Below are 57,671 nucleotides of genomic sequence, written 5' to 3'. Positions count from 1 at the left end.
GTATATTAAATTCACTCATCCATTGTTTTGTAAGCTTTACCACAACATCTGCTACTTTATCTTGAATATGGCAAGTTTCCATATTTACTATGTCATGACTTCTCTCCGCATAAAATCCAATACGTACCTCTCCATTTTTATTAGATACAGGTAATTGAACCTTATTTCTATAATTATAGGGATTCTCCATTCCCAGTGCTTTGTGTATTATAACATCTTCTAATTTTCCTATTCTATTTATGACCTCTTTTACCCTATTAGTTTTAAAATCCAATTGCGCATTATAATCCATATGTTGTATATTGCAGCCTCCGCAGCTTTTATATATACTGCAAATCGCCTCTACTCTGTTAGGTGATGATTCAATTATCTCTAATAATTTACCAAAAGCAAAATTTTTAGAAATTTTAACAATTTTTATTTTAACCTTTTCCCCTAAGATTGCACCAGCTACAAAAACAGTGAAATTGTCTATCTTACCTACCCCTTCACCCTGGTATCCCATGTTATCTATATTCATTATATAATCCACGTTTTTCTCAACTGGAATAACATAATTATCAAATTTTCTCTTACTTTTCATATTTTCCATCCTCCAACTCTTACTTATAACTATTAATCTACATTATTCACTACCACAGATAAATCAGCGGTAGTGAATAAAGCCTTTACTCCCACCCTTGAAACAGTGAGATTAAAGGCTTTTATCGTAAATATAATATTTAAACAAACTTATTTTTTTAATTTTTCAAAAGTATCACAATGTGTTTTTACATTATCTAAATCTCTTACTTCTTCAATTAAAACATTTTTTGCTTTACATATTTCTTCCATATTATGAATACAATTTATAGCTTCACATCTAACCCTTGGATTCATTACTATAGATTCATTATTAAATGCTTGTTTAAATTCACCCACTACATTATTATTCAGTACATTAGCTAATGAATTCTTTAATCCCTTATGAGAAAAGGTTTTACACCTTGTTGACTCACTATTATTAGCAGTTAATCTTAAAACATGAATAGTAATCGCCGAGCATATCCCAGATATGTTGTTGACGCAATCTCTTGCATTACAACTTAGTGTACCCTTCATGGTTATCCCTCCCACTATTTATTATTATATTTTATAGCTTGTAATTTATTATACTATAAAACAAATATAATAAACAGGAAAATACTTTGACTATTCTTTAAATGTCTCACATTGTGTTCTTCCACTTGTAATAGCACCGATTCCACTGACCATAACATTATCAGCAGCACACAAATTATTTTCATTATGAACACAACTTGTGGCATCACACCTAATACTTGGGCTCATCATTATAGATTCACTATTAAATACTTGTTGAAATTCCCCAACGATATTATTATTCAGTACATTAGCTAATGCATTCTTTATCCCCTTTTCAGCAAAAGTTTCACACTGCGTTTTCTCACTACTATGAGCATTTGACCCAAAAACATTGATAGTACTCGCTGAGCATAATCCAGACATATTATTAACACAATTTGTTGCAGTACAACTTAAAGTTCCACTCATGTACATCGCTCCTCACACTTATTTTTAATTATAGTTTGTAAGTTTAGCTTTTTTTATACTAAGAGTTGAATAATTAAGGTAACTACTGCACAATAATTATAGAAATAAAAAAAATAGCACCATGTAGGTGCTACAAAATAAATCAGTTGCCAAATTGTTTTATTCGTATTTATAATTATAACCATAATTGTTTAAATTATACATATTTTAAACAATTACTTTATTTAGTATTAGCTCTACCACTATACACAATTCCCCTAGATGTATTTATTGTTATAAAGGAACCAGTTTTAATAATATCAGATGCTCCCTTTGCATTATATATTATTGGGATTTCTTTTGTTGTGCATATGATAAGAACATTTACACTAGGTTCTCCTTCTTCCACAATAATTCCTGAAACTTTATCTATTATATCCAGATAATCATTGGTTAATTTTTTCACTACTAGAATATCGCCATCGCTTACAGTATCATAAGCTTCTTTTGAAGATTTCACATAATGAGCTGTTCCATAGGCTGATTTACCTATATTACCTTTACCTTGAAGTAATATATTGCCAACAATATGAACCTTCATCATGTTTGTGCTCCCCACATAATTCACTGGAATTCCAGCAGCAATAACTACTAAATCTCCTTTTTCTACGATGCCTGACTGTAATGCAATTTTAACAGATTTATCTATAAGCTCATCAGTAGAGTTAGATTTTTCTGTACATATTGGAATTACACCCCAGTTTAATGCGAGACTTCTAGCAACCTTTTCATAAGGAGTAACTGCTATAACAGGGCATTCCGGTCTATAAGTTGAAACTTTTCTAGCCGTATTACCACTTTGGGTTGCAGTAATAATAGCAGAAGCATTAAGCTCCATAGCTGTACTGCAAGTAGCTAAACTAATAGCATTTGGTACGTTAGGGATATGTTGTTTTCTTTTTTTCTTTAAATTTTGTGCATAGTCAAGATGCTGTTCAGCACTTTGTGCTATTTTAGACATTATCATTACTGTCTCTATTGGATACTTACCACTAGCAGTTTCACCACTAAGCATTATAGCATCTGTACCATCAAATATAGCATTTGCAACGTCCGAAGACTCTGCTCTTGTTGGCCTTGGATTTCTCATCATAGAATCTAACATTTGAGTAGCTGTTATAACTGCCTTTCCAGCAATGTTACATTTTTCAATAATCATTTTTTGAACAATAGGGACTTCTTCAGTAGGAATTTCAACTCCTAGATCTCCTCTTGCAACCATAATACCATCAGAAAATTTAATAATATCATCGATATTATTAACCCCTTCTCTATTCTCAATCTTAGAAAATATTTGTATATTTTCTCCGCCATTTTCATAAAGTACACGTCTTATATGAAGTACATCAGCAGCTTTCCTTACAAAAGATGCTGCAACAATATCAACTTCCTCCAAAGCTCCAAATTTTAAATCTTCAATATCTTGTTCTGTAAGTGCGGGCAAGTTTATTGAAACTCCAGGCACATTAACTCCCTTATGGTTACCTACCATACCAGTATTTGCAACCTTACAACTAATTCTTTTTCCTTTTATTTCTTCAACTACAAGTCCAACTAAACCGTCATCTATTAAAATAGTATCATTGACTTTAACATCTTTATATAATCCCTCATATGTTACTGAGCAAATAGTTTCATCTCCAACAACTTCCTCACCACAAACAACTGTAAATTTTGCGCCTTCTTTTAATTCAACTTTACCAGCAGCAAAATTTCCTGTTCTTATTTCCGGTCCTTTAGTGTCTAATATTATAGCAATATGCTTGTTAAGTTCTACTCTCAGTTCTTTTACTAAATCCATTCTTATTTTATGTTCTACATGATCGCCATGAGAAAAATTATGCCTTGAAGCATCCATTCCCTCTTCAATTAAACACTTTATAATTTCCCTATTATCACTAGCTGGTCCTACTGTACATATAATTTTTGTTTTCTTCATAAATTACTCCCCTTAAGAATATTTTTTTTAATTCATCATTTGATAAGTTATTTTAACATTACCTTAATATATAATTTAATAAGAAAGAATCTTTGATATATTATAAAGTTCCTCATCAAATACTCTAGGTATGTCTAGTGCCGTATTAATGTCTTCATCAATTATTTTACCATCTCGCATACCAATTACTCTTCCTGATTTACCTTCTATAAGCACCTCTACAGCTGCTACTCCCATTTTTGAAGCTAACATTCTATCAAAGGCACTTGGACTTCCACCTCTTTGAATATGTCCAAGTATTGTAGCTCTTGATTCAATTCCTGTTATTTCTTCAACTTGATGAGCAAGCTCAATTGCTCCGCCTATACCTTCAGCAAGTATTATTAAATTATGCATCTTACCTCTTAACTTACCTTCAAATATACCTTTGCATAAATCATCAATTTCATATCCTTTTTCAGGGATTATTACACTTTCAGCACCGCCACCAATTCCAGCATATAAGGCTATATCTCCACAATTTCTTCCCATTACCTCAACTATGCTAATTCTTTCATGAGAACTTGAAGTATCTCTAATTTTATTTATAGCATCAAGTACTGTATTTAATGCTGTATCAAAGCCTATAGCATATTCAGTATAAGACAAATCATTATCTATAGTTGCAGGTATTCCAACAGTTGATATACCCATCTCTGATAGGAATTGCGCTCCTTTGAAAGATCCATCTCCTCCAATTACTACTAGGCCATCAATACCAAATACTCTTAACACATTAGCTGCCTTTGTTCTTCCTTCTTCATCTTTAAATTCTTCACAGCGAGCAGTTCTAAGGACAGTCCCACCTTTATGAATTATATCTGAAACTGAATGTCTATTCATTTCAAAGATTTCACCATTTATAAGTCCACTATATCCTCTTTTTATTCCCATAACTTTTATACCTTTATAGATTGCCATTCTAACTACCGCTCTAACAGCTGCATTCATTCCTGGAGCATCTCCACCGCTTGTTAATACCGCAATTGTTTTCATAAACATTCCTCCTTGTATTTCTTTAGATAATAAAACAATTATAAATTCTTATTTTCTCATCGCTTTTTAAGTTGCAAAACAATTATTACTTATTTTAATCCTTGTCCCATAGGGATAAAATTCGTCCCACTATGGTTGTAATACGCCCCCATCATATGAAAAATACTCTTATACTCTAATATTATACAAAATTATCGAAACATTCAATGTTTTATACAAATAAATAATAAATTTTTATAAACTACCATACTATTATGGCGTTTTAAACCTTTTAATTGCTACAAACGGGATAAATATACTTTTCCCGTTTGTAGCATGGAATCATTTATTGTATTTTTATATTATTTTTTCCAAATAAACTTCTTAAAATTTCCATAGTATCTAATTCTTCACTTAGCCATAAGGATTTATCTACAGCATACATTTTTCTTGGTTCACTGGTGCAAAGAAATACGGCAGTACTTCCTCTATAAATGGCTAAGTTCTGCTTTATCTTTTTTAGTGCATCTTTCATCATAGTTTCATTTTCTATTAAGATATAAATTTTTTCACTATTAATTTTTAATAGTTGTTTAACATCTTCACATAATATCTTTGGTTGTTCCTCTTCTCTAATACTTACTCGACCTTTTATTATAACTATTTCATCCTCTTCCATTAAGGATTTACACTTTTCAAAGGTCTTAGGAAAAACTATTACTTCCACACTAGCATACAAGTCTTCTAAATTAATAAAAGCCATCATATCATTGTTTTTAGTCATTTTTTTAGAAACAGATGATATTATGCCACCGATAATAACTTTATCACCATCTTGAAGTTTAAAGCTATCACCAAGCATTGTGTTACCTTCTTCAAGGCTTTCATCCACAACAATGTCAGATATTCTTGTATCCGTCTGTATATTTAGAGTCTCTTCATATTCGTCTAAGGGATGACCAGATAAATATATTCCTGTCATTTCTTTTTCCATAGCTAAAAGATGTTTCTTTTTAAATTCTTTAATACTAGGATACTCTATTTCGAAATTATTATAATCATTTTCGAAATCTAAAAACAAATTTATTTGTCCCGAGATATTTCTCTTCCTATCATTATTAACCCCATCTAATATTTTTTCATAAACTGCCAGAAGTTGTGACCTATGGACTTTAAAATCATCAAAAGCTCCGGACTTAATAAGGCTTTCTACTGCTCTTTTGTTTACACATGACGTATCTATTTTGTTGCAAAAATCCATGAAACCAGTAAAATCACCTTTTTCTTCTCGATTTTTCACAATACTGTCTATTACATTTACGCCTACATTTTTTAGAGCTGTAAGGCCAAATCGTATAGTATCACCTTTAACAGTAAATCCTGCGAAACTTTCATTTATGCTAGGAGGTAAAACTCCAATATTAATTTGCACTGCATACCTAGTATAAAATGCTATTTTCTCACTAGCACCCTTTACACTGTTCAGCATAGCAGCTATAAATTCTGTGGGGTAATAACACATAAAGTAAGCTGTTTGATAACCTACAACTGCATAAGCTGCGGCATGGGATTTATTAAAAGCATAGGAAGCAAAATCCATCATTTGATCAAAGATGCGATTTGCCGCCACTTCTGTAATCCCATTACGCAAACATCCTTCTACTTCTATATTTCCATCCGTGTCCACAATTCCATTGATGAAATTATACCTTTCTTCTTCCATAACCTTATGCTTCTTTTTAGACATAGCACGACGTACAAGGTCAGATCTACCCATTGAATATCCAGCAAGTTTTCTAACAATATCCATAACTTGTTCTTGATACACCATTACTCCATAAGTAACACCTAATATCTCCTCAAGCTTTGGAGTTTCATATTCCACCTTATCGGTACTATTTTTATTTCTTATATAACGCGGAATTTCCGCCATAGGACCTGGTCTATATAAACTTATTCCCGCAATGATATCTTCTAAATTATCAGGTTTAAGTTCCTTCATAAAGCTGGTCATCCCTGCAGATTCAAGTTGAAATATACCTACAGTTTTACCTTCGCCAATCATCTTATAAACATTATGATCCTCAATATCTAAATTATCTAAATCTATGTTAACGCATCGATTAGCCTTTATAAAATCCACACAATCTCTCATAACTGTAAGTGTTCTAAGACCTAGAAAATCCATCTTTAAAAGACCAAGTTCCTCAAGAGTTCCCATAGGAAATTGTGTTACTATCATTTCATCATTTTTCTGAAGAGGAACATAATTAACTAGTGGCTTTGAAGCAATAACTACTCCTGCTGCATGAGTAGAGCTATGCCTTGGAAGTCCCTCTAGTGCTTTTGCAATATCTATAAGTGCTTCAACGCGTTCATCATCCTCATAAAGTGCATTTAGCTCTGAATTCATTTCAAGCGCTTTATCTATAGTTATACCAATTACAGACGGAATCATCTTAGCAATCCTATCTACCTCTGCATAAGAATAATTCATAGCCCTTCCCACGTCTCTTATACAAGCCCTAGGGGCCATAGTTCCAAAGGTTATAATTTGTGATACATTGGCCTTGCCATACTTCTCCACTACATAATCAATGACTGCTTGACGTCCTTCATAACAAAAATCTGAATCTATATCTGGCATTGAGACTCTTTCAGGGTTTAGAAAACGTTCAAAAATCAAATTGTATTTAATAGGATCTATCTTAGTTATACCTAGAGAATAAGCCACTATAGATCCTGCAGCAGAACCACGACCGGGCCCTGTTGGAATATCATGTTCTACTGCAAATTTCATAAAATCCCATACTATAAGAAAATAATCCACAAATCCCATTTGTCTTATTATATCAAGCTCATATTGTAGTCTCTCTACATACTTCTTGGCATCCGCGTTTAATTCGGCTATGTTATTTATGCTATCTATAGAGTATCCAGCTCCAGAGGCTTCACTAAATACCTTATACAGCTCTCCCATACCCCTGTAACAGTTTTCCTTTAGAAACCCATAAGGATCTACCCCCTCTGGTAATGGAAACCTTGGAAGCTTAGATACATGAAATTCGTAATCAAAATTACAAGACTCTGCAATTTTCACTGTATTACTTAAGGCATCCTTAACATAAGCAAAAGCTTTTTCCATTTCACCTGGAGATTTCAAATAAAATTGATCAGAAGGGTATCTCATTCTATTTTCTTCATCAACAGTTTTCGCTGTTTGAATGCAAAGAAGCACATCATGTGCCTTAGCATCCTCTTGATTAATATAATGAGTATCATTAGTACAAATTAAAGGAATTCCAGTTTCCTCGGACATTTTAATTAGAAGCTCATTTACCTTAAGCTGATCCTGCATACCATGATATTGCAGTTCTAAATAAAAACCATCTTTGAATATTTCTCTATACGAGAGTGCTATTTCCTTAGCTTTTTCATAATTATCATGTAGAAGACAACTCTGCACCTCACCACCAAGACAAGCACTACTAGCGATTATCCCTTCACTATGTTTCATCAAGAATTCATGATCAACCCTTGGTTTATAATAAAAACCCTCAATGGAAGCCGCTGATACTATCCGCATCAAATTTTCGTACCCAACTTCGTTCTTAACTAAAAGTACTAAATGGTGAGTTTGATTTTCTCTATCTGCTTGCTTTATTTTCATGGATTTAGATGCTATGTATATTTCACAACCAATAATGGGTTTAATGCCTTGCGCCTTTGCCTGTTTATAAAATTCAACGCATCCGTACATCACTCCATGGTCTGTTATAGCAATACTCTTCATGCCTAGTTCTACGGTTTTAGAAATAAGATCTTTGATTTTTCCTGAGCCATCTAAAAGGCTGTACTCTGTATGAACATGAAGATGTACAAAACTTCCTAGATCCTCACTCTCTGATTTTTGGTTCATATTTTTCACTTCCCCTCTAACCATAAATTAGCGCATTAATTTCTAAATATTTTTGCTGAAATCATAGCCTTTGCCACAGGCTCATTATTTTTATTGTACATACTAATTTCCACCTTAGAAAAGCTTCTACCTTTATCAAGAATTTCTGTATATATATCTATAACACTACCTATTTGTACCGGTTTTAAAAAATATGTAGATATACTATCCACTGAAATGTTAATATTATTATTTTGCCTTAGTGCCATTATTCCCATAGTTGATAACAGCATATTTAGTGAGCTCCAAGAAGCCGTTCCAATAGGGTCTAACATTTGAGGAATAACCTGACCATTAAAGTGTAGTCTCTCTCCCTCATTTTCGCAACTAAAACTGTTTAAAATAAGATCTTCTATAGTTTCAGCAACTTGAGGCTGCCTCAGTGCAAACTCCATTGCTCTTATAACATGTTCTATAGTTAGAACTCCCACTACCTTCTTCTTATCAATAACAGGACAAATCTTTATTCCATCCCATCCCATAATATGAGAGGCATAAGCTACAGTGGTTTTAGGAGTAACACTTATGGGGTGTTTATTCATTATTTTAACAATAAGTTCATTATCATCATTGTGCCCTTGCAGATCTCTTAAAGTCACTATTCCAATAAGCTTCATATTCTCATCTAATACTGGATATCTCTCATGGTTAGTTTCTGCAATTATTTCCCTAAGCGTAGCAACAGTATCAGTCCCCATGAGACACGTAACCTCAACATCCATAACATCTTCTACTAAAATAATTTCCTTTTTGATCATACTTTCATAAATAGCTTTGTTTATCATACTTGCTACTGTAAATGTATCATATGTAGAAGATAGTACTGGTATACCTTTTTTGTTTGCTAAACTCTTAATTCTCGCACTACAATCAAATCCTCCAGTAATCAATACTGCTGATTCATTTTCAAGGGCAAGCTGTTGTACCTCTTCACGGTTTCCAACAATAAGTAAGTATCCTGGCCCTATATATTTACTTATGTTTTCTACATTCATAGCTCCTATTATAAATTTATTTAAGCTTTTATTTATACCTGCATTTCCACCTAGAACTTTCGCGCCAAGGATGTCAGTAACTTCAGCATATGTTAAGCTTTTAATATTCTTCTTATCCACCTTAGCCACTCTTATAGTGCAAACTCCAGGTACAGTATTTACAATTCCCATGTTTTCAGCTTCTTTTATTGCTCTATATACTACACCATCACTAAGACCAAGTTCGCTACTGACCCGCCTCACTGATATTTTTGTTCCAACTGTTAGAGACTGAATATAATTAATAATCTCTTCATGCTTTGACATAAGATTTAGTACCTTCCTTCGATTCTTAATTCTTCAGCAATCTTTTCTATCCTTCGGAGTCTATGATTAACCCCAGATTTTCCTACTGGTGGCTCAAGTATTGCACCAAGTTCTTTTAATGATTCATCGGGATACTCCATTCTGAGCTCTGCAATTTCCCTTAAATTTTTAGGAAGTCTCTTAAAACCTAATTCCCTTTGTATTAATTTAATGCTTTCTACTTGTCTTACTGAAGCATTTACTGTTTTACTAAGATTTGCAGTTTCACAGTTTACAATCCTATTTACATTGTTTCTCATTTCCTTCATTATTCTTACATTCTCTAGGAATAATAACGAAGTATGTGCCCCAATTATATTAAGCAGGTCAACAATTTGCTCACCCTCTTTTATGTAAATTACATAACTACTTTTTCTTTGAATTATTTTTGCAAATAATCCATAACTATTAATAAGTGTACATAGTTCCAGTGCATAATCACTGTCATGTGTAACAAATTCCACATGATAATTTTTCTCTGGATTGCTAATACTTCCGCCACCTAAAAAAGCCCCTCTTATATACTTCCGTTTACATTCTTCAGCATCAATTAACCTATCTGGTATAGTATAATCTATGGAAAAGAAATTACCATCTTCTAGTACTGCCACTTCCTTTAAGAGCCCTTTAACTCCCATTTCTTCTGTAATTATAACCACATAAACATTATTTTTCTTAAGAGAATTACTTCTCTTAACAAGGAGTCTTGGATGAATTAAAAAATGTTCCTTTAATAATTTAAAAATCAGTCGTGCTATTGCAGGATTTTCAGTGGTTATTTGAAAATTTATTTGTTTATTTGACCCCAGTCCAATTGTTCCACTAACCTTCATTATAGCCGCCAGTTCAGCCATGGCTTCTTTCTTACTCATTTCTGTAAATCTGCAAATTTCATTTTTAACCTTAGACGAAAATGACATTACTCTACTCCTTATTATCTTTATTTTCCTTAAACCGCCTTGATAAATAAAAGTAATCTATTATTTTCCTTTTATCATAGAATAACTTTTTCTCCATAATTGTTTCCACTAAAATAGCTGCAAGTTTTTCTTCATCATGTCTTACATGCCCTTTTATAACCTTAACAAAATCACTCTTAATTACTTTTATACCAAGCTTTGCAACTTCTTTTTCATTTATATTAACCATAATGGAATTATCTTTTAGGTATGAATTTTCTAAATCAATGCTTATTTTTCCTATGTTTACTAAAACGCAATCAATAGCTTTAAAGTGTGCATGTTTATTAATAGCTTTTATATGGTCATTCACACCATAATTATCACTTTCCCCAGGTTGAGTCATGATATTTGAAACATAAATTTTTAAGGCTTTTGTTTTGCGTAATGCATCCCTTATTTCCCTTACCAGTAGATTTGGAATAATGCTAGTATATAAACTACCAGGACCTAAAATAACTGCATCTGCATTACTTATAGCAATTAGTGCTTCCTTAATCGCTTTAGCATCTTTAGGCTCAATAAATACCTCATCTATTGTACTATTGTACTCTATGACAGCTTTTGGTATATTAGATTCTCCATAGATTATTTTACCATTTTTAAGCTTTGCCTTTAAAATCATATTATCTAATGTAACTGGAATAACCCTTCCCGTCACCGCTAGTACCGAACTCATTTTCTGAACAGCTTCTTCGAAATTATTTGAAATTCCATCCATAGCTGCTAAAAACAAATTACCAAAACTTTGGTTTTTTAATCTTCCATCTTTAAATCTATATTGCAATAACTCTTCTAGTAGTGGCTCAGTGTCTGCTAAGGCCAAAATACAATTTCTAATATCACCCGGAGGAAGAATACCTAAATCATCTCTTAAGACTCCTGATCCCCCACCATCATCTGCAACTGTAACTATTGCAGTAATATTATTGGTATATTTCTTTAATCCTCGGAGCATAGTTGATAACCCAGTACCCCCTCCGATTACTACAATCTTAGGGCCCTTCATAAGGACCCTATTTTTATATGCTGGATCTTGAAACTTTGTAGGATCAATAGTTACATCTAGATTACCTGCATTTATTAACATTATAATATACTTAATAACTTTTACTAAAGCTACATATATCATTAACGAACCGAGACCTATTAATAGTATAGAGAACCCTATTTGCCTAGGATAAAAATATTCTTTATTTATAAACTCAATAATTCCAAAAATCGTGAACACTAGTCCAAAAATCCCTAGAAATATCCATCTCTTTATCTTAATTGTAAGCTTCAAAAATCCACCAAACATCATAACTTATCATTGCCTCTATTTACATCTTCATAAATGTCCCTGTGATCTATATTAACCTTATAGCCGCTATGCTCTAATATTTCATAGATTTTATTGGCTATAGCTACTGATCTATGTCTTCCCCCTGTGCAACCTATAGAAACTATCAGTTGTCTTTTTCCCTCTTTTTTATAATTTGGTATTAGATATATTAACATATCTTGAAGCTTATCTATAAATGTTTTAGTCCCTTCAAAATCTAACACATAATCTCTAACAGGTTTATCATTACCTGAATACTGCTTAAGCTCAGGAATATAATACGGATTAGGCAAAAACCTAACATCAAATACTAAATCTGAATCCACAGGTATTCCATATTTAAATCCAAAAGAAAGTACAGTTATTACAAGTTTAGTTTCTATCTGTCCTTCCTCACCATAAATTTCATTTATTTTATCTGTAAGTTGTCTTGCAGAAAGTTTAGTAGTATCGATTATATGGTCAGCACGCTCACGTACATCCTTAAGTTTTTTTCTTTCAGAAGCAATTCCATTTAAAACTCTTCCCTCTGGTGCTAGTGGATGTTTTCTTCTTGTCTCTTTATACCTTTTAATAAGCGCTTCATCTGAAGCCTCTAAAAATAAAATTTCATATTTATATCCCTCATCTTTTAGAAAAGTTAAGCTTTCAAATAAATCATCGAAGAACTTTCCGCCTCTAATATCTATAACAAGTGCTATTTTATCTATATTTCCATTAGTTTTATAACACGCCTCCGCAAATTTAGGAATTACTGTAGGTGGTAAATTGTCCACACAAAAGAATCCTAAATCCTCGAGATTTCGAATAGTTTGTGTTTTGCCTGCACCTGATAATCCTGTCAATATAAGAAATCTCATTAAAAACCCTCCTCTAAAAAATTATGATATATTTTTTTTAACTCTATTGTACTAATACAGTTTTATTCTTTAATTATAACACAACTGCGATTAATTAGGCACAAAAAAATGCACAGAAGCTTAACTTGCTGTGCACCAAAAAAAACTTATTTTTATTGTAACCTACTCTTTAGGGATCTATAAATCTTCTCCCCAAATCTTTACTTCAGTGTAAAGTTTCACGCCAAATTTTTCTTCAACTTGATTTTGAACAATAAGAATCAAATCCAAAATGTCCTTTGCACTGCAATTTTTTCTATTTATAATAAACCCAGAATGTTTTTCAGATACCTGAGCGTCTCCAACACAAGTACCCTTTAACCCACATTCTTGTATAAGAAGACTTGCATAATGACCCTCCGGTCTTTTGAATGTACTACCTGCTGATGCGTATTCTAGTGGTTGTTTATCACTTCTTATTTTTGCAAGATGGTCCATCCTAGCTTTTATAACTTCTTTGTCTCCCTTTTGAAGGCACAGAGTAACCTCTACTACTGTATGACCATGTTTTAGAACTGCACTACTTCTATATTCAAGTTTCATTTCGTCTTTGGCTAAAGTTAATAGTTTACCATTATTATCGATAACTAACACACTTTCCATTACCATAGACATTTCACCATCATAAGCTCCAGCATTCATAGCTGCCGCACCACCAATGCTCCCTGGAATTCCACTTGCAAACTCCATACCTTTAAGTCCTGCGCCTAAAGCACTATGTGCCACATCGTATAGCGTAGCACCACTTTCTGCGATTATTTTATTCCCTTGTACCTGGATTTTATTAAGCTTAGATAATTTTAAAACTACTCCTCTAATTCCACCGTCTTTTACAAGCAAATTAGACCCATTACCAATTAAATAATAATTAACTTTATATTCTTTACAAATTTTTATTACAGCTGAAACTTGGTTAATATCTTCTGGTGTTACTAAAATGTCAGCTGGTCCACCTACTTTAAAATAAGTATGAGTTTTCATTTGTTCATTTAGCTTTATGTTTGCTCTGTCTATTACTTCTTCTAATTTTTTAATTAATTCTACGTATAGCTTCATAATTTACTCCTTGAAAACATTAATATTTTAATCTTATAATCTTATAATTTATGGTATAAAATTATAGCTCCTTTATTTTACCCTTTTCTTTTAGATAATTCAACAATTTATTTTCATCGCTATTCATTATTAATTTCTCAGGCATATTAATTTCTTCTAAAAGTTTATTCACAAGGTCAAATCCCCCTATGTCAAAGCAAGTATGCGCATCGCTACCTATGATCATTTTAACTCCATATTCTTTGCAAAGCAAAGCAATTTTTTTACAATTGCCCTCACTCCCCACTCTCGAACCTTTAAGAGAGCTATTATTTAGCTCAATTATAATATCTTTTTCCAGCGCCTTTTTCACCATAGCCTCCCGATTGATTGAAAAAACTGGATTCCCACTATGTCCTATAATATGAACATTAGGGTTATCCATAGCCCCTAAAATTGCTCTAGTATTCTCCTCTTCATTTCCCGGTTTTACACATACATCATGTAAACTTGCAATTATAAAATCTAACTTCTCCTCAATATAATCGGGAATATCAAGCTTTCCATCATAGTCCATTATATTAGCTTCGCAACCTCTTAGTATTGTAACTCCATATATCACTCTAGGTATCACTCTTATGTTTCCAAAATAAAACATATGTGGCCCACCTGGCATTTTAGGACCATGCTCAGAGGTTCCTAATATTTTTATTCCCTTAACTTTTGCCTCTCTGACATTCTCAAGTAAAGTAGTATATGCATGACCACTTACTATAGTATGTGTATGTACATCAACTACATATTTCATATGCGTACCCTCTTTCGTTATTTACTGTTTTTAAAATATTCTGAAACACACTGCGCCGCCTTACTATCCATTGAAGGTGTCTCCATGAGCTCCGTGCTACTTGCACTTTTTATATTATCAATGCTACCAAACTTCTTTAAAAGCTCTCGTCTTCTCTTTTCACCTATATTAGGTATATTATCCAATATAGAATATAGTGTTCTCTTATCTCTAAGTGTTCTGTGGTAAGTAATGGCAAATCTATGCACCTCATCTTGTATTCTAGTAATTAAATGCATACTTTGAGAATTACTTTTCATAATTAGTTCTATATTATTATATATTAAACCTCTAGTTTTGTGCTTATCATCCTTTACCATCCCACAAACAGGTATATTAATGTTAAGACTATTTAAAACTTCTAACGCCACATTAACTTGTCCTTTGCCTCCATCCATTAGAATTAAATCAGGAAACACACAAAATTTACCCTTACTTAGTTCTAAATGTCTCTCTTTTATTTTTTCTACTTCCTGGAGACCACGAATAAACCTTCGTTCTAGGATTTCTCTCATACTATCATAATCATTAGCTCCTATAACAGATTTTATTTTAAACCTTCTATAATCACTATTTTTAGGTTTTCCATTTTCAAAAACTACCATACTACCTACAGAATCCACTCCCATAATATTCGAAATATCATAGGATTCAATTCTCTCTGGTATTTCATCCAGATTTAATAACACTGTAAGCTCCTGCAATGCTACTTTGTGAATTTCCTTGTCGTGCTTATCCTTTAGCTTAAATCCTTCTAAAGTTATCCTAGCATTATTTTGTACCATGTCTAGCGTCTTTTTCTTTTCTCCCTTTTGAGGAACTTTAATAGTAACCACTGCTTCTTTTTTATCACTAAGCCACTGCTGCAAAATCTCTCCTTCATTTATAAAAGGCACATATATTGTTTTAGGAATAAAGGCTGTACCCCCATAAAATCTCTTTATAAAGCTTTCTATAAGTTCAGTACCTACCTCATCTGCTGAATCATCTAAAATAAAATGTTCCCTTCCTATTATCTTACCATCTCTAAGAAAAAATATCTGTAGGCAAACATCTTTTTCATGAACATATACATTAATAAAATCTTCATTTTCACAATTTCCTATTACAATCTTTTGTTTATCATTTATTTTATCTATAGCCATTATTTTATCACGAAATAATGCCGCACTTTCAAATTCCAGGTTTTCTGAAGCGATTTCCATTTGTTGCTTTAAACCATCTCTTATATTTTTATCTTTTCCTGTAAGTAAATCCACAGTATTTTTTATTATTTTCCCATATTCTTCTTTATTAATAAACCCAGCACAAGGGGCTTTGCATAGCCCAATATGATAGTTCAAACAAGGTCTAGTGTTGGGCAACCCCTCTTTTATAGTTCTCTTGCAGGTTCTAAGAGGAAATACTTTTTTTATAAGCTCCATAACACTATATACAGCTGATGAATCCGTGTATGGACCAAAATATTTACATCCATCACTTGCAATGTTCCGTGTTACAAAAATCCTAGGAAATTCCTCATTTATAGTTATCTTTATAAAAGGATAGTGCTTATCGTCCTTTAACAAAATATTATATCTAGGACTATGTTTTTTAATAAGATTACACTCTAGTATCAGCGCCTCCATTTCTGAATCCGTTACGATATACTCAAATTCAGCTATATTTTTTACCATAGCCCTTACTTTTTCAGAATGACTCTTAGAACTTTGAAAATATTGTCTTACTCTATTTTTTAATATTTTAGCCTTACCTACATATATTATTTCGCCAAGATTATTTCTCATAAGATATACCCCTGGTGCCTCTGGAAGAATCTTTAGTTGATATGCAAAATCAAACACATTAGAAACCCCCTTTTCATTATATGCTAAGTTATCGACCTGTGTTAATTCATCAAAGTATTTGTGGCAATACATAAATTGTATATATAAGCCCTAACACCATAATTATTCCTTCTATAATTCTACCTACCTTAGACCCCACTACATATGTATATGGAAACTTAAATTTTTTCTTTAAAAACGGATAAAATAGTGGCACCCCCATTTTAGTAAACATATCTCCTACTAAATGAGACCCAAATCCTATAGTAAAAGGATATACAAGTGGTGGAAGCGAGTATTTATTACAAGTATATCCTATCATTAGCATAAATAACATCATTCCAGTTAAACTATGTAAGAGTCCATTTCTGTGAGTCGAAAACCCAATAATTATAAAGGATAGTGCTAAAGCTTTAAGCGCAATCTCCTTAGTATACAAGAAATCAAACCATAGTATTATTATCCCCAAACAAACATATATAGCCACTTTTGTGTTTTTGTTTTTAAACGGTAATATATACTTATTAATCATACTCTTCGGAGAATCTATATCTGGTAATATCGAGGCTAAAATAACCACAACCAAACCAATATAAGTAAATTTCCCGGGCAATTTATTACAAATTGCTACATACATCACGCCACCAATACCCGCATGAGTCTTACCTGTCATCTGCTGTCACCTTCTTTAGTTCGTCTTCACCTATGATGCTCATCTTTTCTACAAAATATAATACAGTCAGATATTATTTTCATATCTGACTGTATTATATCATACGTTCGTGTATTTACTTCTATTTCAAATAAGCACTAATCATATCTTGAGTTATTCTAGCAGCTTCAACTCCACCCACTCCACCTTCTTCTACAATTACTGCAATTGCAATTTGTGGATTATCATAAGGTGCAAAACTAATAAACCAGGAATGTGCTTGCATTGCTTTACCATCAGCGTCATTATGATCTGCAGTTCCAGTTTTTCCACAAACCGTTATTCCCGAAACAGCTGCATTAGTGCCAGTTCCATCACTTACTACCTCTTTCATTAAATCCTTCATAGTCTGAGCAGTTTGCTTTGACATAGTTTCTTCTAGAAGTTTAGGTTCTATTTTCTTTATAGATTTACCTTTACTATCCAATATTTCACTAACAAGCATTGGTTGCATCATAATACCGTCATTGGCAATAGTGCTTGCAACTAATGCCATTTCCATAGGACTAGCTAAAACTCCAGACTGTCCTATAGCGCTTTGTGCAATATTTCCTTTTTCATTACTTTTGTAAGAAGGAAATCTACTATTTTCTATTGTTAACCCTTGTGCTGGAGTATCTTTATTGAAATAAAATTTTTCTGCTGTTTCTTTAAGAGCATTATTTCCTAAATCTATACCTAAAGTACCAAAAACCACATTACTCGAATTCACAAAAGCATATTTAAAGTCTATGTTTCCATTAGCCTCTCCACCGAAATTCTCCAAAGATGAACTTTCATTGAATACTAACTTACCATTATCCTCAAATTTCCTATTGTAAACATCGGGAATGTTTTCTAGTGCACTTATAGCAGTAATAGTTTTAAAAATAGACCCTGGTGGATATAGTCCTGATACAGCCCTATTAAGCAGTGGCATATCCTTATTTGCAAGTATTGTTTCCCAATCTCTAGCTAAATTATTCGGATCATAAGTAGGCATTGACACCATAGCTAAAATCTCACCAGTTTTAGGATTCAAGGCTACTACTGAGCCTTTAACTTTCCCTCCACCCTTAATTTCAGATTTACTTAACGAATCAAAAGCTACCTTCTGAAGCTTAGAATCAAGTGTAGTTTTTAAACTATTACCAACCTTTTCCTCCTCATCCGTGCCAAAGGAAAAAAACTTTGACACATCTGATTGATTCCCCATAAGCTCTGCATCATATTTTTTTTCAAGACCTGTAAGTCCATAAACAGGGTCAATATATCCTATAGCATGAGTAAAAGCTTCTCCTCCTAAATATTTCACTTTTTGAGAGGTTGCATCTATTTTTGTACTTTTAGTTAAAGCCACCATATCTTTATCGTAAATTGTTCCCCTTAACACCTTATTTCTTTCTGCCCATAATCTATTATTAAAAGTACTAGCCACGATTTTTTCACTATTAAAAATATAAAAATAAGATATGTAGGAAATTAAGGCAATAAAAAGTATTAAGAACACTAACATGACCTTTTTTATATTAATCACAAAATCATTCATAACTTTGTCCATCCTCCGATATCTTTTGAAGTATCCCTAGGGAAAAGAAGATTATTACCATAGAACTTCCACCATAACTAACTAATGGAAGCGTTATGCCCGTTAATGGAATAGCTCCAACTACGCCGCCTACTATAACGAGTACTTGTGCCGCTATCATTGTACTATAACCCACCGCAAGAAGTCTCGTAAATTTATTTTTACCATAAACAGGCACTCTCATGCTTCTATAAAACAGTAAAAAATATAATATAAGTATAGCAAACCCAGTTAAAAGACCCATTTCTTCACAAATAACCGCAAAAATAAAATCCGATTCTCTTACTGGAACCATATAAGGAAATCCAAGCCCAATACCTGTTCCAGAAAGTCCTCCTGACGCTATAGAAATTAATGATTGAACTACCTGATGTCCTTTATTGTAGCCATACTTCCATGGATCTCCCCAAATCATAAACCTTAACTGAACATGGTCAAACATTTTATAGCTTATAAATCCACCTACTATAAAAAGACCTAGACATACTAGTACATATTTAAAATTCGAAGTGGCAATAAATAACATAGTTACTGAAATCGCAAAAAATATAAGTGCTGAACCTAAATCCTTTTGAATCACCATAAACCCAAGTGAAACCATAACTACAATTCCTGGCTCAATCAAGGGCTTTAATTTCATAAACTCTGACTTCCCCTTAAGATTTATTCCGTAATATTGTAGTGTTGCTGCTAAATATGCAACAAGTGATAACTTACCAAATTCCGTAGGTTGAAAACCAAAACCTCCAATAAATATCCAATTTTTAGCTCCATTTATTTCTTTCCCAAATAAACTTCCCATAGACATAAGAATAAGCGTACATATCATATAAAACCATCTGTACTTTCCAAACTTAGTTAAACTAGGGAAAAGCACTACCACTAAAATAAATACAGCAATTCCCACGGTATACCATATGAGTTGTTTAAGAGCAATAGAAGGATCTAACCTATATAGCATTGCCATCCCTAAAACCGCTAAGACATTTGAAAACAGCAAAATATATTTATCTCCATCGGGAAAAAACCTTGTTATTATAAAATGAGAATAAGCAAAAAGAAGGCATACTATTATACCCATTATAATTGCACCTTTATCAAATCCTTGTTTACCAATAAAAGATATATTTAAAAATAAAACTATGCATAAAAGATAGGTATACCTTAGAAGTTTCCGCTCTTCCACTATACTTTCCATACTATCACCTCACTCAAACTCGCAATTTATCCTATAACCTTAAAAATTGAAGTTCCTATTTTAATTTCATCACCTTTTTTTATATCTACCTTGTCCACAACTTTCTTTTTGTTCATTAGTGTGCCATTAGTACTCCTTAAATCCTGTAAAACATAATTTGTATTTTTCAAAAATATTCTAGCATGCTTAGAAGACACGTATTTATCTCCTAAAATCAGAAGATTGTCAGCCTTTCTTCCTATGGTAAGCTCATCATTTAGAGGAATAACATCACCAATTCTTAAATTAAAATTCTCTCCTCTTTCTATAACCTCAAGCCCCATAGTTTTCTTCACTACTGGTTTCTTCTTTACACTGCCACCTTTCATGTCTTTATACATAATTCGCAGTGCAAATATTATTATAATGTAAATAATCGCTATAATTGCATATCTCATAATCAAACTTATATTCCCCATACTGCATATTCTCCTCTTTAAAAAATAATCAAAGGCTAGCATTGAAATAATATGCTAGCCTATACTAAATTATAACATCTTTTTTAAATATTGTCCCGTATATGAATTTACATTTAAAGATATTTCTTTTGGAGTTCCAGTGCATAAAACAGTACCGCCCATATCTCCACCCTCGGGACCCAAATCAATAATATAGTCAGCGCACTTTATAACATCTAAATTATGTTCTATTACCACTACAGTATTTCCCGAATCCACAAGTCTTTGTAGTATTTTAATAAGTTTGCTAACATCATCAATATGAAGTCCTGTAGTAGGCTCATCTAAAATATAAAAAGTCTTACCAGTACTCCTTTTAGATAACTCAGAGGCTAATTTAATTCTTTGTGCCTCGCCGCCCGATAATTGTGTTGAAGGTTGCCCTAATCTAACATAACCAAGTCCCACATCCATAAGAGTTTGAAGCTTACTATAAATTCTCGGAATATTTTCAAAGAACTTTACAGCTTCCTCAACAGTCATATCTAAAATTTCATGAATATTTTTGCCCTTATATTTAACCTCTAGTGTCTCTCTATTATATCTTTTTCCTTTGCAAACCTCACAAGGCACATATACATCAGATAAAAATTGCATTTCTATTTTAATAATTCCATCACCACTACAAGCCTCACATCTTCCACCCTTTACATTAAAACTAAATCTACCGGGCTTATATCCACGTATTTTCGACTCCGAGCTCATAGAGAAAACCTCTCTAATTATATCAAAAACCCCTGTATATGTAGCTGGATTAGATCTTGGAGTACGACCTATAGGACCCTGATCAATATTAATAATTTTATCTATATTCTCTACCCCTAAAATATCTTTATGAAGTCCTGCGTTTCTCTTAGATTTATTTAACTTCTTGTTAAGCCCCTTGTATAAAATATCATTTATAAGTGTACTCTTACCAGACCCCGAAACCCCTGTAACACAAGTAAAAACTCCCAGTGGAAACGTAACGCTTACATTCTTAAGGTTATTTTGATTAGCATTAATCACCTTTATACAGTTCCCGTTAGAAACTCTCGTATGCTCAGGAGCTACAATCTTCTTTTTACCACTTAAGTATTGACCAGTAATTGACGTCTCACAGTTTTTTATGTCTTCTATACTTCCTGCCACCACAATTTCTCCACCATGTTCACCAGCTCCTGGTCCGATATCCACAATAAAATCTGCTTCCATCATAGTGTCCTCATCATGCTCTACCACAATCAAAGTATTCCCTATATCCCTTAAATGCTTTAATGTCTTAATAAGTTTTGCATTATCCCTTTGATGAAGACCAATACTAGGCTCATCTAGAATATATAAAACTCCCATCAAACTAGACCCTATTTGAGTTGCAAGTCTTATTCTCTGAGCTTCTCCACCAGAAAGCGTACCTGCGGATCTTGATAGATTTAAGTAATTAAGTCCAACATTTTTAAGAAAACTAAGTCTATCATTTATCTCTTTGAAAATTTGATTAGCAATAAGCATATTTTTCTCTGATAATTTAATGTTTTCTAAAAAGGTAACCTCATCCGTAATGGACATCTTACAGAATTCATATATATTCTTGCCCCCCACAGTTACTGCTAGTGCCTCAGGACTTAACCTGGCTCCCTTGCACTTAGGACAATGATTATCACTCATATATTGTTCAATTTCTCTTTTTATATAATCGGAAGAAGTATCAACATAACGTCTTTTCAAATTATTTATAATACCCTCGTAGGTGTGATTAAAAGTACCCGTTCTAAATTCCTTAACATAGTTTACTTTAATACGTTGTCCACCGGTTCCATAAAGTATTATTTTAAGAATTTCTGGATCATATTTTTCTATAGGTGTATCTAGATCAAACTTATATTTTTCTCCTAGTGCCCGTAGTACTGCAAAAGTCCACGAATCATCTTTAAGACTACCCTCTCCAAAAGACAATATAGCTCCGCCCTTTATACTCTTGCTCCTATCTGGCATTATTAAATCTTCATCAATTTCCATAAGAGTACCAAGCCCGTCACAGGTATCACACTTACCATATGGAGAATTAAAAGAAAACATTCTAGGAGCGAGTTCCCCTAGACTTATGCCACAATCCACGCAAGCAAAATGCTCACTAAAAAGTATATCTTCCCCATCCACAATACTGGCAATTGCAGATCCTTCAGCAAGTTTAAGCGCACTTTCTAGTGATTCCGAAAGTCTACCAATAGATTCCTCTTTCACAGAAATCCTATCAATTACTATCTCTATACTATGCTTTTTATTCTTTTCTAACTTTATTTCCTCTTCCATAAGCTCGACTATATTTCCATCTATTCTAGCGCGAACAAAGCCATTCTTTTTAATATTCTCTAAAATTTTAACATGTTCACCTTTTTTTCCCCTTATTATAGGTGATAAAATTAAAAGCTTGGTTTTAAGTGGCAACTCCATTAATCTATCCACCATCTGATCCACTGTTTGCTGAGATATCTCCTTACCACACTTAGGACAATGAGGCGTTCCAGCTTTAGCATAAAGCAGTCTCAAATAATCATAAATTTCAGTTACCGTACCCACTGTAGAACGTGGATTTCTATTAGTAGTTTTTTGGTCTATAGAAATAGCAGGAGATAGCCCCTCTATGTACTCAACATCCGGCTTATCAATATTACCTAAGAACTGCCTTGCATAGGCTGAGAGGGATTCTACATACCTTCTTTGACCCTCTGCATATAATGTATCAAAAGCAAGTGAAGATTTACCAGAACCTGAAAGACCAGTAAACACAACTAATTTATCTCTCGGTATTTCTAGATCTACATTTTTTAAATTGTGAACCTTAGCTCCCTTTATAATAATCTTATCCCTCATAACCTTCTCCTTTGTGTGTTAAACCATCCCCTGAATTGCGTTGAAATGTATTTAAATATTTTTAATTTGCTTCTTGAGTTTATATATTATATCCCTAAGCTCAGCAGCTCTCTCAAACTGTAAATCCTTAGCTGCCTGCTTCATCTCATTTTCATATCTATCCATTAACTTTTTAGTTTCCTCATAATTTGCTTCCATAGCAGCTTCAAGAGTTTCATACACCACTTCATCCTCTGCAACTGTTACAGCTCCAATCACTTCCCTAATATCTTTCATAATAGTAGTTGGTGTAATACCATTCTTTTCATTATAGTCCATTTGAATTTTTCTACGTCTATTAGTCTCGAAAATAGCTTTCTCCATAGACTTAGTAATTCTATCTGCATACATAATTACTTTACTCTCTGAATTTCTTGCAGCTCTTCCTATTGTTTGAATTAATGAGGTTTCAGAACGCAAAAATCCTTCCTTATCTGCATCAAGTATTGCAACAAAAGCTACTTCCGGGATATCTAATCCTTCTCTTAAAAGATTTATACCTACTAGCACATCATAAGTGCCACGCCTTAAATCTTGGATAATTCTCATTCTTTCTATTGTATCAACATCCGAATGTAGGTAGGCGATTTTCATTCCCATTTCCATAAAGTACTTAGTTAAATCCTCTGACATTTTTTTAGTAAGAGTTGTAACTAAAACTCTAAACCCTCTTTTTATTGTGTCCTGAATGTTAGAATACAAATCATCTATTTGACCTTTAACCGGCTTTATAGCTATTTCAGGATCTAGAAGGCCTGTAGGTCTTATTACTTGTTCTGCTACATTTTCACTATGCTCTGATTCATAAACACTTGGGGTAGCACTTACGAAAACTGTTTGGTTTAAACTCTGCTCAAACTCTGGAAAGTTCAGCGGTCTATTATCATAAGCCGATGGAAGTCTAAACCCATACTCAATTAAATTAGTCTTTCTCGATTTATCTCCTCCAAACATAGCTCTAACCTGTGGAAGAGTTACATGGCTCTCATCTATAAACATTAAGTAATCTTTTGGGAAATAGTGCATTAGTGTTTGAGGTGCCGTTCCTTTTGGCCTACCATCTAGGATCCTAGAATAGTTTTCTATACCACTACAGTAGCCAACCTCTCTTATCATTTCGATATCATAATTGGTTCTTTGCTTAAGCCTTTGTGCCTCTAGTAATTTGTCCTGTGATATAAGCTCTTTTAACCGAATCTCTAACTCCTCTTCTATTTGTTCAATAGCAGGCTCTAATTTTTCCTTTGAAGTAGCAAAATGGGAAGCTGGAAAAATAGATACATGCTTTAAAGATCCAATAATTTCTCCTGTTAGCGAATTAAAAGATCTAATTTTATCTATTTCATCCCCAAAAAATTCCACCCTAACTCCTTCACCACTGGAAGACGCTGGAAATATATCAACAGTATCACCTCTTACTCTAAAGGTCCCACGAATAAAATTAATGTCATTTCTCTCATACTGTATATCTACTAATTGTCTTAACACTTCATTTCTATCCTTTTCCATACCTTGCCTTAGTGAAACTGTAAGTTTTTTATACTCTTCTGGGTTTCCAAGTCCATATATACATGAAACTGAAGCCACAACAATAACATCATTACGCTCTAGAAGCGCAGAGGTAGCTGAATGTCTTAATTTATCAATATCATCATTAATAGATGAATCTTTTTCTATGAAGGTATCTGTCTGTGCAATATAAGCCTCAGGCTGATAATAATCGTAATAAGACACAAAATACTCAACGCAATTGTCCGGAAAAAAGTCTCTGAACTCTGAGCAAAGCTGTGCCGCTAAAGTCTTATTATGAGCAAGCACCAAAGTAGGCTTTTGAACTCTCTCAATAATATTAGCCATGGTAAAAGTCTTACCTGACCCTGTTACTCCTTTAAGAGTTTGAAACTTTTTATCCTCCTCAATGCCACGCACTAGACTATCAATCGCCTGCGGTTGGTCTCCAGTAGGTTTAAACTTTGAATGCAGTTTAAATTCATTCACAAAATCACCACCTTGTTCGATAATAATTATTAATCGCTATCTTATATGGAACATTTGTTCTCACTTTACATTCTAACTATAAGTCTTTATTATGTCAATATATTCTATGATAAATTCACTAGTAATTAATGTAAATCATTCATTAACAGCCTTAATAGTATATTCTGACCCTCAAAAAAAAACTTGCCTCAGTATAACTACTAAGACAAGTCTTTATGTTTTTCTTTTGTTGTACTTTTATAGAACTTCTACAGTTTCTATAGTTTCTACAGTTTCTATGTTTTCAGTTACTTCTGTATTTTCTAAGTCGCAAACATTTTGTTCTGCAATATTTTCTTCGATTGTATCATTACCTACCTCGACTTCATTTACATTTAACATGGTTAAGAATTTTACAATCTTTTTATTGACTATACCTACACCAAATAAAACAAATGAAATACCTCCATATATACCAATTGGTTCAACTATTCCTGGTAGAAGTTGAGATGTTAATAATGCTTTTCTTATAGTAACAATATCATACCCATCAGCTAAGGCTTGAGTGACAGTACTCCTATACAATAAGATATTATTAACTAATAATGTAACTCCAACCAATGCTACAACTGAAGCAACAATAAACAAAACAATTGAAAAACCTGATTTCTTAGATACTTTTTCTCCTTTAATTCCCATAATAATTCGTCTCCATTTCCGCCCTTAAAGGCTATATTATAATTTCAATTTATTTTTTTCTAAGTTATAATCTTTATAACTTGGTCTATACAGTTTTGAAGATTACTAACTTATGTAATTCATAATACTATGGGATTGTTTCGTTTAGGTGTCAATATTGTGAACATTTTATAACTAATAGGTAATATAGCTATAAATTTACTTCAAATTAAAAAAGGACAAGTCCATAATTTGGCTTGTCCTTTTATAATCATATATAATAACTTTCTTAATCTATCATTCTTCTACCTATTACAAAGTTATCTCTATAATAGCCAGTAAGTTCTGATATTCTTATAATATCTCCAGTTTTCGGAGCCTGCATAAATTTATTATCTCCAATATATATTCCTACATGAGACACTTGACTAGGCTGAGATGTATTCGTTCTGAAATATATTAAATCTCCCTTTTGAAGATCATTTATATTAACAGCAGTTCCTACATTTACCTGATCCATAGTTACTCTAGGCAAATTTATATCGAAGTTTTTATAAACATACTGTACATACCCTGAACAATCAAATCCCAGTGGCGTTGTACCTCCCCATATGTAAGGTATCCCTAAAAACTTACTAGCATATGTTATTATCATATCACCAGTTATTTGTGTGTTAGCTTGTTTAGCATTATTAACTACGCTTACATATGATTTATATATATATCCCCATCCACTTGCATACTTAATTTTATAGAAATAGCCTTCTGTTCCATATATAAGCACCTTATTATTCGGATAAACTTTACCCAGAATATTATTGCTTATAGAAGCCGTTCCTCTTACATTTAAAAAATCAGATGCTGTAACAGTACCAACCCCAGTAGATTCTATTTGAGGTGTGCTCACAGCGCCTCTACTTATAGATGTGCTTGTACTATTATTGCTTGCGGTTACAGTCTTATATTCAACAATCGCAACATATAATGAACTTACATAGCTTGTTTTGCCATTATACATTATCTTGTAAAAACCATTCGTTTTTTCATATATTGTAACCTTACTTCCACGTTTAAGAACACCATTAACAGAATAAGATAATCCCGCTCCAGATCTTACATTTAAGTAATCTGCTGTTGTTTCACCCTGTTTTTCTAATATCGAAGCTTGTACACTATCTCCACTTTCAGAAACAGCAGTTGTACTTTTCACAACATTTATATATGAACTATGCACGTATCCTGTCTTACCTTTATAAGCTATTTTATAAAATTGTCCTTGTTTCCCAAGTATCTCTACTTTTGTATCTTTATTAAGATACCCTGAAATAGTTGAAGAAAGAGAAGAATTTTGTCTAACCCGTAATCCACTCCCAGCAACTACTCCAGTATCAGCAGCTGCAATTTGGGAACTTGCAATTGTTATTAACATTACTAAAAAAGCTATTCTTTTTTTCATATTTTTACCCCCATTATTTTAGAATATAAATTAATCCATTATTTTACAATTACACTTATAATTCCTTTGCTTGTATACCTAATCTAGCGCGTCTACTCTCTCCCCCCCCTTTTATTCCAGCATCAGCTAAAATCCTATCCATAATATACTAATGTAAATATTATGTTGTTGTATTTAGCATTATAGCACTAATATACCAAAAATTTGTTGTTTTTAAGAATTTAATTCTATTTTTAATTACATTAAAAAAAAAACGGTTTACCCCTTTACGAGAATCCCGTTTTCTTACGAATTTCCATCCTATCTTAGTGCTTATCTCTTTCTTTTTTCCCTTTGATTCCTTTAATAACATAAGAAGATCCAAGCGCCAAAAACGCTCCTGCAGTTCCCCACATATAATTACCAGTAATAGCACCAATTGCCATTCCTACTAAAAGGCCACCACCCATTGTTAATACTATTTATTTTTTAATTTTTTTAATGCCTCATTGCTTGAAACGATAATATCTTCTTTAGATTTTATATACCCTTGACATTTTTTAAAAATCTCAATAAGTTTATCATAATTGACCTTTAATTGAGATTCATATAGCGCACCCCTATATTCCGTATTGTATTTTTCATCAATAGCTATTAAATCAATATTATTTTCTAGACATTGTTTAAGTAAAAGAAACCTTCCTATTCTGCCATTACCATCTTGGAATGGATGTATTTTTTCAAAATTACTATGAAAGTAACATAAATCATGTAAATTAATACTTAAAGCTTTTTTAGTATTATAATTCTCAATAAGTCCTAATAATAAAGGTTCAACTTCATGTGGCTCTGCGAGTTTTATTTCATCTAATCCACTAAGCATATTAGGAATTTTTTTTAATCTACCTGAAAACCCCTTTTTATCATCAGAAGTACCATTTTTTAATAATTGATGATATTCTCTAATTAACTGTAAAGATAATGGTTCATCTAATGTTTCAATTATAAAATCAAAAACATCTAAAGAGTTTCTAGTTTCTATAACATCATCCCAGGTATGAGTACCAGAAACTATATTTTTATCTGCCAACTGATTTAATGTATCTCTATTAAAAGTACTACCCTCTAATTTATTAGAATGAAATAGAAATTCAATCCTTAAAGCATAATAAAATGAGTTTGGTACTTCTTTTAAATCAAGTAAAAAAGTTCTAGTTAATTTCACAATAATTCACCTATCTTTCTTATTAATATTATTTAACTTCTTTTGACGCTGCAATTTTATTTAATGTCCTCTTATCCTGTGACTGCCGCTCAACATAATAGCATAATTATATCATATATTTTTATAATCAAATCATTAATTTAATAATTAGACGGCATAGTACTGCTTCATCCTCTATAAATTATTGTAAATTTAGAAATTGTACGTTTTTTCTTTGAGATTGCTAACAAAAGTATATATTGCGTAGAATGCGTTAATTCTTATTTTTTTAAATTGGGTTCTCTTACTGCACATTCAAAATAAGTTATGATTATGAAGGTGAAAGTATGTAGGAATGTGATGATAGTATGTAATGAGTTTTACAGAATCTTAGTTTACGTAGTAAAAAATCCCCGTAAGCAGGCCAGGACGGCCTGCTAGCACTTCTGAGACAGGACGTCGAATAAGTGCGTTAGGGGATTTTTTATGGAGTAAACTTAGATTCTGTTAACGAATGATCTAATATCAGAACATCCTACATACCGAACCTTCATTGGATTACTTATTTTTATCCTTCATTTTGTCTAGCACATCTTTAAAACTTTTGTCATCCACCTTTACTATTTCAGCATCTTTTGGAACTTCCCTTGGTACAACAACCATTCCTAGTCTTTTGTTGCCCTTCATATTGCTATAACTGACATCTTTTAGTCCTCCGGAAGCTTTTTTAATTTTAAACGATACAGAATTAAAATTTCCTTTTATTACACTTAGAATCTCTGCGTCTGACTCTATTTTTTTCTCATTAAGCTCCACTATTAAATCTCCACTTTGAATACCCATATCAAATGCAGGAGATTTTGGAACTACTTCTAGCACCATTATTCCATCTTCATCGCTAACGAATTTAGGTTTAAAAGTGAGCTCCATGTATTTTTCCAGTCTAAGCATTGCTTCATGAACTACTGCTGCAAATATCAAAACAAAGAACTGAAAAGTCACGTTAATTGCTGCAAGTTGTGCCACAGCTGATAGCATCACACCATAACTTATTATTAAAACTCCAGAAACAAGAGTCTTTTTTTTCTTGCTTTTAGTAAAAGTAACGCTACTGTATGCTATAACTCCATACAGTGCGATGGTTGCTATGACAGAATTTTTCATTATTTTTGAAGCAATATCTCCTCTAATTAAATGTGACCAATCCGTACTCATTATGTTTTGTACGGTCATTGACTCTGATGTGGCTACGCTTAAAAGTATAAGTAATGAAATAGGCAATGCCCAATATCTTTTTAAAGCAAAACCACCAATGATTTTATTATCTCTACTTGTAAAAACAGGAATAGCTCCTCTTGAGCCATCTAACATTACTAAACTTCCCTCTATAATATGAAGTATTCCCACCAATGTCATAAGCGTCAGAATATCTATATTTATAACATCAAGCTTAGGCATATTTAAAGTAACAGCTGCATATTTAAACAAAAGGCTGGCCATACCTAGTACTGCACCTGAATAAGAAAAGCATATAAATCTAGGCTTAAATGCCATGAAAAATAAGGACACCATAAACAATAAATAAATACTTGAATTTTCATCAAAAACTAATCCTGAATAAGTAAACATCAGACTAGCTATTGCTCCAGCAAAAATCCCTATTACAATTTGAGATATAGTTAACTCAAAAGGAGAATCTAATTTATCTCCCATTATCATTTTCTGCATCGCAACTATTTTCTTGTTTTTATTATAAAAAATGAGTGAAATCATTATTATAATAAGTGCATTAGAAGGGTCAACAATTGCTGCTGCAACTGCTCTTAAAGTATGTATTGCAATATCCATGTCCTAAAATCCTCCTCTCATGCTACAGTAAAAAAGCCTTGAATAAAAGTGTTTAAAAACCAAGTATCTACCAAATTAATGGTAGATACCTGTATTATTATTTAACTTTATCCTTGGCTAGTTCTAAAGCTTTTTTAAATTGTGGATCCACACTTCTATCATAAGGTTTTTCTTTAAGTGCTTCTGGATAGACAACTTCAACCTCTGGATTAATTCCAATATGATGTATATTTTCCCCTAGTGGAGTATAGTATTTTGAAATAGTTACTTTTAATGCAGTACCATCATCAAAACCATCCCTCTTTTGGTAAAGCATAGTTTGAACCACACCTTTACCAAAGGTTTTTTCTCCCACTAAAGTACCAACCTTGTAGTCCCTTATAGCTCCTGCAAATATTTCTGAAGCACTTGCAGATCCTCCATCAGTTAATACCGTTAACGGCATGCCTACAGCTAGGCCTCCCTCAGATTTATATTCAGTTTTCTTCTTATTCTTATCTACTGTATAAACTAAAACCTTACCTTTTTCAACAAAATTAGAAGTTAGTGATACAACCTGATCTAAAAGACCACCTGGATTTCCTCTTAAATCTACTATTAAGCTTTTCATACCCTTGCTTTTCAATTCTTTCAATTTTATATTAAAATTTTCAGTAGTATTTTCATCAAACATTGTAAGCTGGATATATCCAACATTACCTTCTAACATTTCACCCTTAACTGTTATTAGATCAATAACAGCACGTTTCATGCTGACATCAAAACTAGCCTTTTCTTTTCTACTAATAGTTAAGGTAACTTCTTCATTTTCCTTACCCTTCATCATTGAAACAGCTTTTTCTAATTCTTTACCAGACACATCTGTTCCATTTACCTTTTCAATAATATCTCCAGAAAGTATTCCCGCTTTTTTAGCTGGTGATGCATCAAAAGGTGCAATTACAACTATATCATCTTCTTTAACTCCTACTTGCAGCCCAAGGCCTGTGTAAGCCCCTTCTGTTTGAGTATTAAAGTCAGTAAACTCATCTTTGTTCATAAAAACTGTATAAGGGTCCTCTAAGGAATTAGTCATACCCTTTATAGCACCTTCTACTAAAACCTCGTCACTAATTTCACCATCATAAAGCTCATACAATTTATTTCTCACTAAAAACAATTTTCGGAATTTTGTTACTTCGTCATAATCCTCTCTTCCCATTAGAACATTTCCGTTTGGAGTTCTAAAGGAAATTTGAGTAGAAACAAATAGCGTTATAGAATTAGTAACTAAAACTAAAACTATAATCCACATAATCCATTTGCCCTTTTTATTCTTATGACTTACTTCGCTATTTTCTACAGTTTTAAACTGATTCCATTTACTTTCATCACTCATTTTATACCCCTCTTTACAATTCTCTATTTATTATTTATGTGAATATAATAAATTTATAACAAAAACCAGAAAATAAATGCCTTGGATTTATGCTATCAAGAATTTTCTTATTGATATAACACTTCCAATGGCCCCAATAATTAAACCACCTAACATGAACTGCCATAAGACCGTACTTAATATAAACTGAGGATTTATTATGGTAAACCCTAAAAATTCTAATAATGTATTAGCAAATTTTCCGTAAATCATTCTATAAGCATAATATAGCCCTACAGTAGAAACGATTGCTCCGGATATACCAAGCATCATACCTTCAATAATAAACGGCCATCTTATAAACCAATCAGTTGCCCCAACATATTTCATAATACCTATTTCTTTTTTCCTAGAGTATACTGTAAGCTTAATTGTATTTCCTATTAGGAATAATGATACACTTATCAAAATTACAAATAACGCAAGCCCTATTATCTTTAAAGTATCCGTTATCCTTATAAGCTTATCAACGAGTTCTCTTACGTCTTTAATTTTCTCTACACCACTAAGTCCCGTAGCAGCTTTAACTACATCTGTTACTATTTCAGGTTTTTCTACACTTACAACATATGCATTAGGAAGAGGATTATTCTCTTCAAGCCCTGCAAGCAATTCTTTACTATCTTCACCAAATTGCTTCTTCATTATCTCTAGTGCTTCCGCCTTTGTTTCGTATTTAATATCAGTAACTCCCTTAACGTCATTCAGAGCTCTTTCTAGAGCTGATTTATCCGTTATACTTATATCCTCTTTAATAGATATCTTTACCTGAAATTTGGATCCTATTACATCAATCCCTGAATTAACATTAAAAACAATTAATACAAAAACACCTAAAATAAATAGAGTGGCAGCAACTGTTGCTATAGAAGCTATACTAACAGTTTTATTTCTTTTTAAACTTTTTAAAGCATCCATAATAAAATATTTAAATGTACTAATCTTCATAACCGTACCTACCCCTCTGCTCATCCCTAGCTAGAACACCTTTTTCTATAGCTATTACTCTCTTCTTCATAGTGTCTACTATATTCTTTGCATGCGTCGCCATAATTATTGTAGTACCGGCCTTATTAATATCATTTAATATCTCCATAATTTCTGTTGCTGTTTCAGGATCTAAATTTCCTGTTGGTTCATCTGCTATTAGGATTGTAGGATTATTTACTATGGCCCTAGCAAGAGATACTCTTTGTTGCTCTCCACCTGAAAGTTCATGAGGAAAAGCCATATGTTTTTTTGAAAGCCCTACTAAATCTAATACCAAAGGTACTTTTTTCCTAATATCTTTAGGGGTAGCTTCTATAACCCTCATTGCAAAGGCAACATTTTCATACACATTTAAATTTTCAATCAATCTAAAATCTTGAAAAACTACTCCTATTTTCCTTCTATAAAACGGCACTTTTTTCCTGGTTAATTTTGTAACATTAATGTCATTTAAAACAACAGTACCCGTAGTTGGTTCTACCTCTTTTAAAAGCACTTTAATAAAAGTGGATTTTCCTGCTCCACTAGGACCTACAAGGAATACAAATTCCCCTCTTTCAATAGTAACGTCAATATTCGACAAAGCTATTACATTGTTATCATAAATCTTAGTTACTTTCTTAAATTGTATCATATTAAACTCTCCTTACCCTATTTCTATAATTTACTTAGCAAAAATCCATAATAACAACATTATAACATAATCACCAGTTTAATATAAATTAAAAATTTAAAGTTTTCGTGAATTTGTTTAAAATTTTCTATTTGGTTTTGTCGAAATTTCAGCAACAAAAATTCAGTACTATTAATAATATATATTCTTATGATTTCCTATAATTTTAATATTATGAAAATCATATTAAAATTTTATTTTATTTTATCATAAGACCCTTTTTAACAGCTTTAACTATTCCATCTGCTGTTAATCCATAAGCTTTTAAAAGTTCTTCTGGCTTACCACTTTCACCAAAGGTATCTTTAACTCCAACCCTTATAACTGGCACTGGACAATTTGAAGTAACAACCTCAGCTACCGCCGAGCCAAGTCCGCCTATTATGCTATGCTCTTCAGCAGTAACAATGAGTCCCGTTTGTTCAGCCGCAGCCATAATTGATTTTTCATCAATAGGTTTAATAGTGTGCATATTTAATACCCTAACCTTTATTCCTTCCTCAGCTAGAGTATTATAAGCCTCCAGCGCTGCATCTACCATAATACCTGTTGCTATTATAGTTGCTTCCTTTCCTTTTCTCAGTGTCACAGCTTTCCCTATCTCAAATTTGTAATCTGGATCATTGTTTATTGTCCTAACACCTACTCTTCCAAGTCTTACATAACAAGGTCCATGATACTCCGTAATAGCTTTTATAGCCGCCTGCGTTTCAACATTATCACTAGGGCTTATAACTACCATATTTGGTATACTTCTCATTAACGCTATATCTTCTATAGCTTGATGAGAAGCTCCATCTTCTCCTACAGTTATCCCTGCATGAGTAGCACAAATTTTAACATTAAGTTTTGGATAGCAAATAGAGTTTCTTATTTGTTCAAAGGCTCGTCCCGCTGCAAATATAGCAAAAGTACTTACAAAAGGAATCTTACCGCAACTAGCAAGTCCTGCTGCTACAGACATCATATTCCCCTCAGCAATACCCATGTTAATAAATCGTTCAGGTGCAACTTTTTTAAACTCTGCTGTTTTAGTAGATTTTGATAAATCTGCATCTAAAACAACTATATTTTGATTTTCCATTCCTAATTGAGCGAGAGATGTTCCGTAAGCTTCTCTTGTTGCAATTTTACTCATTATAAAGCACCTCCAATTTCTTTTAAAGCCTTATCACATTGTTCTTTACTTGGAGCGGTGCCATGCCAACTAGCTTCATTTTCCATGAAGGACACACCTTTACCCTTTATAGTTTCGCAAATTATAACTGTTGGTTTACCTTTAGTTTTCTTAGCTTCATCTATAGCATCTTTAATCTGCAAAAAGTCATGCCCATCAATAGAAATAACATTCCATCCAAAAGCTTCAAACTTAGCATCCACTGGATCAGATCCCATAACTTCAGAAACTTTACCATCTATTTGTAGTCCGTTGTGGTCTACAAAAGCTGTTAAATTATCAAGTTTATAATGTGCTGCGGACATAGTCGCTTCCCATACCTGGCCTTCTGCAAGCTCCCCATCTCCAAGTAGTGAATAAACTCTGTAGTCTTTATTATCAAGTTTTCCAGCTAGTGCCATTCCTACCGCCGCTGAAATACCTTGTCCCAAAGAACCCGTAGACATATCTACTCCAGGCACAGTATTCATATTAGGATGTCCTTGAAGCATCGCTCCAAATTTTCTAAGGCTCATTAATTCTTCCTTATCAAAAAAGCCCTTTTCAGCAAGTACACTATATAATGCTGGCGCTGCATGTCCCTTTGAAAGTACAAATCTATCCCGGTTTGGGTCATTCCTATTAGATGCACTTACATTCATCTCATTAAAATATAAAAAAGTAATAATTTCTACTGCAGACAATGATCCACCTGGGTGACCCGATGCTGCCTTTGTAATCATGGTTACTATATCTTTTCTAACTTCCCTAGCTACTGATTTTAATCCGTCCATTGTTTTTTCCATATGTTTCCTCCTAAATAATGCTTAAAAGTAGATACTCATTTAAATTTGATATCTACCTACTTTACCTATCTATCATCTTTATTATTATACACTATTACAACATAGTTTTCGAAATTTATATAAAATTCCTAAAAAAATAAGGACACGAATGCCCTTATAGTTTTTGATAAGGGCACTGAATGCCCTTATAGTTTTTGATAAGGGCACTGAATTCCCTTATAGTTTTATAAACCTACACTAATTAAAAGTGCAGTATCTACCTTTTTCATATCATTATCAGTCATATGACCTATTTTTTCTTTTAATCTCTTTTTATCTAATGTTCTTATTTGTTCAAGCAAAACTACAGAATCTTTATTTAACCCATACTCTTCTGAAGAAATCTCAACATGAGTAGGTAGTTTCGCCTTATTTATCTGCGACGTAATAGCTGCAATTATAATAGTGGGACTGTACTTGTTACCAATATCATTTTGAATTATAATTACTGGTCTAACCCCACCTTGCTCTGAGCCTACAACCGGACTCAAATCAGCATAAAATATATCTCCTCTTTTCACTATTATTGTCATAAGACAAATCACTCTCCGAAAGCTTAACTTCATATTCTTTGAAATCTTTAATATCAATTTCAAAACCCATATCAGCTATTTCTAAATTTAATTCAGCCATTTCTAAATAACCACGTTTCATTTCATCTATATAACTATTTTTTTCTTTTCCTCAATATATAGTATTATAGCTTCCCGAATAAATTCACTTCTTTTTTTACAATCTTTTTGAAGTGCCTTATTAAATTCAACATTAAGTGTTTCTGATAGGTTTACAACTAATTTCTTCGAAGTTGGCATAGAAAATTTAATACCTCCTATTTACTTAAGCAACAATATGTAAAAATAATTGTAAAATATACTTAAGCAACATTATGTATAAAGTAATTATAATTCAATCTATGTCAATCTGTCAAAGAAACTATCTGTATTTTCACCTTTTTACGACAAGTTATCCTTCACATAAATGGTTAATTATTCATATAATGCGTTAATATTATACATAGTTTCTTATTTTTATACGATGACCTTTTTTAATATAAACTCTTGGGACTCTTTTAGTAATCATGCAAACTACTTCGTAGCTTATAGTTCCTATTAGTTCCCCTATTGTATCTGCTGTAAATTTATTATTTTCATCTTCCCCCATTAGTATAACCTCATCGCCAACTTTTACTCCATTAATTTCCGTTACATCAATCATGCACTGATCCATGCAAATACTACCTATTACCGGAGCAAAGCTACCTTTTAAGATAACCTTTCCTTTTTCAAATAGAAGTCTTGTATAACCATCCGCATAACCAACTGGAAGTGTAGCTATAATGCTTTCTCTTTCTGTTTTATACTTTTTGCCGTAACTCACGTATTCTCCTGGGGGCAATGTTTTTATGTATACAACATTTGTTTTTAATGTCATTACCGGCTTTAAATCTATGTTTTCCTTGTTTACCTCATTAGATGGATAATATCCATATATTATTATTCCTGGACGTACTGCTTCATAATGAGTTTCTGGTAAATCTATAATAGCAGCACTATTAGCCATATGCCTCATGTTTATGTTCACATCTTTCGCTTTCAACTTGTCGTAAAAATCATCATATTTTTTCACTTGTTCATAAGTATAAGTCTTATCTGTTTCGTCCGCTGAAGAAAAATGACAAAACATTCCTTCTATAATTATGTTCGGTAGCTTATAAATATTATATACTTCTTCTGCACTTTCTTCTGTTGGCAGAAAACCTATCCTCCCCATACCCGTATCGACAACTATGTGAATTCTAGCTATTTTGTTTTTCTTTTGAGCAATTGTTGACAATTGTTTTGCAAATTCATAACTGAATACAGCTTGCTCAATATCATATTTCAATAAATCATTTATTAAATTAGGAGGTGTAAACCCCAGAATCATTATTGGGCATTTTATGCCTGAACGCCTTAGTTCCACCGCTTCACTCATTATTGCTACTGCCAGTCTGTTAGCTCCATTTTCAAGTAGCACTGGGGCTACATCTATAGCCCCATGGCCATAAGCATCTGCCTTTACAACAGCTATTATATTTTCACTCTTAGATATTCTCCGAATCTCTCTCATATTATGAGCTAACTTATCTAAATCAACTTCTGCCCATACCGGCCTTAAATGCCTAAACATGGCCTTCACCTCACCTGTTATTTTGGTACAATTCATCTGTTTGTGTTTTTAACATTACTATTGAATTAGAAACTCTGATGATTCAACCTTCACATTTGGAAGGAATTTAGTATATGTTATATGAATTTTTTCTTTACCCTTAACATCGTAAATAATCATTTTCTCTGGTATCATACTTTTAGTATTAACATAAAGCAATGCATTATTAATACTTTTATTGTTACCAGGTATAAATAGATTAATTACTGTATATTCAATACCATTATTGCTTTCAATAGCATATTTTATTTCCTCATTTGTATATAATAATCCTATGTACTCACCTATAAAACTCAGTTTAAACACTTCGTCAAAATCCTTGCTCTGTATATACTTTGTACCACTATTTTTATCACTAACATAAATATTGTTATCTGTTTTATAAAGGAACACTCTGTCACTATTTAGCTCTAATTTGTATCCGCCTCCTCTCAAATATGTTTGTGTTGCCCTATAATTAATAGTCTGCCTATCATTTTTTATGTCCATGCTCATTTCTGTAGTATAACTTTCAATGTTTTTTAAGAAAGTTGTAATATCATTGGTGTCCTTTGGTTTTTTATTACATGAAGTTACTAGTAATAAACACAAAAGCATTAAAAGGCTGGAAAATATTAGTCTATTTTTTTTCATTGTTATCCTCCCTAGCATTTCTTGAGAAGTACAAAACAATTATTAGTTGTCATCTACTATAACAAATCTTTTCACTACTAATACTATTACTCATCCTTTAATACTATTACTAAAACAAGTGTTTTCTAAAATAACTATTTTTCCACTTCTAATATAGCATAAGCCACTGCACTTTCTTCCCCATGTGATATGCTAAGATGAATGTTATACTGTCCCTGACTATCAGCTATTTGCTTTGCTTTACCTTTTAAACTAACTATTGGCTTCCCAAGTGTTGTCCTGTCAATTTCAATATCTCTAAAATCAAAACCTCTAAAGCCTGTCCCTAAAGCTTTAGCCACTGCTTCTTTAGCTGCAAACCTTCCAGACACGTATTCTGGCCTTAAATTTCTGCTCCTAAGATAATCTAATTCGGTCTCTGTAAAAATTCTTTCTAAAAACCTATCATTTCTCTCAATAGCATTTTTTATTCTTTTAATTTCAACAATATCAATACCAACTCCAACAATCAAAACTATCACCTCCACTCTTTAGCTTCCGTTTGCTGTTTTCAAATTTAAATCAAGTCTTACAAATCATAAATTTTATTAATACTATCTAAATATATAATAATACAATAATACAATATATTTATGATTATTTATAGTACCATCCATATAATATTTTAACTATGCTTACAAACATTTCGTTATATAACAAAAAAAAGGACAAGTCTCCTCATAGAGGGGAGAAATTTCCTCAATATGTTAGTATATTCATATTATTAACAAGTGCCTATATTCTTTAACATTTCATCGAAATCAACAATATAATCATCAATATAGTCACCCAATATATCAATCATGTGAATAGGTGATACGTTATTATCATATAACATTTTTAATAGATTTTTAACTTTATGTCTTTGTGGACTTATGTTTTCTACACAATCCCTTTCAATAAACACAACTGTATCATCAAGTATGTCTTGTCTTTCTATTTCAATACCATAAGCTTGTACCTGAGTAAGTTCACCATACATCGAAACAGACATCTCACTTTTTACCATTCTGTAAAAATAATTATGTTTTACATCATTCTCTGTCAATTTTTTAGATAAATTTTCAATAATTATCATATATGATCCCCCCATACTTTGTTATTAAATTTATGTTAACATTGTCTTTCAGAAAAATCTGTCATACTATGCATTAGGGTAATACAATATTATCTCTTTAAACTGACAACTTAAACCCCCACTCGCCATATTGTAATAGTTTTCAAGGAATATTAAATCATCGCCCTTTAAATTCACTAGTTTATTTTGTCGAAATTATAATAAATATATACAAAAGTTTTTTTATTAAATAGTGAATATTCTCTTGATAATTTGGAACTATCATTTTAAAACGCTATCAATTACCAATTAGTTAGATATTTTGTAAAAATTTAGCATAACAACCTCCTATGCAATTTATTATTTTAGTCATTATTTAATAGCATTATATAATATGTAAATTTTTACCTTTTACTTTTTGCTATTTTTCTTTGTTAAGAGTAATTTATTTACATATTATTCCAATAATGCTATAACCCTAATACAATTTTCCCTACAACTGCCTCTTAATATTTTTGCTCCCATTTTTAACCTGTTGCACTTTATCCTCAGTGATATCATGTACTGAAAATTTTGCCTCGTTATAGGCTGCTGTCATCTCTTCTAAATCATCAAAATTATCCACAACAACTTTAGTTACATTTTTCAGCTGTGTAGCCGTCATGTAAGTCTTATAAATATCAGCTTGCTTCGTTATTTTCTCAAAACCTTTATAAGTATAAAGAATTTTTTCCCTATTGCTACCCCCGCCTGAACCTATCTTACCAAATAAACCTTTGATCCAATGCTTTTTCTTGTTTTTCACAACAATTCTTTCCTTCTCTTCTATAAATCCATTATATGTTTCTGCTTTACTTCTAAATCTTGTTAAAAATTTATATAACACATATAAAATAATTAGTACGATTACAATTTTAAAAACTAAAATAAGTATAGGCTGTAGTTGAAGCTCAGCCTGTGCAATTTCTGGTTTATCAATTGGAAGGCCTTCAATTATAGGTCCATTGTTTATTGTAGGTTCGCCTAATATACTTTCATCCGGATTTTTCAAATTAAGCCCAGAAATTGATCCCATTGCAGGTCCAAAAATCTTAGACAGAATTGTTAGTATTATAATCAATACAAAATCTACTAAATCCTTAAGTATATCTAATAATCCTTTAACAATTTTGCCAGCATAATCTAAAGATAAAGTAAGCACTGAGATTCCTATTATTATATTTGTAACCATTGAAGTTTTGCTTTTAATATCATGTACATATCTTTGCGTTTCTCTCATAAGTATTATAATCATAATTATATAGAGAATATGAAATTTATAAATTTCATCTACAAAATCTATACCCAATCTAAATGAAATGATCCATATGAATATAAGTAGAACCATAGACTTATTTATATCTTCTTTATATTGAGAATGATCTATAGGTGCACCCTCCAAAAAATAAATTGTAAAAGTTGCAAATAACAAATAAATCGTATTTAACATAATAGCTTGCCCGTTAAAAAACATTACAGAAGCTATAATGCTAACTCCCAAAGGCAAAATAACAAGGATTTTATTGTGCCGCGCAGTGGCAATATACTGGGTAAAAAGCACAACACAGGAACAAATTAAGAACAGTTTATACTCTACTGGATTTTGAAATAACCATTTACTTAAAGTTGACCAAATTATAAAAGAAATAGTAACAAAGCTTATACTATATATACTCTTGACTTTTCTATACTCGCTCATAGTTACATCTCCCCTTTATAATTTATCTTTTCAACACCTGAAATGCAGTCAACAGTACCATTTGTGGAAACATCTATGATTTTAATTAAAATTCCCCGCCTTTTAAGTTTAGATAAAATAAAAACACTACCTTCATCTAAATAAGGCGTAATAATTACATAAGTACAATTAGGACTAAATCCTGATATTTTCCCCCTTAAATAATCGCTAAATTTCAGGTTAACTGTATAGCTCATCCTTGCACTTAGTTCCATTATTTTCTTAAGTGCATTAATATCCGGGTAAACTTCACAAGATTCTTTTCTTTGAACGCCTATCAATTGAGAATTAGTCCACATTCCTACTGGAACTCCTTGTTTAATAGCAAACGATGCGAGTGAAGCTGCCACTTTAATCCCATTCTCTATAAATAGTGGTTGAATACTGGCCCAATAAGGTTCTCCACATTGACCATTAACAATGATAGTAATCTCCCTATCTGAAGTAAAATCATATTCTTTTACCATGAGCCTGTCCATCTTCAAACTAGATTTCCAATGAATATCCCTCATTCTATCCTCTACGTTATATTCTCTTATGCCCTTAATATATAATGGGTCCTTATGAATCCACCTTTTTACACAAGTATCACCTTGTATATTAGTGTTTACAAATTCCAGATTATTTATATCAATAATTTCAGGATAAACCAAAAATTCTAAAAAGTCTCCTACAGTTTTGGTTTCTGAAGAGTATCCAAATAAATCCCCTACAGTAACGTCAATATCTTTTAAAACATAGGTTCCACGAAGGTTGCACTTCAATTTATACGTCCTTCTTTTTCTTTGGTACCAACCTATAGTGTATTTACTTAAACGCCATAAGTCATCTCCTTTTGAAGCTTTAACGGTGTCTGATACGAACTCTATAGCTGCCGGCATTTTTTCCCTCAACGTTAAAAATGATATGGGCAGCCTTTTATTATTTTCAATAGTTGTAGTTAATGTGAATTCTTCATTAGGATTCATTCTATCTTTATTGATACTTCTAGTTATTTTGAGATTACAAAAGCCTTTTCTTCGTGTAAAGTCAGAAGTTAAAGAGATAATAGCAAGTATGGACAGCATTAAAGCAAATCGTATAAACATAACTCTCCCCCTACAACGTTTCTAGTGGAGCTTTAATCGTACTTATTATTTCCTCTATAATAGATTTACTCTTATTTCCTGAACTAAGTTCGTTTTTAAGCATTAATCTATGGCTTAAAATGGGAATTGCCAGTTCCTTAACATCCTCAGGAATCACATAGTCTCTTCCACGTATAGCAGCAAGTGCTTGACTTCCCTTCATCATGTTTAGAGTGGCTCTAGGGCTACATCCAAGTTCTATCTCTCTATGACTTCTTGTAGCCTTTACTATTTCTATTATATAATCTTTTATTTCCTCGCTTACATGTACCATAGTATAATTATTTTGAACATAAGCTATGTCTTCCATCGTAACCACTGCCATAAGGTCATCCATAGGATCCACTTTCATAAATCTATTCATCATTGTCTTCTCTTCACTCGCATCAGGGTAGCCCATGGAAATTTTCATGAAAAATCTATCTAGTTGTGCTTCTGGAAGCGGGAACGTTCCAAACTGTTCCACTGGATTTTGAGTAGCTATTACAAAAAATGGCCTTTCAAGTTTTATAGTATTACCCTCCACAGTTATTTGTCCCTCTTCCATACACTCTAAAAGTGCTGACTGTGTTCTAGGTGTAGCTCTATTAATTTCATCAGCTAAAACAAATTGACTTAAAAGCGGCCCGGACCTAAACTCAAAGTCCTCTTTCTTTTGATTATAATAATATATCCCTGTTAAATCAGAAGGAAGCAAGTCTGGAGTGAACTGTATTCTCTTAAAACTGCAATTCATAGTTCTTGAAAGACTTTTTGCAAGCTTAGTTTTCCCCAGTCCAGGAACATCCTCAATAAGCACATGCCCAGAACATATAAAACATACTATAACTTTCTCAATAGTATCCCCTTTACCAACTATAACTTTACCCACATTATCCAGAATCATCGCCCTAAATTCCTCAAATTTCTTTATATCCATTACTTAGCCCCCTTTAACTTATGTTATTTATAATTAAAATTATTCAATTTAAATATATCTTATATATACTATATTTTAACATGATTTGTCATTAAGTTATACTAACTATTACTATTTTTAACAAATAAGCATGGGCGTACACTAAAAAAGTATACGCCCGCACTAAAAAAATCCTTTACCGCTTAGGTAAAGGATGGTAATTATAACATTTTCAAAAAAGCTGGAAAAGCTAAACTTAAAAACGTAACTATAATTCCACATATGAAAGATCCTATAACTGCACACATAACAGATTTCTTAAAATCCAACTTTAAAAAAGCAGCTACTGCAGTTCCTGTCCAAACTCCCGTAGTAGGAAGTGGTATGGCAATAAAAGCTATAAGTGCAACTTCTTCAAACTTTTCAAATCTACCTCTATTCTTGCTTATTTTCCTGTCTATTAAATTATAAAAGCCACTAAAGAACTTATATTTCCCTAGAAAATCAAATATTTTATTGAAAAATATCAGTATAAATGGAACGGGAAGCAAACTCCCAACAAATGCTAAAAAGAACACTGTTATTGGATTAATACCCTCGTATATTCCAAATGGTATAGCAAATTTCATCTCTGCAAGAGGCACTGCTGAAAACAATACTACTTTTAACCAATTCATATATTATCTCCTTAAATATAAATTATTCTTTTAAATGTCAACCACATGATGCTGTCTTGGCTCACCAATAAAAAACTATACAATCATTAAAAACTATAGCATAAAAACCTCCCACTGTAAAACAAAATTGAATGCATAATTTGAGAATTTACGGGAATTTGTTATTGCTTTCTAAATATTCTTATATTATAATATAAATGATAATCGTTATTCTTAGATAATTATTAAAGGAGAGATGTTAATGAATGCATTAGAAGTTAAAAAAGATATATATTGGGTAGGTGCATTAGATCGCAAACTTAGAATTTTTGATATAATCATGTACACCCCTTTTGGTACTACATATAACTCTTATGTAGTTAAAGGCAGTGAAAAAACTGCAGTATTCGAAACAGTAAAAGAGAAATTTTTCGATGAATATCTGGAACGGTTAAAATCATTAGATATTAATATAGAAGCAATTGATTACATCGTAGTAGATCATACCGAGCCAGATCATGCAGGCTCAGTTGGAAAACTTTTAGAAATTTCTAAAAATGCCAAAGTTGTAGGTTCAGCTGCTGCAATTAAATTCCTTAAGGAAATTATAAATAGAGATTTCGAGTACATAATAGTAGGAGACGGAGATACTATAAGTCTTGGAAATAAAACCTTATCCTTTATATCTGCCCCATTCCTACACTGGCCAGATTCCATATACACCTATGTTGCAGAAGATAAACTGCTTATAACTTGCGATTCTTTTGGAAGTCATTACTGTAATGAAGATATGTATAATGATTTAAATAGTAGCCAAGAAGATTATAATGAATCTTTAAAATACTATTTTGACTCTATTATGGGACCCTTTAAACCATATGTGTTAAAAGCTATAGATAAAATAAAAGACCTTACAGTAGATATAATATGCCCAGGACATGGACCTATTTTAAGAGAAGACCCTTGGAGTATTGTAAACAAATACAAAGAGTGGAGTAAACCTTACGAAGTCTCCACAGAGCCACAAGTTACCATCTGTTATGTTTCTGCCTATGGATATACTGAGTCGATAGCTAAAAAAATAGAAGAAGGAATAAACTCTAATTGTAATTTCAAAGTTAAGGCTTATGATGTTATTCATCATGATATGAATGATATTTTAAGCAGTATAGATAAATCCGAAGGAATACTTTTCGGTTCTCCTACAATAAACGGAGATGCTTTAGAACCTATATGGGATATTTTAACAAAACTAAACCCTATAGTTCATGGTGGAAAAGTAGCCTCTGCATTTGGTTCTTATGGTTGGAGTGGAGAAGCTGTTTCTAATATAGAAGATAGATTAAAACAAATCAAACTAGATTTATATCCTTCAATGAAATTCAAGTTTAAGCCTTCAGAAAAAGATTTAAACTTGGCATATAAATTTGGAGCGTCATTCGCAGAAAAAATAGCCGAAAAGACCAAAACAAATACCTGCCCTACTAAACCTTCCACAGAAAAAAGATGGAAATGTTTAGTTTGTAACGAAGAATTCGATGGACCAAAACCACCTGACATATGTCCTGTTTGTGGTGCAAGTGCTGATCAATTCATTCAAATATCCGAAGACGTAGTGACCTTTAGTTCCGATAAAAAAGAAAAATTTGTAATCATCGGTAACGGTGCCGCTGGATATTATGCTGCGGACGCCATAAGAAAAAGAAATAAACAATGCGAAATAGAAATAATCTCAGACGAAGATTTCTTAACCTATTACAGGCCTGCTATTTCTGATGGAATAAGTGAAGACCTTAAAGATGAAAGTTTTTACCTATCTCCAAAAGAGTGGTATGTGGATAATAACATAAACCTTACCTTAGGGGTAACCGTTAAAAGCTTAAACCCTGAGGAAAAACAAATATTACTTGTAAGCGGCACGTCTGTAAGTTATGACAAACTCATACTAGCAAATGGTAGTAAAAACTTTATGATTCCTGTAGATGGAGTAGATAAAGAAGGTGTATTCACTTTAAGAAATTTAAAAGATTTAGAGGCTATTAAAAATAAAATGAAAACCGCTAAAAAAGTAGTAATTGTAGGTGGTGGACTTTTGGGACTTGAAGCAGCTCATGAAATTAAAAGCTCTGGTCTTAATGTTTCCGTAGTTGAATTTAGCGCTTCTCTACTTGGTAGGCAACTAGATAGTGAAGGTAGCCTTATACTTAAAACTGCAGTTGAAAACCAAAACATTGAAGTTATACTTTCTGATTCCGTAACAGCTATACAAGGTGAAACCTCTGTTACCTCCGTTATGCTTAAAAGCGGAAAAACACTAGACGCAGATCTTGTGCTATTTTCAACAGGTATTGCACCAAATAAAAATATAGCCGATAATACTAATATAAAAACTAATAAAGGCATACTAATAAACGAAAATATGGAAACTAATATTAAAGATATTTATGCCTGCGGAGACATTGCAGAATTTAACGGTAGAGTATATGGCAATTGGCCTGCCGCTATAGAAATGGGAAAAGCTGCCGGTATGAACGCAGTAGGCGAGATTCAAATCTACGTTCCATCCCTAGGTGTAATTTCCTTTAATGCAATGGGCCTCGAACTATTATCTGTAGGCGTAATTTCTAGCGATGCATCTAAAGCTCTTAGCACAAATGATAAGGAAAATAAAATATACAAAAAATTATTCTTCACTGAAAATATCATAACTGGCGGTATAATAATAGGAGATAACAAATCTTCAGCAAAACTAATAAGCGCCATCGAGGATTCAAAATCACTAAAAGAAGTACTGGAATTAATCTAGGCACCACCCCCACCAACGTTGGGGCAACCTCAACACTGGTTGAGGCTCCTCTCATGGCAATTTGAATATTTCAACAAAGAAAAACCACCAAAATCCTAGAGATTTTGGTGGTTTTTCTTAATTTAAAAATATTTTTCACTATTAAATCCATCATGTACACAATATAACTTTTAATATCTTTTATATATTTAGTTCCAACTATCTCATAGTATTATAAACACTTAAAAAGTATAAAATAAAAATAAAAAAGGAGGACTTTTATGGGACATAAAAATCATAATAAACAAAATAATAATGATTATCTTAATCCAGAACGTGCTAAAATCGAAAAATCAAATAAAATAAAAGAGTTAAATAATATAGGATCTACTGGATTAGAAAACATTAAAGACATCCAGCCAAGCAACGGGGTGAAAATGAAAGGATTTTATTAAAAAAAGAATAGTTATTATGGCAAAAAAAAACTGGTAAATTGGACATTTACCAGTTTTTCTATATTCATTTAAAAAGGGGGGGATTCTTCTATTATTAATATTTTTTAATCTGGGGGGAGTAAAGAGTATCAATACCAGAAGTTTGTATGAACTTATTATATATCTGTTTTTATTATTTGTCAACAATTATTATTAAATAATATTCGCTATACTTCTTAAACTTTTTTCACCCTTTAAAACGAATTTATTAATAACATGTGCTACTCCATCTTCCTCATTGGTTTTAGTTATAAAATTAGCGATTTTTTTAACCTCAGGAAATGCATTTCCCATTGCAACGCCAAGTCCTGCATATTTAATCATATGAATATCGTTACCTGCATCTCCTATGCATATAACCTCTTCTTGTTTGATATTTAATTTTTTCGCCAAAGCTGCTACTCCTGCACCTTTATTAACAGATTTATGAAGAAACTCTAAGTAGAATGGTGCGCTTCTAACTATTGTATACTTATCACTTACCTCTTCTGGAATCATATTCATTATTTCTTCTATAATTTCCGGCTCGTCCACAAACATAACTTTCACTATAGTTGTATCAGCAGGTACATCATAAACATCAGATATTTCTCTTGAAATACCATTCATATATGCTTCATTTCTTGTGTATTTGCTGTCATAAGGAGAAATTACCGTAGTCTCTGTTAATGCATGTATGTTAACTTTAAGCTCTTTACTTAACTCATACAAATATTTATAATCATCAATGGTTAATGTTGTTTTTGATACTATTTCTCCACCTTCGGAGCTTTGAACAAGAGCTCCGTTAAAAGCTACTGCGTAATCATCTTTAGAAATTAAGTCAAGTTCTTCCAAATATTTTTCAAAACCAACTAAAGGTCTTCCTGATGCTAGTACAACTTTTACTCCATTATCCCTAGCTTGTTGTATTGCATTATAATTAGCTAGTGAAATTTGTTTTTTATCATTCAATAATGTTCCATCCATATCTAATGCTATTAATTTATACATTCAAAACCTCCAAGTAACCACATTTCTTTTAAAACACTTTTAAGTATATCACATGATTTTATGTGAAATGGGTTTCAGTATTTATAAACTTTATATAAATTGTTTTGGATTTTAAATTAAATTAACCACGAAAAAACCACCAAGTATTTTGGTGGTTTTTTCATTAGCTCTCTTTACTTACTTTTTTGAATTTTCTAGCCTAAGCTAGAACTAAATACTTACAGAAGAAAATAAATTTATTATTATATTTATAAGTGGATTTAGAACTTGCAATAGAATTTCTAGAATATCCGTTAATATAGGGATTGAAATACCTATTTGTTTAAGCACATATATTAAAAGGAATATACCAATAGTAAGACTTAGTATCCTTCCAATCATTTTAAATACCGAAATACCAAGATACACAAGTAATATGGCTAACACAACCATAATAATGGTATTGAGATTAAAATTAGAAAAATCAACGTTCACAAAAACACCTCCATTATTTATAATAGTATAACTTACCCATTATATTTTAGCAAAGGAAGAATTTTCATAATATTTTTATTCCACTTTTTTATGTTGACATCTTTTACAAACCACAACTTTCTCACCACTGCCATTAGTTAACTCATATAATAATTTAATCCTTTCAGTTTTACATATAGGACAAGTCCCTCTTCCCCTTGATGGCAAATTCCACAGTGCACTTCCACGATTTTGTTTTCCCATTCTAAATCCCCCTCTTTGTTTATTTAATCACTATTAATAGTATTAATTAATTTGAGGATTTATGTTAAAGTCTTTTTTATTATTTATCACTTTTTACCATTTAGTTGCTCTGCAAATATTCTCGATAAATACATACCAGTATTTTTAACTTCGGCAATAGTATTAGTATATGTACCTACTTCTATTAACACGGCATTGTCACTTTTATTTTGGTTATAAAAAGCAATTCCGCGGTTAACAGTACCAATTTCTATATCCTTTAAAAGATTCGGGTATATTTTATTTGATATTCCTATCATAGAATCTACTAGATTTTTCTGCTTGGCATATCTAGGGTTTCCCTTTGCCATTACAAACATAATCTGGGCAACGTTTTTGCCGTTTATTTTAGTGGTTACTAAATTCTTATTTTCTATACCATCTCTATGTAAATCAATAATTAAATCAAAATCTCCATACGCCTTTAAATACTTATCTACAGTAATTCCAGATTTTTTGTAAGACCCATTATAATCCCCTACATTATGCAATGTCTCATCGTGTATAACTGCAATTCCATAATTTTTTTCTAGTTCTTCTTTTATTACATTTCCTACAGCGCATACATTTTTTGTTAAATCCATATTAAAGGCACTTTTAGTTGTATCTTTTTCTGAGGCGAGATAAGATTCAGTTGCATGAGAATGATATATTAATACTCGCGGTTTTGCTTTATTTAGAGTTTGTTTTAAGCTAGGATTATAGAGGTCTGCAATCACATTAATTCCGTTGCTTTTTGCGTTAGACCTAGTTACTTGCTTATCATCTAAGTTAAAGGGGTTAAGAATAAATGTTATTAAATTTCCATCCTCATTACTCTCACTATTTACCTCACTACTAACTTTATTTAGATCTAAATATGAAACCTCTTTTGCTATTATTGTTATAGGATTTAAAACGTCAATTCCTAAAAACGATAATGCTGCAGTCTTCATGTTAATTTCACTGTCTGATGGTTGTATTACAGATAATACATTATTAACAACATTAACATAAAAGTAGTTTTTATATCCTCCATTATTGTCTGCCCTAGCACTTTTAGGTATAATCAAGCTTATTAAAAAGATAATGATAAATGTAAAAACGCCTAAAAATATTCTCACCATACCATCCTGTTTAATACCTTTAATACCTTTGTTACTCATGCTCATCTCCATCACCCCTTTGCATATATAATATATATGATGGGATATACAAATTAATACTCCTTTATCCCCTCCAATATTTCCCGTATAACCGCTTCCGTACTAACATGCGAAGTATCTATAACTAAATCATAATTACTCTCGTCACCAATATCAACATCATAAATATCCTTAAATCTACTAACTTCAAGCCTTCTTCTCTCAATTATATTATCCTTAGCATCCTGCACCTGCGCATACCTCTCTGAATTACCCCTATCATCTTTCATAGCCCGCTGCACCGAAACATCTACATCTACTTTCAAATAAATCTTAAAAGAATCCGGTATAAAATTCCACGCAAGCCTAGCATCAAAAATAAAATTATCCTTATCTCTTCCAATTTCCATAGTTTTATTGTCAACCTCATGGTCTAAATTATTATCACGCATATACTTATTGTACTCTGTTATAGACATTCCATTTTCTATAGCTAATTTCCGTTGTAAATCACCTACACTAAAATAAGTATACTTCAATGTCTCACTTATAGCCTTAGCAACAGTACTTTTACCTGAATATAAATCTCCTGTTATAGTTATTTTCAATTTTTACTCATCCCCCTTGCTATACTTTTCCTTTTGCCCTAGCGTAATAATTAGCACTGAAAACAAAATCAACACGCCTCCAATTACAATGCTAAATGACAACTGTTCTTTAAGAATTAACACACCAAGTACAATACTTACTATCGGCTCTAAAGTGCTTAGTATAGCAGCACTAGAAGGCCCTATGATTTTTATACCCTTTAAAAACATCGTAAGTGCTAAAACTGTAGATACTAGAGCAAGTCCAGCGCAAGCTAAAAAGCCAGAAGGTTTCATATTAAAATCTAATCCTCCACTAATCATTCCCGTTGTGAAAAGAATAAGCGCAGCTATTAAGGCTAGATAAAAGGTTAGCACAAAAATATCAATCCTATTAACCTTACTATGTGAAACTCCAATAACATAATATGCGTAAAAAAAACCTGAGCTAATAGCAAAAGCTACCCCTTTAAAATTTAATGCACCGCCACTATTTCCCACTAACATATAGATTCCCAAAAGGGATAAACCAAGTGCTAAAATTTTACCAAAGTATAATTTTTCTTTGTACAAAATCACTGCAAAAACCGTTACTGTTACAGGATAAATAAAATGAAGCGTAGTAGCTACCCCCACTGTTATATAATTATAGGATATAAATAGTGTATAAGCTGAAGCAGAATATCCTATAATGGCCAAACTAATAATATGTATTATCCCTTGCCTACTTATTCTCAAATCTTTTTTTGTAATAATAATATAAGGTAGTATAATCAAGGCAGCTAAAAAGAACCTAAGGAATACTACTGTTACTACATTTGTACCAGCACTATAAGCCATTTTTACAAAAATCGGCATAACTCCAAAAGCTGCTGAGGATACTACAGTAAATATTATTCCGTATATCTTTTTCACCACGTCACTTCCTTTTCCTTATTTTATCATAATTATTGTTGCTCAACTATGATTATAAAAAAATAAGTTCATTGACAAAATAAAGCTTTAACGATAAAATTAAATTAAGTATTACTTGATAATCATTATCATTTTATATTGATTATTTAGGAATGAAAGAGAAGGTGAAGGATTATGATATTAAATAGCAAAAGTATGAAATTATATAATAATGAAGCTCAAACAAAACTTATTACAATTTTTGAGGATTCAAAGTTAGACAATTCGAATTTGGGTTTAGACAGCGAAACTCTCTCTAAAATCAATTTCATAATAGAAAACGAAGACATTAATGGCAAAAACGGCGAACTTAATAACGTCAATTTCTTTAGAAATCAATATCCTAAAAATATAATCCTAATTGGGCTTGGAAAAAAAGAAGATTTCACTCTAGCAACGCTCCGAAAAAATATAGCAAAATCAGTAAAAGAAGCAGCAAAGATTAAATCTAAATCTATTGATTTAAATATTGACAATTTACTAAGCCTAATGAATCCCAGTGAAACTATGCGAACTATTTCTGAAGCAGTAGTTATGGCAGATTATACATTTGATAAGTATAAAGGGGATAGAAAACCGAAAGACTTAGAAGAGTTCAACATAATATATTCCAATGAAGATGAATTAAAAAACATTGATAAGGGTATTAATGAAGGCGTAATACTCGGCCAGGCTAACTTATTAGCTAGAACCTTAGTAAATGAACCTGCCAATTTATTAGGGCCCGTAGAGCTAGCATATGAAGCTAATAAGGCTGGTAATGAATGTGGCTTTGAAGTGGAGATATTTGATGAAAACTCAATAAAAGAATTGAATATGAGTGCATTTCTAGAAGTAGCTAAAGCATCTACGAATCCACCAACATTAATTGTAATGAGATATAACGGCAACCCTAAAAACAGTGAAGAAATTATAGGTTTAGTTGGTAAAGGACTTACGTACGACTCCGGTGGATTGTCTATAAAACCCACAGCTGGAATGGTTACGATGAAATCTGATATGGGTGGAGCAGCTGCGGTAATTGGTGCCATGACTGCTGTAACAAAACTAAAAGCAAAGGTAAATGTTGTTGCAGTTGTTGCCGCTTGTGAAAATATGATTAGTGGCAATAGTTATAGACCAGGAGATATAATAAACTCCATGGGTGGCAAAACCATCGAAGTACTTAATACTGATGCGGAGGGAAGATTAACCCTTATAGATGCGGTGAATTATATAATTGAAAAAGAGCATGCTACAAAAGTAGTGGATATAGCCACATTAACTGGGTCAGTTTTACACGCCCTTGGTACCACAGCTACTGGTGTAGTTACAAATAATGATTACTTTTTTAGTAGACTCGACATGGCTTCAAAAATATGTGATGAGAAGGTTTGGAAATTACCTACCTTCGATGAATATAAAGAGTTAATTAAATCTGATGTAGCAGACCTTAAAAACGTAGGAGGCCCAAACGCTGGTAGTATAACCGCTGGATTATTCATAGGTGAATTTGTAGGGGAGAACCCTTGGTTACACCTTGACATAGCAGGTACTTCTTGGACTGATAAAGACAGTGATTACCGTTCAAAAGGTGGAACTGGTGAAGGCGCTAGATTATTGTATCACTTGATTAAACAACTAGAAAATTAAAGAGTTCATAAAGAATTAACGGTTATTTTACGATAATATGGGCATATTATCCTAATAATGAAAATTGCGGAGAATACCTTTAGTATGATATTATATATCTAAGCGAGGAACCTAGGAGGATATTATGGAAACTAAAAAACCACTTTATATTAATGAAAAAAAGCATTACAATTATCTATTAAAAAAACAAAATGAAGCCATAAGTTTTATAGGTTTATTAAGGCTTTTGATCTTTGCAAGCGGCCTGGGCTTTACAGTTTTCTTCTATGTGCGGAATACTTATTACCTAAGTCTTTCTGCAATAATTGCCACCTCAATCATATTTGTGTTTTTGGCCATTAATCATAACAAGCTAAAATACAATAAAATTCGTTGCTCTATTTTATGCGAAATTAATGAAAATTCAATAAAACGTAACAATAACAATTGGAAGGATTTCTTAGATAATGGTGAGGAGTTCTCTGATGAAGATCATCATTACACTAAAGACCTAGATATATTTGGTGAAAACTCCCTTTTTCAATGGATAAACACCTGTATAACTTATCTTGGAAGAAAAAAACTAAAGGATGCACTATCAAAGCCTATTTATAGCATTGAGGAAATATATAAAAGACAAAAATCTATAAAAGAATTGGCGAGCATTCTTGGATGGAGACAAAGATTCCAAGCGGAAGCAATCCTTAGCGAACATAAAAATCATAACCCAGAGAAATTATATGAATGGGTAAAGGATAAAAATGAGTTTTTCCTAAAATCCTGGGTAATAATTATAGTAAGGGCACTTCCAATAATAACTCTATCCCTTCTTGTGGCATCTTTTATTTTTTCTATTATATCCTATAAAATAGCTCTTATAATCGTTGTACTGCATATAATACTGCTTTCAATTGGATTTAAAGAGATAAGCCTCAGTTTGGACACTGTACACCAATATAAAGATACCATTCTTATATATAATAAACTGCTTATGCATATAGAAAAAAAGACCTTTAGCTCTGAGTATTTAATAGAATTAAGAGCTAAACTTGTAAATGAGGATGGAGTAACAGCTTCTTCTCAGATAAAAAAATTAGTAAAACTAGTAAACTTAATATCTGATAGAAAAAACATGTACTATTTGCCTATAAATATCCTCCTTCTTTGGGATTATCAATGTTTAATAAATCTGCAGCGCTTTAAAAAAAATAGCGGTCCATTTTTACAGACTTGGCTAGAAGTTATAGGTGAAATTGAAGCCTTAAATAGCTTATCAATTATCGCCTATGAGAACAGCGATTGGGCAACACCAAAATTCCAGACCGGGTCCCCTATTTTTAAAGCTCAAAACTTAGGCCATCCATTACTTGGAAGCAACCGAATATATAATGATATTAACATAGAAAAATCACAAAACATTCTATTAATAACTGGTTCTAATATGTCTGGAAAAAGCACACTACTTCGAACTACAGGAATTAACTTAGTTTTAGCCTATGCTGGCGCTCCCGTATGTGGAAAAAGTTTTATTTGCTCTATTATGGATATATACACTTGCATGAGAACAAGTGATAATTTAGAAAAAAATATTTCCTCATTCTATGCAGAGCTTTTAAGAATAAAAACCCTTGTAAGTGCTACAGAAAATAAAGAACCAATTTTTTTCTTGCTAGATGAAATTTTCAAAGGAACTAACTCTATAGATAGACATACTGGTGCTACAGTTTTGGTAACAAAATTAAGTAACGAGAATGCATTAGGCTTTGTATCTACACATGACTTAGAACTAGGCGACATAGAGAATACAAACAAAAAAGTTAAAAATTATCATCTTAAAGAATACTATAAAGATGATAAATTATACTTTGATTATAAGCTCAGAAGTGGTGTATCTACCACTAGAAACGCACTATACTTAATGAAAATGGCAGGCCTTAAAATTCCAAATGATATGGTAATTCCAAAATAATTTCAATTTTTTTTCAGAGTATATTTTAATTGAAAATATACTCTGTTTTTTTATATTTAATTTCCGTTTTATTTGAGTTTTAACATTTATACCATGTATAAATTTTAGCAAATTTCCTATGATTCAATAGTCTTTTAATTTTATTTTCGGGCAAAATAACAATATAATAAAACGTCGAAAGGAGATAAGTTATGAAAATTAATTTGTTATTTAGAAATATAATTATATTAATTTCTATAACTACATTCCTTAAAAGTTCTTCTGTTGCTGAATGTTCTAAAAAAGAAAAAGATTTTAAAAACAAATATGGCGTGCAACTAGTATTAGCTAAATAAACAGTAATTATTACAATCAAACAAAAAAATTGTACATGCAATCCATCCATTGGAAACTTGTACAATTTTTTTATTTTTTTCATATTTTTTTCTCGATTATTTAACACAGAACTCTTAAAAAGTACAAATGAGTTTCTTCGCAACAGTTTGAGTAAGCCTTAGATTCCCACAGCGCATAGAGGCACTAACGTACCTTATTCTGATATCTGTTGCTAATAAGAAGTGATTTCCAGAAGTTTATGACATTTTTGATATACCATCTTAGTTTTATTCACTAAAAAACTATAGGCTACCGTCTAAAAGAATTATGGTGAGGCTATAGTAAAATATCAAAACTATCAAGTTTCTACAAAGTTAATTGCAATAAGAAAAGAAAAACTATTGAAATTGATTTTAGAAATTCTAGTTTCGAGCTCTTATCGCAAGGCATGCAGTAGACCTCACTTATTTCTCGTACCCATTTGGATGCCCTTCATGCCACGCCCATGCTGTTTCGATTATTGTTTGCAATGAATCACATTTAGGCTCCCATCCAAGAATTTTCTTAGCCTTTTCACTAGAAGCTATAAGTACTGCAGGATCTCCAGCACGTCTAGGTGCCATTTCTGATTTTATCTCCTTTCCCGTAACTTTTCTAGTTACATCTATTACCTCTTTAACAGAAAATCCCTTACCGTTTCCAAGATTACATGTTACGCTATCCGCGCCACGTCTAAGCCTTTTCACTGCAAGAAGATGAGCACTGGCAAGGTCTGATACATGTACGTAATCTCTAACACAAGTACCATCAGCCGTATCGTAATCCTCCCCAAATACCATGATTTTTTCTCTTTGTCCAAGAGCCACCTGAAGTATAATAGGAATTAAATGAGATTCTGGTCTATGATCTTCTCCTATTTTACCGCTTACATGTGCTCCTGCTGCATTGAAATATCTTAGAGCAGTATATTTTATTCCATAAGCATTATCACACCATTTTAAAATCTTCTCAACCGCAAGTTTTGATTCCCCATAAGGATTAGTTGGAAAAGTTTTATCCTCTTCAAGAATAGGAATATTATCCGGCTCTCCATAAGTTGCTGCAGTAGAAGAAAACACTATGTATTTAACTTTATGATCTCTCATAGCCTTAAGTAAATTTATAGTAGATCCAATGTTATTTTCAAAATACTTTAGGGGCTCCGTAACGCTTTCCCCAACTAATGAATCTGCCGCAAAATCTATAACTGCATCTATATTATTCTCCGTAAAAACCTTATTAAGTATTACATCGTCTCTTAAATCTCCAGCGTAAAGCTTTCCACCAAGTAATGAATCGTGATGTCCCTTTTGAAAATTATCTAAAACAACTACCTCTTCGCCTTTTTCTAAAAGCTCAGCTACCATATGACTTCCAATGTAACCTGCTCCTCCACATACTAAAATAGCCATAAAAAAATCCTCCCCTAAAATCACATTTATTAATTATCTTCCTATATCATTTTAACACATCTGATTATTTTAATTATAATTTTTTTATTAAATACATAGCAAAAACTACCAAAGCGTGTGCCTTGGTAGTTTCCACTAGTTCTTTTCGTTATCCTGGTGACCATGTTTATGATTAGGTAATATCTTCTGTATTTCTTTTTCTTGTTCTTTTGTTATAGTTCCATTATCAATAAGTTCCTTCATTGGATTTATCATTTTTTTCTTCATTTCTTTCTTATAAACTGGTACCTATGTCAAGGACATTCTAAAAAAAGAAGATTAACAAGACAAGAGATGATTTCTGTATTGTACAGGGGTCATTTTTTTTAAGTCCCATTGATACCTATAATTATTATAATATATAATATACTTATCAAT

Annotated in this window: 52 protein-coding genes and 1 pseudogene (1 of these 53 running past the window's edge); 5 read left to right on the top strand and 48 right to left on the bottom strand. The window is 32.2% G+C overall.

What is annotated here, in order from left to right; genetic code table 11:
- From rlmD to JJD95_RS00075, 39 genes and pseudogenes are all read right to left on the bottom strand, one after another.
- A protein-coding gene (gene rlmD / locus JJD95_RS00265; RefSeq protein ID WP_291639169.1) for a 23S rRNA (uracil(1939)-C(5))-methyltransferase RlmD crosses the window boundary here: on the bottom strand, window positions 1-583 show its start. It extends 845 nt beyond the left edge of the window; only the first 583 of its 1,428 coding nucleotides appear in the window; its start codon is at window positions 581-583; its stop codon lies off the left edge, out of view.
- A 149-nt stretch (window positions 584-732) separates the two neighbouring features.
- Complete coding sequence (locus JJD95_RS00260) at window positions 733-1,101, bottom strand: DUF1540 domain-containing protein (RefSeq protein WP_291639167.1); 369 nt, start codon at window positions 1,099-1,101, stop codon at window positions 733-735.
- Between the two features lie 90 nt (window positions 1,102-1,191).
- A complete protein-coding gene (locus JJD95_RS00255; RefSeq protein WP_291639165.1) occupies window positions 1,192-1,551 on the bottom strand; it encodes a DUF1540 domain-containing protein in 360 nt (119 codons plus the stop codon).
- Window positions 1,552-1,771: 220 nt separating this feature from the next.
- Window positions 1,772-3,529 (bottom strand): pyruvate kinase, encoded by a 1,758-nt coding sequence (gene pyk, locus JJD95_RS00250; RefSeq protein ID WP_291639162.1) that lies wholly within the window; start codon window positions 3,527-3,529, stop codon window positions 1,772-1,774.
- A 75-nt stretch (window positions 3,530-3,604) separates the two neighbouring features.
- A complete protein-coding gene (gene pfkA, locus JJD95_RS00245; RefSeq protein WP_291639160.1) occupies window positions 3,605-4,564 on the bottom strand; it encodes a 6-phosphofructokinase in 960 nt (319 codons plus the stop codon).
- Window positions 4,565-4,889: 325 nt separating this feature from the next.
- Window positions 4,890-8,462 carry a DNA polymerase III subunit alpha gene (locus tag JJD95_RS00240; RefSeq protein WP_291639158.1) on the bottom strand — a complete coding sequence of 1,191 codons (3,573 nt, stop codon included), beginning with the start codon at window positions 8,460-8,462 and terminating at the stop codon, window positions 4,890-4,892.
- Window positions 8,463-8,497: 35 nt separating this feature from the next.
- The gene (locus tag JJD95_RS00235) at window positions 8,498-9,802 is read right to left on the bottom strand and encodes a DRTGG domain-containing protein (protein WP_291639155.1); all 1,305 of its coding nucleotides are present in this window, start codon (window positions 9,800-9,802) and stop codon (window positions 8,498-8,500) included.
- Between the two features lie 5 nt (window positions 9,803-9,807).
- Window positions 9,808-10,761, bottom strand: a complete 954-nt coding sequence (gene whiA, locus JJD95_RS00230; RefSeq protein ID WP_291639153.1) for a DNA-binding protein WhiA — start codon at window positions 10,759-10,761, stop codon at window positions 9,808-9,810.
- Between the two features lie 4 nt (window positions 10,762-10,765).
- Window positions 10,766-12,103: a YvcK family protein gene (gene yvcK / locus JJD95_RS00225; RefSeq protein ID WP_291639151.1), complete on the bottom strand. Its 1,338-nt coding sequence runs from the start codon at window positions 12,101-12,103 to the stop codon at window positions 10,766-10,768.
- A complete protein-coding gene (rapZ, locus tag JJD95_RS00220; RefSeq protein WP_291639149.1) occupies window positions 12,100-12,984 on the bottom strand; it encodes an RNase adapter RapZ in 885 nt (294 codons plus the stop codon). The genes yvcK and rapZ overlap by 4 nt, the downstream gene beginning before the upstream one ends.
- A 177-nt stretch (window positions 12,985-13,161) precedes the next feature.
- A complete protein-coding gene (gene murB, locus JJD95_RS00215; RefSeq protein ID WP_291639147.1) occupies window positions 13,162-14,079 on the bottom strand; it encodes a UDP-N-acetylmuramate dehydrogenase in 918 nt (305 codons plus the stop codon).
- Between the two features lie 61 nt (window positions 14,080-14,140).
- Window positions 14,141-14,866 (bottom strand): phosphatase, encoded by a 726-nt coding sequence (locus JJD95_RS00210; protein ID WP_291639145.1) that lies wholly within the window; start codon window positions 14,864-14,866, stop codon window positions 14,141-14,143.
- 17 nt (window positions 14,867-14,883) lie between these two features.
- Complete coding sequence (uvrC, locus tag JJD95_RS00205) at window positions 14,884-16,749, bottom strand: excinuclease ABC subunit UvrC (RefSeq protein ID WP_291639143.1); 1,866 nt, start codon at window positions 16,747-16,749, stop codon at window positions 14,884-14,886.
- Between the two features lie 52 nt (window positions 16,750-16,801).
- A complete protein-coding gene (locus JJD95_RS00200) occupies window positions 16,802-17,404 on the bottom strand; it encodes a metal-dependent hydrolase (protein ID WP_291639141.1) in 603 nt (200 codons plus the stop codon).
- 121 nt (window positions 17,405-17,525) lie between these two features.
- A complete protein-coding gene (locus JJD95_RS00195; protein WP_291639139.1) occupies window positions 17,526-18,971 on the bottom strand; it encodes a penicillin-binding protein 2 in 1,446 nt (481 codons plus the stop codon).
- Window positions 18,964-20,208: an FtsW/RodA/SpoVE family cell cycle protein gene (locus JJD95_RS00190; protein WP_291639136.1), complete on the bottom strand. Its 1,245-nt coding sequence runs from the start codon at window positions 20,206-20,208 to the stop codon at window positions 18,964-18,966. The genes JJD95_RS00195 and JJD95_RS00190 overlap by 8 nt, the downstream gene beginning before the upstream one ends.
- A gap of 26 nt (window positions 20,209-20,234) precedes the next feature.
- A complete protein-coding gene (locus JJD95_RS00185; RefSeq protein WP_291639134.1) occupies window positions 20,235-20,666 on the bottom strand; it encodes an FHA domain-containing protein in 432 nt (143 codons plus the stop codon).
- 69 nt (window positions 20,667-20,735) lie between these two features.
- Window positions 20,736-23,558 carry an excinuclease ABC subunit UvrA gene (gene uvrA / locus JJD95_RS00180; protein WP_291639129.1) on the bottom strand — a complete coding sequence of 941 codons (2,823 nt, stop codon included), beginning with the start codon at window positions 23,556-23,558 and terminating at the stop codon, window positions 20,736-20,738.
- Window positions 23,559-23,609: 51 nt separating this feature from the next.
- Entirely contained in the window at window positions 23,610-25,595 is a 1,986-nt protein-coding gene (uvrB, locus tag JJD95_RS00175; protein WP_291639127.1) for an excinuclease ABC subunit UvrB, read from the bottom strand.
- Window positions 25,596-25,832: 237 nt separating this feature from the next.
- The gene (locus tag JJD95_RS00170; protein WP_291639125.1) at window positions 25,833-26,273 is read right to left on the bottom strand and encodes a hypothetical protein; all 441 of its coding nucleotides are present in this window, start codon (window positions 26,271-26,273) and stop codon (window positions 25,833-25,835) included.
- Window positions 26,274-26,541: 268 nt separating this feature from the next.
- Window positions 26,542-27,708 (bottom strand): SH3 domain-containing protein, encoded by a 1,167-nt coding sequence (locus JJD95_RS00165; RefSeq protein WP_291639123.1) that lies wholly within the window; start codon window positions 27,706-27,708, stop codon window positions 26,542-26,544.
- Between the two features lie 305 nt (window positions 27,709-28,013).
- Window positions 28,014-28,157, bottom strand: a complete 144-nt coding sequence (locus JJD95_RS00160; RefSeq protein WP_291639121.1) for a hypothetical protein — start codon at window positions 28,155-28,157, stop codon at window positions 28,014-28,016.
- Window positions 28,158-28,165: 8 nt separating this feature from the next.
- A complete protein-coding gene (locus tag JJD95_RS00155) occupies window positions 28,166-28,912 on the bottom strand; it encodes a Fic family protein (RefSeq protein WP_291639119.1) in 747 nt (248 codons plus the stop codon).
- A 537-nt stretch (window positions 28,913-29,449) separates the two neighbouring features.
- A complete protein-coding gene (locus JJD95_RS00150) occupies window positions 29,450-30,739 on the bottom strand; it encodes a PDZ domain-containing protein (protein WP_291639117.1) in 1,290 nt (429 codons plus the stop codon).
- A 97-nt stretch (window positions 30,740-30,836) separates the two neighbouring features.
- Window positions 30,837-32,033, bottom strand: coding sequence for a S41 family peptidase (locus JJD95_RS00145; RefSeq protein ID WP_291639270.1), 1,197 nt, complete (start codon window positions 32,031-32,033; stop codon window positions 30,837-30,839).
- A 171-nt stretch (window positions 32,034-32,204) separates the two neighbouring features.
- Window positions 32,205-33,104 (bottom strand): permease-like cell division protein FtsX, encoded by a 900-nt coding sequence (gene ftsX / locus JJD95_RS00140; RefSeq protein WP_291639115.1) that lies wholly within the window; start codon window positions 33,102-33,104, stop codon window positions 32,205-32,207.
- Window positions 33,094-33,780 carry a cell division ATP-binding protein FtsE gene (gene ftsE, locus JJD95_RS00135; RefSeq protein ID WP_291639113.1) on the bottom strand — a complete coding sequence of 229 codons (687 nt, stop codon included), beginning with the start codon at window positions 33,778-33,780 and terminating at the stop codon, window positions 33,094-33,096. Before ftsE ends, ftsX begins: the two co-directional genes overlap by 11 nt.
- 238 nt (window positions 33,781-34,018) lie before the next feature.
- Window positions 34,019-34,960 (bottom strand): transketolase family protein, encoded by a 942-nt coding sequence (locus tag JJD95_RS00130; RefSeq protein WP_291639268.1) that lies wholly within the window; start codon window positions 34,958-34,960, stop codon window positions 34,019-34,021.
- Window positions 34,957-35,781 (bottom strand): transketolase, encoded by an 825-nt coding sequence (locus JJD95_RS00125; protein WP_291639111.1) that lies wholly within the window; start codon window positions 35,779-35,781, stop codon window positions 34,957-34,959. Before JJD95_RS00125 ends, JJD95_RS00130 begins: the two co-directional genes overlap by 4 nt.
- Window positions 35,782-36,005: 224 nt before the next feature.
- Window positions 36,006-36,353 carry a type II toxin-antitoxin system PemK/MazF family toxin gene (locus tag JJD95_RS00120; RefSeq protein WP_291639109.1) on the bottom strand — a complete coding sequence of 116 codons (348 nt, stop codon included), beginning with the start codon at window positions 36,351-36,353 and terminating at the stop codon, window positions 36,006-36,008.
- Window positions 36,313-36,632, bottom strand: a pseudogene (locus tag JJD95_RS00115) (CopG family transcriptional regulator). Before JJD95_RS00115 ends, JJD95_RS00120 begins: the two are co-directional and overlap by 41 nt.
- Before the next feature lie 196 nt (window positions 36,633-36,828).
- Window positions 36,829-37,989, bottom strand: coding sequence for an alanine racemase (gene alr / locus JJD95_RS00110; RefSeq protein WP_291639107.1), 1,161 nt, complete (start codon window positions 37,987-37,989; stop codon window positions 36,829-36,831).
- Window positions 37,990-38,046: 57 nt separating this feature from the next.
- The gene (locus tag JJD95_RS00105; protein ID WP_291639105.1) at window positions 38,047-38,661 is read right to left on the bottom strand and encodes a germination lipoprotein GerS-related protein; all 615 of its coding nucleotides are present in this window, start codon (window positions 38,659-38,661) and stop codon (window positions 38,047-38,049) included.
- Between the two features lie 134 nt (window positions 38,662-38,795).
- Window positions 38,796-39,173, bottom strand: coding sequence for a holo-ACP synthase (locus tag JJD95_RS00100; RefSeq protein ID WP_291639103.1), 378 nt, complete (start codon window positions 39,171-39,173; stop codon window positions 38,796-38,798).
- A 251-nt stretch (window positions 39,174-39,424) separates the two neighbouring features.
- Complete coding sequence (locus JJD95_RS00095) at window positions 39,425-39,778, bottom strand: DUF6514 family protein (protein WP_291639102.1); 354 nt, start codon at window positions 39,776-39,778, stop codon at window positions 39,425-39,427.
- 472 nt (window positions 39,779-40,250) lie between these two features.
- Complete coding sequence (locus tag JJD95_RS00090; RefSeq protein WP_291639099.1) at window positions 40,251-41,495, bottom strand: hypothetical protein; 1,245 nt, start codon at window positions 41,493-41,495, stop codon at window positions 40,251-40,253.
- A gap of 2 nt (window positions 41,496-41,497) precedes the next feature.
- Window positions 41,498-42,622, bottom strand: coding sequence for a DUF58 domain-containing protein (locus JJD95_RS00085; protein ID WP_291639097.1), 1,125 nt, complete (start codon window positions 42,620-42,622; stop codon window positions 41,498-41,500).
- A gap of 10 nt (window positions 42,623-42,632) precedes the next feature.
- Window positions 42,633-43,580 (bottom strand): MoxR family ATPase, encoded by a 948-nt coding sequence (locus JJD95_RS00080; RefSeq protein ID WP_291639095.1) that lies wholly within the window; start codon window positions 43,578-43,580, stop codon window positions 42,633-42,635.
- 200 nt (window positions 43,581-43,780) lie between these two features.
- Entirely contained in the window at window positions 43,781-44,236 is a 456-nt protein-coding gene (locus JJD95_RS00075; protein ID WP_291639093.1) for a small multi-drug export protein, read from the bottom strand.
- A gap of 241 nt (window positions 44,237-44,477) precedes the next feature.
- Here JJD95_RS00075 and JJD95_RS00070 point away from each other — a divergent pair, with 241 nt between their 5' ends.
- Both JJD95_RS00070 and JJD95_RS00065 read left to right on the top strand, forming a co-directional pair.
- Complete coding sequence (locus JJD95_RS00070; RefSeq protein WP_291639091.1) at window positions 44,478-47,021, top strand: FAD-dependent oxidoreductase; 2,544 nt, start codon at window positions 44,478-44,480, stop codon at window positions 47,019-47,021.
- Between the two features lie 260 nt (window positions 47,022-47,281).
- Window positions 47,282-47,455 (top strand): hypothetical protein, encoded by a 174-nt coding sequence (locus tag JJD95_RS00065; protein ID WP_291639089.1) that lies wholly within the window; start codon window positions 47,282-47,284, stop codon window positions 47,453-47,455.
- Between the two features lie 192 nt (window positions 47,456-47,647).
- On the opposite strand, the gene yidA is transcribed toward JJD95_RS00065, so the two are convergent.
- From yidA to JJD95_RS00035, 6 genes are all read right to left on the bottom strand, one after another.
- On the bottom strand, window positions 47,648-48,487 hold the full coding sequence (gene yidA, locus JJD95_RS00060; protein ID WP_291639087.1) for a sugar-phosphatase: 840 nt from the start codon (window positions 48,485-48,487) through the stop codon (window positions 47,648-47,650).
- 210 nt (window positions 48,488-48,697) lie between these two features.
- Window positions 48,698-48,961 carry a hypothetical protein gene (locus tag JJD95_RS00055; RefSeq protein WP_291639085.1) on the bottom strand — a complete coding sequence of 88 codons (264 nt, stop codon included), beginning with the start codon at window positions 48,959-48,961 and terminating at the stop codon, window positions 48,698-48,700.
- A gap of 75 nt (window positions 48,962-49,036) precedes the next feature.
- Window positions 49,037-49,204: a hypothetical protein gene (locus JJD95_RS00050; protein ID WP_291639083.1), complete on the bottom strand. Its 168-nt coding sequence runs from the start codon at window positions 49,202-49,204 to the stop codon at window positions 49,037-49,039.
- A gap of 86 nt (window positions 49,205-49,290) precedes the next feature.
- The gene (locus tag JJD95_RS00045) at window positions 49,291-50,388 is read right to left on the bottom strand and encodes a stage II sporulation protein P (RefSeq protein ID WP_291639081.1); all 1,098 of its coding nucleotides are present in this window, start codon (window positions 50,386-50,388) and stop codon (window positions 49,291-49,293) included.
- A 53-nt stretch (window positions 50,389-50,441) separates the two neighbouring features.
- Complete coding sequence (gene cmk / locus JJD95_RS00040) at window positions 50,442-50,975, bottom strand: (d)CMP kinase (protein ID WP_291639079.1); 534 nt, start codon at window positions 50,973-50,975, stop codon at window positions 50,442-50,444.
- A gap of 3 nt (window positions 50,976-50,978) precedes the next feature.
- Window positions 50,979-51,869 carry a DMT family transporter gene (locus tag JJD95_RS00035; protein ID WP_291639076.1) on the bottom strand — a complete coding sequence of 297 codons (891 nt, stop codon included), beginning with the start codon at window positions 51,867-51,869 and terminating at the stop codon, window positions 50,979-50,981.
- Window positions 51,870-52,064: 195 nt separating this feature from the next.
- Here JJD95_RS00035 and JJD95_RS00030 point away from each other — a divergent pair, with 195 nt between their 5' ends.
- The 3 genes from JJD95_RS00030 (at window position 52,065) to JJD95_RS00020 (ending at window position 55,823) form a co-directional block, all read left to right on the top strand.
- Window positions 52,065-53,540: a leucyl aminopeptidase gene (locus tag JJD95_RS00030; protein ID WP_291639074.1), complete on the top strand. Its 1,476-nt coding sequence runs from the start codon at window positions 52,065-52,067 to the stop codon at window positions 53,538-53,540.
- A gap of 124 nt (window positions 53,541-53,664) precedes the next feature.
- Window positions 53,665-55,488 (top strand): MutS family DNA mismatch repair protein, encoded by a 1,824-nt coding sequence (locus JJD95_RS00025; RefSeq protein ID WP_291639073.1) that lies wholly within the window; start codon window positions 53,665-53,667, stop codon window positions 55,486-55,488.
- 191 nt (window positions 55,489-55,679) lie between these two features.
- Window positions 55,680-55,823, top strand: coding sequence for a hypothetical protein (locus tag JJD95_RS00020; RefSeq protein WP_291639071.1), 144 nt, complete (start codon window positions 55,680-55,682; stop codon window positions 55,821-55,823).
- A 444-nt stretch (window positions 55,824-56,267) separates the two neighbouring features.
- Here the strand turns inward: JJD95_RS00020 and galE are convergent, their stop codons facing one another.
- The 3 genes from galE to JJD95_RS00005 all read right to left on the bottom strand — a co-directional run.
- Window positions 56,268-57,254, bottom strand: a complete 987-nt coding sequence (gene galE / locus JJD95_RS00015; protein WP_291639069.1) for a UDP-glucose 4-epimerase GalE — start codon at window positions 57,252-57,254, stop codon at window positions 56,268-56,270.
- Window positions 57,255-57,389: 135 nt separating this feature from the next.
- On the bottom strand, window positions 57,390-57,521 hold the full coding sequence (locus JJD95_RS00010) for a hypothetical protein (RefSeq protein WP_291639067.1): 132 nt from the start codon (window positions 57,519-57,521) through the stop codon (window positions 57,390-57,392).
- A gap of 51 nt (window positions 57,522-57,572) precedes the next feature.
- Window positions 57,573-57,671, bottom strand: a 99-nt coding sequence (locus JJD95_RS00005) for an IS3 family transposase (protein ID WP_291639266.1), incomplete at its 5' end; no start/stop codon positions are given.

This window comes from Clostridium sp. (assembly GCF_016650035.1).
Taxonomy (GTDB): domain Bacteria; phylum Bacillota; class Clostridia; order Clostridiales; family Clostridiaceae; genus Clostridium_AD.
Note: the sequence above shows the minus strand (reverse complement) of the source record. Positions and strands in the feature narration are given on the sequence as shown.

Excerpts from the sequence above, each read along its gene's own strand:
- JJD95_RS00260 (WP_291639167.1), bottom strand. The coding sequence starts at position 1,101 with ATGAAGGGTACACTAAGTTGTAATGCAAGAGATTGCGTCAACAACATA.
- JJD95_RS00255 (WP_291639165.1), bottom strand. The coding sequence starts at position 1,551 with ATGAGTGGAACTTTAAGTTGTACTGCAACAAATTGTGTTAATAATATG.
- pyk (WP_291639162.1), bottom strand. The coding sequence starts at position 3,529 with ATGAAGAAAACAAAAATTATATGTACAGTAGGACCAGCTAGTGATAAT.
- pfkA (WP_291639160.1), bottom strand. The coding sequence starts at position 4,564 with ATGAAAACAATTGCGGTATTAACAAGCGGTGGAGATGCTCCAGGAATG.
- JJD95_RS00240 (WP_291639158.1), bottom strand. The coding sequence starts at position 8,462 with ATGAACCAAAAATCAGAGAGTGAGGATCTAGGAAGTTTTGTACATCTT.
- JJD95_RS00235 (WP_291639155.1), bottom strand. The coding sequence starts at position 9,802 with ATGTCAAAGCATGAAGAGATTATTAATTATATTCAGTCTCTAACAGTT.
- whiA (WP_291639153.1), bottom strand. The coding sequence starts at position 10,761 with ATGTCATTTTCGTCTAAGGTTAAAAATGAAATTTGCAGATTTACAGAA.
- yvcK (WP_291639151.1), bottom strand. The coding sequence starts at position 12,103 with ATGATGTTTGGTGGATTTTTGAAGCTTACAATTAAGATAAAGAGATGG.
- rapZ (WP_291639149.1), bottom strand. The coding sequence starts at position 12,984 with ATGAGATTTCTTATATTGACAGGATTATCAGGTGCAGGCAAAACACAA.
- murB (WP_291639147.1), bottom strand. The coding sequence starts at position 14,079 with ATGAAGCTATACGTAGAATTAATTAAAAAATTAGAAGAAGTAATAGAC.
- JJD95_RS00210 (WP_291639145.1), bottom strand. The coding sequence starts at position 14,866 with ATGAAATATGTAGTTGATGTACATACACATACTATAGTAAGTGGTCAT.
- JJD95_RS00200 (WP_291639141.1), bottom strand. The coding sequence starts at position 17,404 with ATGACAGGTAAGACTCATGCGGGTATTGGTGGCGTGATGTATGTAGCA.
- JJD95_RS00195 (WP_291639139.1), bottom strand. The coding sequence starts at position 18,971 with ATGAATGATTTTGTGATTAATATAAAAAAGGTCATGTTAGTGTTCTTA.
- JJD95_RS00190 (WP_291639136.1), bottom strand. The coding sequence starts at position 20,208 with ATGGAAAGTATAGTGGAAGAGCGGAAACTTCTAAGGTATACCTATCTT.
- JJD95_RS00185 (WP_291639134.1), bottom strand. The coding sequence starts at position 20,666 with ATGGGGAATATAAGTTTGATTATGAGATATGCAATTATAGCGATTATT.
- uvrA (WP_291639129.1), bottom strand. The coding sequence starts at position 23,558 with ATGAGGGATAAGATTATTATAAAGGGAGCTAAGGTTCACAATTTAAAA.
- JJD95_RS00170 (WP_291639125.1), bottom strand. The coding sequence starts at position 26,273 with ATGGGAATTAAAGGAGAAAAAGTATCTAAGAAATCAGGTTTTTCAATT.
- JJD95_RS00165 (WP_291639123.1), bottom strand. The coding sequence starts at position 27,708 with ATGAAAAAAAGAATAGCTTTTTTAGTAATGTTAATAACAATTGCAAGT.
- JJD95_RS00160 (WP_291639121.1), bottom strand. The coding sequence starts at position 28,157 with ATGGGTGGTGGCCTTTTAGTAGGAATGGCAATTGGTGCTATTACTGGT.
- JJD95_RS00150 (WP_291639117.1), bottom strand. The coding sequence starts at position 30,739 with ATGGATATTGCAATACATACTTTAAGAGCAGTTGCAGCAGCAATTGTT.
- JJD95_RS00145 (WP_291639270.1), bottom strand. The coding sequence starts at position 32,033 with ATGTGGATTATAGTTTTAGTTTTAGTTACTAATTCTATAACGCTATTT.
- ftsX (WP_291639115.1), bottom strand. The coding sequence starts at position 33,104 with ATGAAGATTAGTACATTTAAATATTTTATTATGGATGCTTTAAAAAGT.
- ftsE (WP_291639113.1), bottom strand. The coding sequence starts at position 33,780 with ATGATACAATTTAAGAAAGTAACTAAGATTTATGATAACAATGTAATA.
- JJD95_RS00125 (WP_291639111.1), bottom strand. The coding sequence starts at position 35,781 with ATGGAAAAAACAATGGACGGATTAAAATCAGTAGCTAGGGAAGTTAGA.
- JJD95_RS00120 (WP_291639109.1), bottom strand. The coding sequence starts at position 36,353 with ATGACAATAATAGTGAAAAGAGGAGATATATTTTATGCTGATTTGAGT.
- alr (WP_291639107.1), bottom strand. The coding sequence starts at position 37,989 with ATGTTTAGGCATTTAAGGCCGGTATGGGCAGAAGTTGATTTAGATAAG.
- JJD95_RS00105 (WP_291639105.1), bottom strand. The coding sequence starts at position 38,661 with ATGAAAAAAAATAGACTAATATTTTCCAGCCTTTTAATGCTTTTGTGT.
- JJD95_RS00095 (WP_291639102.1), bottom strand. The coding sequence starts at position 39,778 with ATGATAATTATTGAAAATTTATCTAAAAAATTGACAGAGAATGATGTA.
- JJD95_RS00090 (WP_291639099.1), bottom strand. The coding sequence starts at position 41,495 with ATGAGCGAGTATAGAAAAGTCAAGAGTATATATAGTATAAGCTTTGTT.
- JJD95_RS00085 (WP_291639097.1), bottom strand. The coding sequence starts at position 42,622 with ATGTTTATACGATTTGCTTTAATGCTGTCCATACTTGCTATTATCTCT.
- JJD95_RS00080 (WP_291639095.1), bottom strand. The coding sequence starts at position 43,580 with ATGGATATAAAGAAATTTGAGGAATTTAGGGCGATGATTCTGGATAAT.
- JJD95_RS00075 (WP_291639093.1), bottom strand. The coding sequence starts at position 44,236 with ATGAATTGGTTAAAAGTAGTATTGTTTTCAGCAGTGCCTCTTGCAGAG.
- JJD95_RS00070 (WP_291639091.1), top strand. The coding sequence starts at position 44,478 with ATGAATGCATTAGAAGTTAAAAAAGATATATATTGGGTAGGTGCATTA.
- JJD95_RS00065 (WP_291639089.1), top strand. The coding sequence starts at position 47,282 with ATGGGACATAAAAATCATAATAAACAAAATAATAATGATTATCTTAAT.
- yidA (WP_291639087.1), bottom strand. The coding sequence starts at position 48,487 with ATGTATAAATTAATAGCATTAGATATGGATGGAACATTATTGAATGAT.
- JJD95_RS00050 (WP_291639083.1), bottom strand. The coding sequence starts at position 49,204 with ATGGGAAAACAAAATCGTGGAAGTGCACTGTGGAATTTGCCATCAAGG.
- JJD95_RS00045 (WP_291639081.1), bottom strand. The coding sequence starts at position 50,388 with ATGAGTAACAAAGGTATTAAAGGTATTAAACAGGATGGTATGGTGAGA.
- JJD95_RS00030 (WP_291639074.1), top strand. The coding sequence starts at position 52,065 with ATGAAATTATATAATAATGAAGCTCAAACAAAACTTATTACAATTTTT.
- JJD95_RS00025 (WP_291639073.1), top strand. The coding sequence starts at position 53,665 with ATGGAAACTAAAAAACCACTTTATATTAATGAAAAAAAGCATTACAAT.
- JJD95_RS00020 (WP_291639071.1), top strand. The coding sequence starts at position 55,680 with ATGAAAATTAATTTGTTATTTAGAAATATAATTATATTAATTTCTATA.
- galE (WP_291639069.1), bottom strand. The coding sequence starts at position 57,254 with ATGGCTATTTTAGTATGTGGAGGAGCAGGTTACATTGGAAGTCATATG.
- JJD95_RS00010 (WP_291639067.1), bottom strand. The coding sequence starts at position 57,521 with ATGAAGAAAAAAATGATAAATCCAATGAAGGAACTTATTGATAATGGA.